This is a genomic window from Rhizobium zaerense, from assembly GCF_051810725.1.
Taxonomy (GTDB): Bacteria; Pseudomonadota; Alphaproteobacteria; order Rhizobiales; family Rhizobiaceae; genus Rhizobium; species Rhizobium leguminosarum_I.
This window is the reverse complement of record NZ_JBPWQY020000004.1, coordinates 341,300-398,970: the sequence shown is the minus strand read 5'-3', so window position 1 is coordinate 398,970 and position 57,671 is coordinate 341,300. Positions and strand designations below refer to the sequence as shown.

The following is a 57,671-nucleotide window of genomic DNA, read 5'->3' as shown; positions in this document are numbered from 1 at the left end:
GATCTTCGCCTTTGATCAAGATGGGCGGATCATCAGCTGGAACACCGGGGCTTGCCGTATTTTTGGCTATCAGGAAGATGAGATTCTCGGTCACGATGCACGCATTCTCTTCGTACCGGAAGACCGTACCGAGGGCGACGGGGCGCTTGATCGCGAGATGGAGACGGCGCGTGAGCGCGGTCGTGCTGAAAACGAACGATTTCACTTGCGTAAGGACGGATCGACCTTCTGGGGCAGCGGATTGACCATGCCGCTGCGCGCCCATCATCAAAAAGCCGGGTATCTCAAGGTACTGCGAGATGACACCGAGCGTCACTTTGCAGATGAGCACCAGCAAATCATGATGCGCGAGATGAGTCATCGCGTCAAAAACAGCCTCGCACTTGTCGCTGCGATGCTCGCGATGCAGGCCCGCTCGGCCGAACATCAGGAAGTGGCAGCGGCCTTGCGCGATGCTGAAGCGCGTGTCGGCACCATTGCCCAGGTTCACGACCAATTGTGGCGCCAACCGAACATCGAAACGGTGGAACTGGCGGATTTTCTGTCGAGCCTGTGTCAGCGCCTGCAGCAGGCGGCGTCAAAGCACACGGTTTCGGTCGACGCGGATGCGTGCGTTATCGATGCAGACCGGGCAATCCAGCTTGCCCTTCTCGTCAACGAACTGGTGACGAATGCCTTTAAGCACGCTTATGCCGATATTTCAGGCACCGTCACCGTCCGTGCGCGCGCCACCACCGACGAAATCTGCCTTGAAATCGCCGATGATGGAAAAGGATTCCCGGATGGATTTTCCGTCTGCGAAAATGGTGGCAAGAGCTTGGGCATGAAACTCGTGCGCGTTCTGGCGCAGCAGCTGAGGGCCGAGCTTCACATCGAGAATCGGCGGCCCGGCGCGAGTTTTGTGATCCGTGTACCCCGAAATCCGTGACAGGGTTCCCGGCAGCCCGAAAGCTTTGCCAAAACTGCTCAAAGGCCAAATATGGATATGGCTGCTGTCTTAAGGCGCAAGCTGTTATTACCGAGATCACAAAGATGCCGGTATGAGCGCAGGCTCCCTCCCGCTGGAAAGTGGCCTTGCCGCACCGGATCAGGGTATTGTTCATAACTTGCTATTGAAGGTTTGCCCACCGAGGCCTTTGAACCGCCGGCCGCCGATGCCAGACCGTCGAGCTGCCATTGAGACATGTGCTGGTCGAGTCCGACCAGCCGAACGAGCATGCCTGATTGGTCGAAAGCGGTCTGGTATCGATGGTGGCGACGAACGTCGAAGACGAAGCGAGGTCGGACATGCCGGATATGAGGGCATGGCAGGACTGCATGTCATCGAAGGAATGAGAGCGATTAGGTCGACCCGCGCCAACGTCAGGATTCTCGACCGAGAAAGGCTGGAGGAGATCGCTACTGGGAGCTACGTCATTCCGGAACGGGAACCCGGGGGCGTTTGATCGGACTGGCGATCCGGCGTTCCACTAGAGCATGATCCCGAAAAGTGTGAGCGTTTTTCGGACGACATCATGCTCGAACTACACAATGTCGAAGAGGATTCAGACTAAGCCGAACCGGCCTAAAATCATCCTGTTATAGCCGGAGCTTCTGATCGTCTCCAAGAACAGCACGATCAAAAGAACAGGCCGATGATCAGTCGCGAAGATGGTTTCCGAGCATCAACTGCAGGGACTCGCGGGCGCGGCTGACGCGGCTTTTCAGCGTGCCGATCCGGCACCCACACATTCTCGCGGCTTCCTCGTAGCTGTTACCGGCAGCCACCAGTGTCAGGGCGCGGCGCCTGTCGTCGGAAAGAAGTGTGAGTGCCTGCTGCAGTTCGTGTTCCCGCAGCGCCCATTCCTGGGTCGGCGCGCTCGCAATCCGTTCTACCATCACGTCAATTCCCGTCGGTTCGCGTTTCTGTTTGCGATAATTGGTGCAGAACGTGTTTCGAAGGATGGTGAAAAGCCAGGATTTCAAGGAGGTGCCGGGGCGGTAGAGATGAAGCGAGTTCAATGCCTTCAACAAGGTTTCCTGCACAAGATCGTCGATATCGTCGTTGCTGCGCAGGAACCTTCGGGCAAAGACGCGCAATGCCGGCGTCAGTGCAACGATTTCTAGCTCGATTGCGGACTTGTTTTTGTCGTCCGACGCAGAATGTATGGAAGATACTGACGCCATTTTTCTCTCTCTCCGGATGAGAGGGAAAAGTTCTGGACGTCCTAATCGTTGCCGTACGATATCAGACAAACACGTCATTTGACCCGGTCGCCCCGTTTCGCGTTGGTGAATCACGTCATCGCAAAAGGAGAGCAAGCGGCCTCAAGCCGTCGCGCCGCCAGCGGTCCTGCCCGATTGGACCGCTTACTGAAGTTTGCCCATGCAAAACCCCCGAGGTTGGGTTGCCAACTTTCGGGGGTCAGGTTCACGAGGCGGAGTTTTCGTGAAGGAGCCGATCAATTGTTGTGAGCCGCGCAGGCTTCATCCATCGGGGTGGCGTTGCTCGTACCGCCCTGTGTTTGAAGCTTAGCAGAGTTGTTGACCGGATTGGGGCACTTGGTCTTGTCCATCTTCATTGTGCCGCTGGTCGTGGAACCCGTTGTGGTGGTATCCGTTGCCATCGGCTTCTTGGTCTTCGTGTCGCTGGCTGCGCCGCCACCCTGGTCGGCTTGGTTCTTGTCGATGGTGGCACCTGCGGGGGCCGGATTCGATTGGGCGAAGGCGGATGTGGCCATGCCGAGAGCCAATAGTGACGCTGCTACGAGTTTCATACGCATTGTAATGTCCTCCTTGGGATCCTTGCATGCTTGACCCACTCAGAACCACGTTCTTAGATCATTGTTCCGGCTGCAGCCGACAAAATGCACTACCGTGCCCACAGCCATCGCGCGCGGGGGTGCATGAGAAACTGACGGACAAGGATCGGTACGAAAGCCTCGAGGCGCTATCCGCCTCCGAACAGGAGGGCGTCGACTTTCGGATCGTACCGTACTTCCGTTGCCATCGTCGCTCCGCACGGCAGCCATATAGAACCGCACACGTCTGAAATCGCCGTCAGCCATCGACGGCGAGGATTTTTCGCTTTTATTCATTCGAAGGCTGAGTCCGGCTGAACATCATCGCGAGTTGCACGTCATCTCGGATCGGTTCGACGAACCGCGGGCGCTCGCGCTGGTCGAGGCCTGCAAAACTGTGTTGGGCGTGCATGGGCGAGCAGATGACGCCGACGCCGATGACGCCTGGTTCGGTGGCCTCAATTTGCAACACGTGACCGGATCATCGCCGCGCTGATCGGTGCCGGATTCGCCGCCGTGGCCGGGCGACCCGGCAGAGTCTGGCGGGCGGCGCCCGCAACAATTTCTGCAACCGCTGCAAGAGCCGCAAAGGCGCCCAGCTCCAAATTTGCCCGATGCAGTAGCACTGGGCTTCTACCGCAATGGCATTGCCGATGCCATCCATGGGATGAACAGGCGGATGTTCTACAAGTCGATGACGACCTTCGCCGATCATCGAGTCTGTCAGGACGTCTATCATGTCTCGGCACAGGGAATGGTGCTTTACATGAAGTTTCAGGCGGACGTGGTGACAGAGTTCACGCTCATCTCGTTCAAGGAGAAATGAGATGGCAGTTGCGGAAAGGATATATCCGGAGACGATGGTCTCTCCCGAAACTGGGGAGACACTGCATCGCGACGTCCGGCCGTTCATCGTGACCTACAAGGGCAAAAGCATCACGGTCGAGCTGCCGGGCTACTATCGGGAGAGCGGCGACGAGGGAGTTCATGTCGGTAACGACATGGCCGTGACCGATCTTGCACTCCGGGCGCTGAAGGAAGAGATCGACGGCGTTCCATCGCCATCGACGATCCAGAGGATCCGGCGGAAGCTGAAACTCTCCCAGCGCGAAGCCGGCGGTCTGCTCAAAGTCGGCGAAAACGCCTTCGACAAATATGAACGGGGACTGATGGAGCCGAGTGGCCCGACGAGCCAGTTGCTGCGTCTCCTCGATCGCCACCCCGAGATGATCGAGGAACTGCGCCAGCCGGCGACATGAAAACGGCCGCCGCGCCATTCGAAGCGGTCAGCCTGTTGCATACTGTCAATCAGGCTGCTTTCGCGCCGGCGTCATCGAGACCTTCGATCGGCGTCCAGCGCGAAGCCGTCTTCGTCGGCTTTACCACGACCGCATGAATGGAGTCTCTCATGTCCAAGGGCCCCATGACGCCAGGGATGGTTCCGACGGGGGTCAAGGGAATAGCGACTACTTCGCGTAAAGCGCTCGCGACCGCTCGAGATGCTTGAGGAGTGCCGTTTCCGAGCCATCCACGTCGTTTGCTTCAAGGCGGTCGACGATTTCGTCGTGTTCGGCGAGCGTGAATTTTTCCTTGCCGGTCCAGATCAGCATCTCGGTATGATATTCCTTCAGCCAGGCAAGCATTGCTTCGCTGACGGCAACGTAGATCGGGTTGCCCGATATCTGCGCGATGCGGGTGTGGAATTCCATGTCCGCGTCGATGAACTCTTCAGCCCGCCCAAGCGACATTCGCTGGCGTTCGATAACGTTCCTGAGATCGGCGACATCACTTGCCGAGGCGCGCTGCGCGGCCTCGCGCGCCATGCCCCGCTCAAAGAAGATGCGCGCAGTCTTCAGATATTCCAACGAGTCCGACGATTGCGACAGCATGATCTTGGCAGTGAGATCGACCTGGCGGAATATCGATCTTGCCGTCAGCCTGAGGACCTTCGCCCGCTCGCCATGCGAAATGCTGACAAGACCTTTGTTGGCAAGGGACTGCATGGCCTCCCTGATTGCCGGCCGACCGACACCGAAGCGTTCCATCAGCACACGCTCGGAGGGCATTTCGTCGCCGGGCTGAAGCTCGCCCGAGGTGATCATTCGCTCAAGTCGATCAAACACTTCGTCAGAGAGTTTCCGGCGGACGATTTGTTCGAGGGGCTGGGTCATCACATCTCGCTGGCTCAAAATGTCTCCTCCTAACAGTTTCCGGGTCGAGAACAAAGCTGTCGGCGAAAATTTGCGGATCCGAAGATTCCACTTTTCATCACTTGGAATACTCATTATACCAGATCATGAGTTAACGCCATGGCAATCTCCAGGGCGAGAGGAGCAACCGTCCGTTTCATGATGATTACCCTGACCTACCGTATCGAAACGCCCGGCAGCGTCGAGGCGATGGCGGAAAAGATCGCGAGCGACCAGTCGACCGGCACCTTCGTGCCCGTTCCCGGTGAAACAGAAGAGCTGAAGTCGCGCGTCGCCGCCCGCGTGCTGGCGATCCGCCCCCTCGAAGATACGCGTCATCCGACCTGGCCCGAGGTCGTCCCGGGCACGCTGCTTCGTCGTGCCGATGTCGACATCGCCTTTCCGCTGGACGCGATCGGCACCGACCTTTCGGCATTGATGACCATTGCGATCGGCGGCGTCTATTCTATCAAGGGCATGACCGGCATCCGCATCGTCGACATGACGCTGCCCGACGCGTTCAAAAGTGCGCATCCCGGACCGCAGTTCGGTATCCCTGGGAGCCGTCGGCTCACCGGCGTCGAAGGTCGCCCCATCATCGGAACGATCGTCAAACCGGCGCTTGGCCTCAGACCACATGAGACGGCAGAACTCGTCGGCGAGCTGATCTCATCCGGCGTCGACTTCATCAAAGATGACGAAAAACTAATGAGCCCGGCCTATTCGCCGCTCAAGGACCGCGTTCAGGCGATCATGCCGCGCATACTCGATCACGAGCAGAAGACCGGCAAGAAGGTGATGTATGCCTTCGGCATCTCGCATACAGACCCTGACGAGATGATGCGCAACCACGACATCGTCGCCACTGCCGGCGGCAACTGCGCCGTCGTCAACATCAACTCGATCGGGTTCGGCGGCATGAGCTTTCTGCGCAAGCGCTCCAACCTGGTGCTGCACGCGCATCGAAACGGTTGGGATGTGCTGACGCGCGATCCGGGCGCCGGCATGGATTTCAAGGTCTACCAGCAATTCTGGCGGCTGCTGGGCGTCGACCAGTTCCAGATCAACGGCATCAGGGTCAAGTATTGGGAACCGGACGACAGTTTCGTCTCGTCCTTCAAGGCCGTCAGCACGCCGCTCTTTGACGCCTCCGATTGCCCGCTTCCGGTTGCCGGTTCAGGCCAGTGGGGTGGACAGGCGCCGGAGACCTATCAACGGACCGGTCGCACCGTCGATCTTCTCTATCTCTGCGGCGGCGGCATCGTCAGCCACCCCGACGGACCGGCCGCCGGCGTTCGGGCCGTGCAACAGGCCTGGCAGGCAGCAGTCGCAGATATCCCGTTGGAGGTCTATGCAAAAGATCATCCGGAGCTCGCTGCCTCGATTGCAAAATTCAGCGACGGCAAGGGCGCGTGACCGCGATGCATGGACCTCTCGTCAGCTATTACGGGGACGACTTTACCGGCTCCACCGACGTGATGGAGGCCCTGGCCTCGAACGGCGTGTCGACCGTGCTCTTCCTCGACATTCCGACGCCGGAACTGCTCGCGCGTTTTGGAGATTGCCGTGCAATCGGCATTGCCGGGACAAGCCGCAGTGAGACCCCCTTATGGATGCAAGAGCACCTTGCGCGCGCTTTCGAGTGGCTGAATTCGCTCGGCGCTGACATCTGCCACTACAAGGTCTGCTCGACCTTCGATTCCAGCCCCGAAATCGGCAATATCGGCAAGGCGATCGAAATCGGCCGATCGGTCTTCGGCCAATCCGTCGTGCCCGTCATCGTCGGCGCTCCGCAACTGAAGCGCTATACGGCATTCGGCAACCTCTTTGCCGCTTACCAGGGCCGGATCTTTCGCATCGACCGCCATCCCGTCATGAGCCGCCATCCAGTCACACCGATGGACGAGGCGGACCTTGCGGTGCACCTGTCGAAGCAGACCCGCCTTCCCGTCATGCTCGCCGATCTCGTCGCCATCGCGGCGAAGGATGCCGATGCGCGTATCGACGGGCTGACGTCGGGTTCAGAGGGGATACTGCTCATCGACGTCGATTCCGAGGCGACGCAGGAGGCCGCGGGCCGGCAGTTGCTTCGTGCCGCCGGCCGTTCGGGAAGCTTCGTCGCCGGCTCCTCGGGGATCGAATATGCCCTGCTCAGCGCATGGCGGCGGAGCGGCTTCATCGGCGAAAGCAGCGCCGAGTTTCCTGATATCGGCCCTGTCGACCGCCTCGCCGTCGTATCGGGCAGCGTATCGCCGACGACCGAGCGCCAGATCCGGTCGGCTGTCGAGAACGGCTTCGAGAGCATCGCGCTCGATCCACTTGCACTGGTCTCGGAGCATGGCGACGACGCGGTAAATGCTGCCGTGGAGGCTGGAACCCAGCAGCTTAGACAGGGCAAGAGCATCATCCTGCACACGGCGCTTGGACCGTCCGCGGATCGCGGCGCCGACATCGACAGAATTCCGGGGGCTCGTCACCGGCTCGGCGGCGCGCTCGGCGCGATCTTGCGCCGCCTGATCGAGAACGAAGGGCTTTCACGTGCGGTCGTCGCAGGCGGCGACACATCAAGTCACGCACTCAGGCAGTTGAAGATCGACGCGCTGACGACGCTTCTGCCGCTGCCTCAGACGCCTGGTTCTCCGCTTTGCCTTGCGCATGGCGACTATCAGCCGACCAACGGCCTGCAGATCGCCCTCAAAGGCGGTCAGGTCGGGACTGACGGCTATTTCACGCAGATCCGCGATGGAAGGAAACACTGATGGTTTCACCGATCCGGTTTGGCGCAGAAAAAAGGTCGGATCAAGTGATATGGTGATTGACTCATCATACCAGTATGTGATCCTATCCAGAAACGGAAAAGGTGAGGAAACATGACTAAGATTGCCCTCTTCGGCGCAGGCGGGAAAATGGGATACCGGCTCGCCAAAAATCTCAAAGGCTCGCGTTTCGAGGTCCGCCATGTCGAGGTAAGCGACGCAGGCAAGGCTCGTTTGAAGAATGATCTCGGTGTCGATTGCGTATCCGTCGATGTCGGGCTCGACGGCGCCGAGGTGGTGATCCTTGCCGTGCCGGACACGGCGATCGGAAAAGTCGCGGCAGGCATCGTCGACAAGCTCGCATCAGGCACCATGGTGATCGCGCTTGACGCTGCGGCTCCCTTTGCCGGCCACCTGCCGAAGCGCGATGATCTTACCTACTTCGTCACCCATCCCTGCCATCCGCCGATCTTCAACGACGAGACGGACATGCAGGCGAAAAAGGACCACTTCGGCGGCCTCTTCGCCAAGCAGCATATCGTCTCGGCACTAATGCAGGGTCCCGAAAGCGCCTACGCGCTTGGTGAGGAGATCGCCAAGCTGATCTGGGCCCCAGTCATGCGCTCGCACCGGGTCACGGTCGACCAGCTTGCGATGCTCGAACCAGGCTTGTCGGAAACCGTCTGCGCATCGCTGCTGGTCGTCATGCGAGAGGCCATGGACGAATGCGTGGCACGCGGCGTCCCTGAACAGGCCGCCCGCGACTTCCTGCTCGGCCATATGAACGTGCTCGGCGCGGTCATTTTCAAGGAAGTCGACGGCGTGTTTTCAGATGCCTGCAACAAGGCGATCGAGTTCGGGATCCCGGCGCTGATGCGCGACGACTGGAAAAAGGTATTCGAACCGCAGGAGATCGCCGAAAGCATCCGGCGCATCACCTGAACCGGCTTGGGGAGGCAAGCCCTCCCCTCAACCGCCCCAGGGAGAAGGGGCTTCATTCACAACAGGGAGGAAAATATGAAACTGACGCGCAGACTGACACTTGCAGCTTTTGCCGGCGCATTGGCGCTCGGAACGGCTCTTCCGGCCTTTTCGGCCGATCTCATCGCCATCATCACGCCGGCGCATGACAATCCCTTCTTCAAGGCCGAAGCGGTCGGCGCCGAAGCCAAGGCTAAGGAGCTCGGCTACGAAACGCTGCTCATGACGCATGACGACGACGCCAACAAGCAGTCCGAAATGATCGACACGGCGATCGGGCGCGGCGCCAAGGCGATCATTCTCGACAATGCCGGAGCTGACGCCTCCGTCGCGGCCGTCAAGAAGGCAAAGGATGCAGGAATCCCCTCCTTCCTGATCGACCGCGAAATTAACGCGACCGGCGTTGCCGTCGCCCAGATCGTCTCGAACAACTATCAGGGCGCCCAGCTCGGGGCGCAGGAATTCGTCAAGCTGATGGGCGAGAAGGGCAATTACGTCGAGCTGGTCGGCAAAGAGTCCGACACCAATGCCGGCATCCGCTCGCAAGGCTACCACGACGTCATCGACGACTATCCGGACCTGAAGTCCGTCGCCAAGCAGTCGGCCAACTGGAGCCAGACGGAAGCCTATTCGAAGATGGAAACCATCCTCCAGGCAAATCCCGACATCAAGGGCGTCATTTCAGGGAATGACACCATGGCCATGGGTGCGATCGCTGCGCTGCAGGCGGCTGGCCGCAAGGACGTGATCGTCGTCGGCTTCGACGGTTCCAACGACGTGCGCGACTCCATCAAGTCGGGCGGCATCAAGGCAACGGTCCTGCAGCCTGCTTATGCGCAGGCTCAGTTGGCGGTGGAACAGGCCGACGCCTACATCAAGAACAAGACGACGCCAAAGGAAGAGAAGCAGTTGATGGATTGCGTTCTCATCAATGCCGACAATGCCGGCAAGCTCGAAACCTTCGCCCTGAAGAACTGATCAGCAGCGACTTGCGGAGGGCGCAGCGCTGCGCCCTCCGCAATGCATTTTGCAAGACGTCGAGGTTTAAGCATGTTGAAAGTGAAGGGCGCCCTGCTTGCTGCCATCGTGGCGGCGGCCTTGCCCGGTTGCAAGATCATCAAGACGCCGACGGCTGAGGAAAAGGCGGCAGCAGCGGCCAAGACCGCCTTCGATCCGAATGCAAAGGTCGAGGCGATCTGGCAGTCCGAGGCAGTGCCCTATTTCGAGAAGCGTGCCGGCGACCTGAAAGACGTCATGCAGCTTTCCGCTTCCAGTCCCGACGCCGCCGGCGAGAAATACGGCAATCCCCGCAAGCAGAGCAGCTCGCCATGGACCTATGCGGTGAAGATCACCGGCAAGGTTGTCGCAGCTGATACGGCGTCGCGCGCGGCAACGCTCGATGTCGACGCCGATGGCGACGGCAAGGCCGACGCCAAGGTCCAGATCGGGCCGGCGCTGCGCGGCACGGCGCTGCGCGACACGCTGGAGTTCGTCAATTTCAACGAATTCAAGAACCAGATTGAGTGGGCGCAATTCGGCAAGGCCTTCAACGAGAAGGCCAATACGGCTTTTCTCTTCGCGATCCCGCGCGAAGGTCTGGTCGGCAAGACGGTGACCACAATCGGCGCCTTTCCGCTGCCGAAGAGCGGCGAGCTGCCGCTCATAACGCCTTCGGAACTGAAGGTCGGCCCATGACCACAGGAGAGGCACAAAAAGACGACATCATCCTGCGGCTCGACGATGTGTCGAAGGTCTATTCTGGCATCGTCGCCGTCAAGCGCGCCAATCTTGAGCTGCGCCGCGGCGCAGTGAATGTCCTTGTCGGCGAAAACGGTGCAGGCAAGTCTACCCTGATGAAGATCATCGCCGGTGTCGAGCGTCCGACGCTCGGCCGCATCATTCTGGATGGCAAGCCTGTCTCCTTCGACAGCCCGGCCGATGCGCAGGCGCACGGCATCGGCATGATCTTCCAGGAGCTCAATCTCTTTGCCAACATGTCGGTCGCCGAGAATATTTTCGCCAGGCGTGAGATCACCCGCGGCATCCTCGGGATCGATCACAAGGCACAGGTTCAAAAGGCCAATGCGTTCTTGAACCGTCTGGATGCCGGGATCGAGGCGGATACGATGGTCGAGGATTTGCCGATCGGCCAGCAGCAACTCGTCGAGATCGCCAAGGCGATGTCATTGAATGCCCGGATCCTGATCATGGACGAGCCGACGTCGGCGCTTTCGGCAGCCGAAGTCGAGATCCTGTTCAAGGTGATCGCCGAACTGAAGGCACAGGGTGTCGCAATCGTCTATATCTCCCACCGGCTCGAAGAGCTGATGCGCATCGGCGACTACATCACCGTGCTGCGTGACGGTCACGTCACCGGTGAAGCAATGGTCCGCGACATCGACACGCGCTGGATCGTGCGCTCGATGATCGGCTCGGATGCCAAGGATTTTGCAAAATCCGTGGACCACGTCGTCGGAGCCGAGATGTTTCGCGCCGAAAATATCAGCCTGCCGCGGCCGACAGGCGGTCTTTCGGTCAACGATGTCTCGCTGTCCGTCAAGGCAGGCGAAATCCTCGGCATCTACGGTCTGATGGGTGCAGGCCGCAGCGAATTCTTCGAATGCGTGATCGGTCGCCACACACACTCGACCGGCAAGATCTTCATCGACGGCAAGCAGGTTCGTGCCCGCGACACCACGCGGCGCATCCGCCGCGGCCTTGCGCTCATTCCGGAAGACCGGCAACGCGAAGGTCTGGTCCAGGTGCTCTCGATCGCCTCTAATCTGACGCTGGCGAGCCTTGGCCGCTTCACCCGGCTCTTTCATATCGACAGGGGTGCGGAGAAGAGTGCCATTCGCGATGCAATCCGCGATCTTTCGATCAAGGCGCCGAACCCGGATTTCGAGGTGACCTCAATGTCCGGCGGCAATCAGCAGAAGGTCGTCATCGGTAAGGCGTTGATGACCAATCCAAAGGTGCTGCTGATGGACGAGCCGAGCCGCGGCATCGATGTCGGCGCCAAGGCCGATGTGTTCCGAACCATGCGGCGGCTGGCGGCAAACGGGCTCGCCATTTTGTTTTCGACTTCCGACCTCGAAGAGGTCATGGCGCTTTCCGATCGCATCGCGGTCTTGAGCAACGGCCAGCTGGTGGCCGTCTTCGACCGCAACGAGGCGACGGAAGAAGCCATCATCGCGGCTTCGGCCAAGGGACACGGACATCAAGGGAAAATCGCGTCATGATGGCGGCAACATCAACCACTCTTGCGCCGAAGGGTGCCAACGGCTCGGCGCTTCTGACACTGATGAAGCTCAGGACGTTCATCGCGTTGTTTGCAGTTATCATCTTCTTTGCGATCTTCGCCCCGAACTTCACCTCGACGGCGAACATGATCCTGATGTCGAAGCATGTGGCGCTAAACGCCTTCCTGGCGATGGGCATGACCTTCGTCATCATTACAGGCGGGATCGATCTCTCGGTCGGATCGATCGTCGGGCTTTGCGGCATGGTCGCCGGCGGTCTGATCCTTTACGGCATCGAACTGCCGATCGGTTACACGATCTTTTTCAACCTCTTCGAGATCGTGCTGATCACCTTGTCGATCGGCCTGCTCATCGGGTTGATCAACGGTCTCTTGATCACCAAGCTCAACGTCGCGCCCTTCATCGCCACGCTCGGCACACTCTACATCGCCCGCGGTCTCGCTTTGCTGTCGTCGGACGGGCAGACCTTTCCGAACCTTGTCGGCCGGCCGGAATATGCCACGACCGGCTTCGATTTCTTCGGCGCGGGACGCATTCTTGGTCTGCCGGTGTCGATCTGGATTCTGATCGTGCTGGCGCTGCTGGCCGCCTATGTCGCCCGTTCGACGCCGATCGGCCGTCATATCTTCGCCGTCGGCGGCAATGAGCGGGCCGCGCGCATGTCCGGTATCCGGGTCGATGTCGTGAAAATCTTCGTCTACATGTTCTCCGGACTTTGCGCGGCCATCGTCGGCGTCGTCATCTCCTCCGAACTGATGGCAGCCCATCCGGCGACCGGCGAAAGCTTCGAACTCAATGCAATTGCCGCAGCCGTGCTCGGCGGCACCTCGATGTCGGGCGGCCGCGGCACGATCGGCGGTACGATCATCGGCGCCTTCGTCATAGGCATCCTCTCCGACGGATTGGTGATGATGGGCGTCTCCTCGTTCTGGCAGATGGTCATCAAGGGCCTCGTCATCATCATTGCCGTCGTCGTTGACCAGGCGCAGCGCCGCCTGCAGCAGCGCGTTACCCTCATGCAGATGGCAAAGGCAGGTTGATATGACGGAATTGAAAGGGGCTTTGATCGGTTGCGGTTTCTTTGCGATCAACCAGATGCATGCCTGGAACGACGTTCGGGGCGCCGGCATCGTCGTAATTTGCGATCGCGATCCCGAGCGGCTGAAAATCGTCGGCGATCAGTTCGGCGTCAATCGTCGCTACGGCGATGCCGAGGCTATGTTTGCCGATGGCGGGTTTGATTTCGTCGACATTGCCACAACAGTCCAAAGCCATCGCTTTCTCGTCGAAATGGCGGCGCGGAACAAGGTGCCGACCATCTGCCAGAAGCCATTCGCCAAGACCTTGTCGGACGCGAAGGCGATGGTCGAGGCGTGTCGCAATGCCGGCATACCGCTGATGGTGCACGAGAACTTTCGCTGGCAGACGCCGATCCAGGCGGTGCGCAAGGCGCTGGCGGCCGATGTCATCGGCACGCCCTTCTGGGGCCGCTTCTCCTTCCGTTCGGCCTACGACGTCTTTTCCGGCCAGCCCTATCTCGCCGAAAGCGAACGGTTCATCATCGAAGACCTCGGCATCCATACGCTCGATATCGCCCGCTATATCCTTGGCGACGTTCGATCGCTCACCGCCCGGACCAAACGGGTCAATCCCAATATCAAGGGCGAGGATGTCGCGACCATCCTGCTCGATCATGAAAACGGCGCCACCTCGGTGGTCGACGTCAGCTACGCCACCAAGCTCTCGAAGGAACCGTTCCCCGAGACCTTGATCGAGCTCGACGGTCCGGAGGGCACGATCCGCCTCACCCAGGGTTACGGCCTTGAAGTCACCAACGCCAAGGGCACCACCATCAGTGACGTGTCGCCGAAGCTGCTGTCATGGGCCTCGCGGCCCTGGCACAACATCCAGGAGAGCGTCTACGCGATCCAGCAGCATTGGGTCGATCAGCTGGAGCGCGGCGCGGAACATTCGACGTCGGGGGCCGACAATCTGAAAACTTTTGCGCTCGTTGAGGCCGCCTATGACAGTGCGGCCAGGGGACAGACGATCGATGTCGGAGCGATGCTGCGATGACGATCGATGCGTTCCAGCTCTACGGCACTAATCTCGTCGATCCGCCTTCGGTTCGCCTGAGAGCCGGAAAATTGGAAGCTGATCTCGCCAACGGTAACCTCCGCACCATCCGCTACGATGGAACCGAGGTGCTGCGGGCGATTTCCTATCTTGTTCGCGACCGGGATTGGGGCACTTACAGCCCCGAAATCGCTGATCTCAGGATCGAGCAGAGTGACGATCGTTTCGAGGTCGCCTATCTCGCCCGCTGCGAGGGATCGGAGGATACAAAGCTCATCATCGATGTTCGCATCACCGGAAGTCTGGATCGGCTTGACTTCGAGGCCGAAGCCATCGCCCCCACCGGCTTCGAGACCAACCGCTGCGGTTTCTGCATCCTGCATCCGATCGTCGGCGTGGCAGGTTCACCGGCGACGGTCGAGCATGTCGACGGACGGACCGTGGCAACACGGTTTCCCGATGTCATCGAGCCCTGGCAACCGTTCAAGGACATGCGGGCCATCACCCACGCGGTCATGCCTGGCGTTCAGGCCGAATGCCGGATGGAGGGCGACACCTTTGAGATGGAGGATCAACGGAACTGGTCGGACGCATCGTATAAGACATATGTCAGGCCGCTCGCCCTCCCCTGGCCCTACCGGATTGCCGCTAATCAACCCGTTCGGCAAAAGACGTCGCTGATCTTCAAAGATGCAGGCGATGCCACGCGGCATCCTCCCACTGCGGCGTTAGGTGGCGCCATAAAACTCGAGCTCGGGGCCTGCACCGGCACCATGCCTGATATCGGAGTGATCATCACACCCGAAGAGGCAGATGCAACTCTCTCGGCAAAGTCCTTGCTGTCGGAGATCGCTCCCCAGGAACTCCTCTTCCATTTCGACCCCAGTGCCGGGCACGGCGTCGACGCGCTCGCGCAGTTCGCCGTACTCGCCGCGGCCCATCGCGGCCGCTCGACGCTGGAGATCGCCCTTCCCTGCAGGTCGTCCCCCTCAAGCGAGGCGGCCGAGATTGCCCGCCAGATGCAACTGGCGAAATTCCGGCCGGATGCGATCATGGTCTCGCCTTCCGTCGACCGGCAGTCGACGCCGCCCGGCAGCAAATGGCCGGATTGCCCGCCCCTGGATGAGGTCTATGCTGCAGCCCACGCCGCCTTTCCCGGTATTCGCATCGGCGGCGGCATGCTGAGCTATTTCACTGAACTCAACCGGAAGCGCGTACCCGACGGACAGCTCGACTTCGTCAGCCACTGTACCAATCCGATCGTGCACGCGGCCGACGACCTCAGCATCATGCAGACATTGGAAGCGCTGCCCTTCATCACGCGGTCGGTGCGAGCGATCTATGGCGACAAGCCCTACCGGATTGGTCCATCGACGATCCCGATGCGGCAGAACCCCTATGGCAGCCGCACGATGGACAATTCGGCGGGCGCGCGTATCCCTATGGCCAATCGCGACCCACGCCACAATGGGCGTTTCGCGGAGGCCTTCGCGTTCGGTTACGCGATACGGGTGCTCGATGCCGATCTGGAATGCCTGACGCTCTCGGCCGTGTCAGGCCCGTTCGGTTTGATCGCCGGTCCTGATGAACCGGTGGAGCAAGGCGGTCGGCGGCCGCTATTCAACGCCGTGCACAGATTATCCCGATTGGCTGGCTCATCCTGGCAGGAATGCGTCTCCTCCTCGCCCTCCGAGGTCCTGTCTTTCGTTGCGCGGAATGCCGCAGGCGCCAGGCTTCACGTCGTCAATCTGACGGGCGAAGAACGAAAGGTCGATTGCGGCGCATGCCGGCCGGCAGATGCGGGCAAAGAGTTGCTGCTCGCGCCGTTTGCGACCGCAGCCCTCCCGCTGGCGGATTGACCTTCGGCGGCGCAACCGCATTTATACAGGCGGAGCTCGCACTGGGAGGATCGGCATGAAGACGAAGAAGCTTATCAATGCCGGCGCAGATGCCGTCGATGAGATGCTGCAAGGCGTTCTGGCGGCGCATCCGCGCCATCTGTACGCCGTGGAGAACATGCCCCGCGCGATCATTGCCAGAAACGGGCCCCGCAAGGGCAAGGTCGGCCTGGTCATCGGCGGCGGATCGGGGCACGAACCGACATTTCTGGGGTTTGTCGGCAAGGGGCTGGCGGACGCGGCCGCAATCGGCAACGTCTTCGCGTCGCCGCCGCCCGATCCGATCGTCGCCTGCGCGATGGCGGTCGACGGCGGCGCCGGCGTGCTATTCATGTATGGCAATTATGCCGGCGACGTGATGAACTTCGACATGGCCACCGAGATGCTTGCGCTTGACGAGATCGAAGTGCGCACCGTCCTCACCACAGATGACGTGGCGTCGGCCCCTGCCGATCAGCGGGACAGACGACGCGGCGTCGCGGGAAACGTCTTCATCTTCAAGGCCGCCGGTGCGGCATGCGATCTCCTCTACTCTTTCGATGACGTCGAGCGCGCTGCCCGCCACGCCAACGCGCGGACCTATACGATGGGTGTGGCGCTCTCGCCCTGTTCGCTGCCTCAGACTTTGAAACCGAACTTCCTGATCGGCGACGACGAGATGGAGATCGGCATGGGCATTCATGGCGAGCCCGGCGTGGCGCGTGAGCCGCTGAAATCGGCCGACGTGGTGACCGACGAACTCATGGACAGCATTCTTCGGGAGATGAAGGCGGACCGCGGCGATCGTGTCGCCGTGCTCGTCAATTCGCTGGGCTCGACCCCGATGATGGAACTGTACATCATGATGCGGCGCGTGAAGTCCCGGCTGGACGACGCGGGCCTTATCCTCCATACGTCGCTCGTCGGGAATTACTGCACCTCGCTCGAAATGGCCGGCGCGTCGATCACGATCATGCACCTCGACGACGAGCTTCAGCGATTGATCGACCACCCCTGCGATTGCGCGATGTTTACGAGGTAGTCGATGACATTTACGACCGAAGATCTGCAGCGTTTGTTTGCCGGGATTGCCGAGGATATCGCGGCGGAACGAGATCACCTTTGCGAACTGGACGGTGCCATTGGCGATGGGGATCACGGCCTTGCCATGGATGCCGGCTGCCAGGCCGCGGCGAAAGCGATCGGAGAGCTTGACGCCGGGATCGCGCCGACAGCCGCATTCAACGCCGCGGCAAAGGCATTCCTGAATGCAGTTGGCGCTTCGTCCGGCCCGCTTTATGCCACGGCCTTCATGCGCGCCGGAGCCGCCGCCAAAGACAAGCAGACATTGAGCGATGATGACTTCCTGCGCGTCTTTGCGGCAATGGCAAAGGGAATCCAGGAACGCGGAAAGGCCGAACCCGGTGAAAAGACGATGGTCGACGCGTGGAGGCCCGCTGCCGACGCGGCACTCGAAGCGTGGCAGTCGGGAAAGCCCCTCGCCCAATGCTTGGAGGCAGCGGAGCGCGCGGCGCGGTCAGGCTGTGACGCGACCAGCAACATGACGGCGGCCAAGGGACGGGCTTCGCGATTGGGGGACCGCGTGATCGGACACATCGATCCCGGCGCTGCGTCTGCCGCTATCATCATCGCGGCAATGACAAAATTTACTCGTTCCGTCGATTAATAGAAGGGCACGTCTAAACGATAGTGAAGCAGGGCCTCTCGAGCCGAAACAAGGATGTCAAGACATGCATATTCGAAGGGCCGTCTCTGCTGACGCGGAGGAGCTGAGCAGTCTTTTAAACGAGATCATCCTTGCCGGCGGAACAACCGCACTCGAGACGCCGCTTTCGGCTGCCGAGTTTGCGGACTGGTTCATCGATGGAGAGTTTCCTCTGACCTGCCATGTTGCAGAGCACGATCAGTCGCTCGTCGGTTTTCAGTCCCTGAGCTTATACGGCGATCCGCCGAAAGGCTTCGCCGACATCGCGACTTTTGCCCGTATGCACCCAAGGACCGCAGGCGTCGGCAGCGCTCTCTTCCCCGCAACCCGAGCGGCAGCGGAAGAATTCGGGCTCGAATTCATCAATGCCACCATTCGCGCCGACAATGTCAGTGGCCTTGGCTATTACACAAAGATGGGCTTCGAGACCTATGATCGGCTAATCCAGGTTCCGCTTCAGGACGGCACGCCGGTCGACAGGATCAAGAAACGTTTCAGAGTGCACGGCAAGCACCACACCATATCCGACGCCTGAAACGTGTTCGATGGCGCTGTGGGAGTGCTTGGGCTCCAAGGGCCAGATCGGTTTCAGCCGTCCGCAGCGTCAACGGTTGTCGGAGACGCCGATAGGCCGATACAGCGCGGTTCGGATCTGGCGCATCGATGATGCCAGACTTTTGTCCTGACGCGCCAATGGCGCTGCGGACGGCCCGCGCTACCATGCGCAGACGGCTTCTGGCCTGTATGGCTGCCACAAGCATCTGCAGGTGGAATGGTTCCAAAGACGTGTTCAAAACGAGCGAAAAGGACAGCTGCAAAAATCTATTCGCTACTCGCTATTCCCTATTCGCTCCAAACAAACCTAGCTTCTCAAGACAACAAATTTGCGCTTTGCCGATCGGGTGGTTATGGCGGGGTGGCTGCACCCGTTCCCTTTCCGAACACGTCCGTGAAACGCCTCTGCGCCCATGGTACTTCGTCTTAAGACGCGGGAGAGTAGGTCGCCGCCAGGTCTGCAAAAAGCAACTTATCGCATGCGGCCGGAGCAGTAAGGCTTCGGAAAGCTGCATGCGAAATCAAAGACAATCTTCTCAGAACAAACTACGGCCAAAAGCCGAGACAAAGGGCCGCTCACAAGCGGCCTTTCTGCATTGAATAGGCAGACAAGAAATACCATATTTGCCATAGGCAAAATCAAATAGTGCGGGTGGAGCAGCCTGGTAGCCCGTCAGGCTCAGAACCTGAAGGCCGCAGGTTCAAATCCTGCCCCCGCAACCAAATCTCGGAAATTTGCCCATTGATGTATTGGCCCTTGAGCTCCTCACCATAGCGGTCGAGGAGCTCTTTGCGTCTTGCCTCCGTGTCAAACTCGCCAGCCGCCAGCCAGCCTCTCTTCGAAATCGTTCTGTACTTCAGCGAGATACTCAGCGAGGCTCGAGTGGGGTGGGGTTATCGTGCACGTAGCTCGAATAAACTAGATTTCCACGGCCGCAGATCAACATGCAATCCAACGTCCCTTATCTCGCTCCCGTTTCGGTCGTAGCAGTCTTCCGATAGTAGGTCGTTGAGGCGCCACTCTTTTCCTCGGAGTTCGTCCCACGGCAGATGGACAAGCGCCTGGGAGGCCGTTTCACTGAAGTTGATGACGATCAGGCAGCGTTCGTCGCTCTTGGCCCAACACCAGGAGAGAATGTTCCTGCAGCTCTGGTTGTCCGACCAGCCGCTCCGCTCGCACAGGCGCCATTCCCCATCCTTGAAGACATCGCCATGGATCGTCGTCAAGAGGCGTGCATAGAAGGCCGAGAGATCGCAATCGACCGACGCCACTGGGCGGCGGCCAAGGAAGACCGGAAGTCTCGTGGTTGCCCCCTCGAACTGTCCCTCGTGCAGCAGTTTCGCCCCAGTGAGCGTGAGCATTGCGACCGCCGCAGCGCGCGCCTTTTCAAGAGGAAAAGCGGCGGCGGCTCTGGGTTCATCGTGGTTCTCTATGAACCTGACCATTTTTTCCTGGTAGGCGGAATCCGCCAGAAGGTGCTGGCGCACGCTCTCGGCATCTCCATGTTCCATGCGGTCGTAGAGTTTCTTGTCGTAGCAATAGTCAAAGCCCTGTTGCTGCAGTTCCCACTCCAGGTCCCAGTAGGCCTCGGCGATGAACTTGAACTCAGGGTACCTTGATTTGATCGTTGGTATAATCGTCGACCAGTAATCGTCGCCCGGCTTTGCTCCGGCGCGGTCACCCCACGTGCGTTCGAAGATGGTGTTTAACACGAGCATCGCCATGTCGCAGCGGACACCCTCGCACTGCCCTGCGATCTCCGCGATTGTTTCAATTACGGTCTCCCGCAACGCTGGTGAAAAGGTGTTGAGCTGAAGAACATCGGGCCAAGCCGGAAAAAACGGATCCCGGCCGCGGGCGAACACCTTGCTTCCCTCCGTGACAAAGGAGGCCGGATCGTTTCTCGCGTCGTCATCGCTTCCCTGTACGAAATATCCAGGCTGAACGCGGACCCATGGATGGTCCGGCGCCACGTGGTTTGGCACGAAATCGAGGATCAGGCGCAGCCCGCGCTGATGAAGCATGGATCGGGCGACGGCGAGTCCCTGCGGCCCACCGAGGTGGTCATCAACGACATAGCGGCGCACGCAGTACGGGGAGCCGACGTTATCCTCCGGCGTAAAGTCAGGCAGGACACTCCTGAAGTCTTCAAGAAGCCCTTCGTTTTGCATGGAGATTTCGATCCCAGCGGGACTGCGCTCCCAGACGCCCATCAGCCAAACGGCGTCAAGGCCAAAGGATGCGATCCGATCCCACTCGTCGGCCGGCACCGAAGAAAGGTTCACGAGCCTCTGGTATTTCCGGCTCACTTCGCCAAGCCAGACCCAGGTATTTATCTCGTAAATGACAGGGTGTTTGGGCCATGTGCTCATCGTTTCCGTCATTTCGAATTTTGAGTGAACGCTGCCTGCTTGCCAACTTCCAACGCCTTTTGCGGATCCAGAAGACCGTAGAGCTGAATGGTCTTTGCGATGAGTCCGGTCCAGCCGGTCTGGTGGCTCGCGCCAAGCCCTGCACCGTTGTCTCCGTGGAAGTACTCGTAGAACAGAACGAGATCGCGCCAGTGTGGGTCGGTCTGGAACTTTTCGGTGCCTCCATAAACAGCGCGCCTGCCATGCTCGTCGCGCAAAAAGATGCGGCTGAGCCGATCGGCGATTTCCTTGGACACCTCGAAGAGGTTCATCAACTTTCCTGATCCCGTGGGACATTCGATCTTGAAGTTATCGCCATAGTATAGGTAGAAATTTTGCAATGCCCGAATGATGAGCACATTCACCGGCATCCACACCGGCCCGCGCCAGTTCGAATTGCCGCCGAACATCCCGGTGTTCGATTCACTTGGCAGATAGTCCACTCGATATTCCTGACCTTGCACTTGGAAGACATACGGATCCCGCTCATGGACCTTGGAGAGCGAGCGGATGCCGTAGCTGCTCAGGAACTCGTTTTCGTCAAGCATTCTCGAGAGAATTCGGCGAAGCCGCTCCGAGTTGACCAGTGCAAACATCCCTCGGTCAGACACGCCATAATGACTAGGTCCTGTCACATGAATGTTTTGCTGCAACTCGGGCATGCGGCGCATGCGTTGAGCCAACTGTTCCATCGCCCGCGGAATGCGCTCGCGCTGCCACGGCTCCATGACCGTCGCCGCACACAGGGGCAATAGCCCTACCATCGAGCGCACTTTGAGCCGCGTGCCGCTGCCATCAGGGAGCCGCAAAAGGTCGTAGTAGAAGCCGTCCTCTTCGTCCCACATGCCGCCCTTATCCGGCTGGTTCATCGCCCCTGCGATATAGTAGAAGTGTTCCGCAAACTTCACGACCATATCCTCATAGGTGGGGTCGTGGACCGCGAGCTCCACCGCCAGCTCCATCATATTCTGACTGAAAAGAGCCATCCAGGCCGTGCCGTCGGCCTGCTCGAGATGGCCGCCAGTAGGCAACGGAGCGCTGCGGTCGAAGATGCCGATGTTGTCCAGACCGAGGAAGCCGCCCTCGAAGACATTCTTTCCAAACCGATCCTTGCGGTTGACCCACCAGGTGAAGTTCAGCACGAGCTTGCTGAATGCCTCTCTGAGGAACTGGACGTCCGTCTCACCGCGCAGAGCTTGCTCGGTGCGGTGCAGGAACAATGTCGCAAAAGCGTGGACCGGGGGGTTCACGTCGCCGAAGTTCCATTCATACGCGGGCATCTGGCCGTTCGGGTGCAAGTAAACGCCGCGTAGCATCAGTTTCAACTGGTCCTTGGCGAAATCGGGATCGACGATTGCGATCGGGAGCGTGTGGAAGGCCAAATCCCAAGCCGCATACCAAGGATACTCCCATTTGTCGGGCATCGAGATGACGTCTTCATTGAGCATGTGGAACCAATCCGAGTTGCGAGTGTGGCGATATCCGGCATGCAGCGGATTGGAATGGTGCTCGTCCAGCCAGTTGTCACCGTCGAAGAAATAGAACTGCTTGCTCCACAGCATGCCGGCAATGGCCTGACGCATCACGTTAGCCGCGTCCGGAGAGACGGATGACGGGGTCAGCGAGCTATAGAATTCGTCCGCCTCCTGCAGCCTCTCGGCCAGAGTCTGGTCAAACTCCTTGCCAAAGCCATATAGGGCAGTCCTGGCTTGCGCAGTCTTTGCAGCGCTCAGACGCAGCCGCACGGTCGCCGATTGGCCGGGAGCTATCGTCATGCGATAGTGCGCCGCGACTTTAGTACCCTGTCTTTCAGGGTTTACTGCGTTCAGATCGCCCTGGACCACGAAATTGTTGATGCCGTCCTTGACATAAAGGCTCTCGTTCCTTTGACCAGGAAAAAGCCTCTCGGCGTTTGTCTCATTTTCAGTGAAGAGCAGCGGCACGTCGCCTTCGCAAGATAGAAGGAACGCACCTCCCACCGAATCGGTTGCGGCTACCGTGCTCTGACCCGCCGCCGCCTCAATCTGCCGCAGGTTTGGTTTCCGGGCGGCTCTGCTCGTTTCGGCAATCCAGCTCGCCCAATCGTTCCGAAACCACAGCGTTGGCAAGAGATGTAGTTCGGCCGCGTCCGGTCCACGATTGAAAGCAGTAATCTTTACAAGAATGTCTTCCGGAGCAGCTTTGGCATATTCCACGAAGACGTCGAAGTAACGATCATCATCAAATACACCGGTATCAAGCAGTTCGTACTCGAATTCGTTTCGAGAGCGCCGTCCATTTGTCTCCACGAGATCTGCATACGGGAAAATCGCCTGCGGGTATTTGTACAGGTACTTCATATACGAATGCGTCGGTGTGCTGTCGATGTAGAAGTAATACTCTTTCACATCTTCGCCGTGGTTGCCCTCGTTATTGGTCAACCCAAAGAGCCGCTCCTTGAGGATTGGGTCTTTTCCGTTCCAGAGAGCCAGCGCAAAGCACAGGTTCTGTTTGTCGTTCGATATGCCGGCGATGCCATCCTCTCCCCAACGGTACGCACGCGAACGGGCGTGATCGTGAGTGAAGAAATTCCAGGCATCCCCTGTCTCGCTATAATCCTCGCGGACGGTGCCCCATTGTCGCTCGCTGAGATAGGGACCCCATTTCTTCCAGTTTATGCCGCGATCCCGCGCCTCAGCGAGGCGCTTCGTTTCAGCGCCGGTTCGAGCAGATGCTAGCTTCTTATCCAACTGACCCCTCCATCTTCATGACAGCGCACCGACGAGTCGCCGCCGCTTAGGTCCCGCAGCGAACGCGGCATTCTGCAGGGCGGGCCAATTCATGGGCCCTGGCTAGCAATTATAGGCACCAGCGGCACAGCGCCGAGTCGTTCGTCGGGCGACGCCCGCCACGCTGACCGGCGTCAGCGGTCGACCGACTACGGCGACGGCATCAGAAACGAAGCGGGGCATCGGAACAATTGACTGATCCCCCACCAAATCACCGACCAGCAAAGCCGCCGAAGCGAGACAGATGATTCCCATGCGTCTCAAAAGGGTCATTTTTTATCTCCTCTTACGAAGTTCCCCGGCAAATCACCCACATTACTCTGGATGTCCTTGATGTTGACTTTTTCGGCGTTTGTCGGGTTCTTGAAGCCAAAATCACCCGGCATGAGCTCATCCCCCGACTTCCAATCCCGGACTTGGACGCTGTATTCCGGTCCACCCTTGACCGTCGTCGAACTAATGACCAAGCGGCACGGGTAAGGTTGAGCTCCTTGGGCGACCCAGATCTGGAAATCTACCTCGTCCTTGCGAAAGGCGAGAGAATCGCACTCAGCACCATTAATGACGCCGCTTCCCAGATCTTTCGAATCGTAGACACCCTGCATCAGCTCGTCATATGAATTGGTCATCAACAAGTCGGCGGCAGGCAACGGCAATCCATACTTGTCCTTTAGCTCGTCTATCAGATGGTCGACCGTGCCAGGAATATCGACTTGCGTATACTTGTTGAGGTTCTTTCCCAAAAGGGTGAGCGTTTTTCCGTCGAACAGCGCCTCGGTCTCGACAAAACCACCGGAACGTGTGGTGTGCACCTTGTCAGGCCGGCTGAGGATCACAGTCCCTGAACTTGCCAGCCCAAGTTTTTGCTCACTGTTGGTGACAACCTGGAGATTGGCATCGTATGCGAAGGATATGGTCTTCTGGGCTGCCAGATAGTCGGACATGCCCTTGAGCAGCTTCTTGGCTTCAGCCGAGTCGGTGAGCCTCACGAGCTCAACTCGGCGGTTGAGAGCCTTTCCTTCGGCTGTCTCATTGCTGGCGATTGGCCGCGTCTGCCCCGCGCCTGCCGCTAGTAACCTGTCAGTATTGACCCCCCGTTCAACCAGCGCCGCCTTGATGGCGTTGGCCCGCTCAAGTGAAAGACGTTCATTGGTTTCTGCATTGCCGCTTGCGTCGGTATGGCCGACGATTCTCAGGCTCCAATCAGGGAAGTTCTTAAGTGCAGTCGCTATGTCATCGAGAAGCGTTTCAGCACCAGGTTGCAGTGTTGACTTGCCAACGCCGAAACGCAGGCCATAGACATCGTACTGATCCCTGGTCTGCAGCGCCTGCTGCATGGCTTCTTTACTGTAGTGCTTGGCCTCGTCTTCCTGGGACCAGGATGGGGTGTTTGCAGCGACTACGAAGGCAACTGTCAGGAAAATTTGTCGAGCAATTCCCCCATGCCCCGGGGTATTTTCGCTAAGTTTCCGTCGGGCCTTATTGTATTCTCTGCGATCGAGCATCTTAATATGTGTGCTAAACATCGGATAAATCCTTCTCACTGGTTTGTGAATATGATTACCGAATACTGTGTGCCTCAATTCCACACGTGCAGAACAAGCAAAGTAAAGTTGCCGCTGGCGTGCGGCCGAATCTATGGATCAGACTTTCAAGCCTGTGCCCGCATGGGTTGAGCCGCGCACGGTCTGGGCGGTCTCCCGTCATATCGCCGTTCCTGCGCGTAGACTAAGTTTAATGAGACAAAGACGACCAAAGCCGGTCGCGGTGAATTGAATGCATGCGTTTAGAAAAACGGGAGATTCGACGAATTTGGGATAGGATCAGGTAGCATTCTGCGCCCATGCAATAGTCCGCTCGGCCGGGACACCCACCTTCCGCACCGTCCCGATCCATAACCCTAATGCAGCAACCAGAGAATACATTAGAATTTGGTTAAATGCAACTTACATTGGGACCGAGACGACAGAGCCAGAGTCGGCCAGGTGCGTTCAGGGCACGGAGATCGAGACCGCCAGCTGCAGGTTCCCGCATGCCGCGGTGGCGCCCAGCGGTCGCCAGCGGCAATCATTTTGTCGGCGGTTGCGTTCTGAGGCAAAATGATGCATCGGAGTTGTGGCCTCCCCTGCAACGAGGCGACGGTGATGGGGATGACGAGCGGTCACTTAAAGCCAGCCTGAAGAGAATCCTGCGCGTCGTAATCCGGTTACAATGGGCCTGCAACGGCGCATGATGCTCCAGAGCAATCCGGTCCGATAATTTTCGATCATCAGGACGACGGGTCCTTGATCAATGCCGAAGTGATGCGGGCTTACCCACCAGCCGGTCGGGCTATTTTCCACGACATATGTTTGATTGAACGACGGCTTGAAACCGTAAAGCCGCGTCATGCCGAGGTTCATTCGCGCAAAGTTGCGAACAGTCGGCACAACGATTTCCGGCGCGAACGGCAGCGAGGCGACGGCGACCCATGGTGCGATCGTGCCGTCGTCAGGCCCGAAGGGAGCCCCGCGGGCGATATAGTCGAAGTACTCCCGATCGACCCCTTCTGTCGTCCGCTTGCCCCAGCCAGGCCCGTCGCACGCTGTAAACCCCCAACAATGTTCGCCATACCCTGCAAAGTTCATCGGGTTGCGGATTGCATATTCCTGCTGGACATATGTCGCATGCCGGGTGTTTTCGAAATAATCGGTGTCATGCTCGCGCATGAACGCATCGCGTATGCCTCGAAAATCTATCCACATATGTGACAGCTGGTGGGTGAAGAGCGGTCCCGAATATAGCAGTTCCCGGCCGTAGATATTCCTCCATTCGTAGCTCTCGGTGTAGGCGGCGTAAGATTCGGGCGGCAGCGGGTGAGTTGGGGATCCGAGACCAATGATGTAGAGAAGCAGGCCTTCATCATAGCCGCGCCATCGATAGGGGATGAAGCCGCTCTCCGGACGCCAGCCATGCGTCAAGGTTGCGCCGCCGTCGCGGGCCCAATTCCAATCGGCCCGCTCGTAAAGCGCCGTTGCGAGCCCGCGGATTTCCGCCTCATCGGCCGTATCCCGATCAAAGTAGGTGGCAACGGTCAAGGCGCCCGCAAACAGGAAAGCGGAGTCGATTGTCGACAGCTCGCATTGCCAAACTCGGCGGCCCGTTTCGATATCCAGAAAATGATAGAAGAAGCCCTTGTAACCTGATGAATCCGGCTCAGGTCCCTGCGGGCATGCCATCAGGTATCTCAGGCGGCTGCGGGTGATCTTTGCCGCAAATTCGCGGATGAGGACGCGCAAGTTCCCTATGGCAATCGTCATGAACCACGGCGTTGTGCAAGTCTCAGTGCAACCAGGCCCTAAACCTGTTCCGAGAGATGGACAACCAGTCCTTCCGGCCCATCCTTCGATTTCAGAGCGTCGTCGCCTCGAACAACCCCCTAAGCAGAGAAGCGCTTCGTTGAAGTGCACTGCGTTCCTGCGTGTCGAGCTCAGGGAGCAGCTCGGCGGCAATGCCTTCGCGGCTCACGACACGCGGGACTGACAAGGCGACATCTCGCACGCCCTCGACAAGCGCGGTGACGCTCGAAACCGAAAACACGGCCCGCTCATCCTGTCTTATCGCCCCGACGATCCGCGCGAGACCTGCTCCAATACCGTAGTAGGTAGAACCCTTGCCCTTGATGATTGTGTAGGCAGCGTTGCGGGTCTCGCTGTCAATTGTAGCCCGTACTGTTTCGGTGATGGGCGCGCCTACCTGTTCGCCGAAAAGCGCAATCGAAACCGTGCCGACCCTGGCGCCGGACCAGGCCAGCACCTGACTATCGCCGTGCTCGCCGAGCACGTAGGCGTGAATGGAGCGCGGCGACACGCGCAGGTGAGCCCCGAGCAGGCTGCGAAACCGCGCAGTGTCAAGGATTGTACCCGAGCCGATCACCCGGTGGGCGGGCAATCCCGAATAAACCGAGGCGATCTGGGTCATTATGTCGACCGGGTTGGACGCGATGAGCAGAATTGAATTGGGGCAGACGCGCATGATCTCGCCGACGACAGTCCGGAAGACAGCAGCGTTGCGGTTCAGCAGGTCGGTCCGTGTCTCGCCGGATCGCTGCGCGACTCCTGCGGCGATGATGACTACGCCGGCATCTTGCAGGCGGTCATAGTCTCCATGGACGATCGAGGTTCCGGAGGCAAATGGCATCGCGTGCGCGATATCAAGGGCGTGTGCCTCGGCGAGAGCTGAATGAAGATCAACCAGCACAACCTCGCTCGCCACGCCTCGCAAGCCGAGAGCGTACGCGGCCGCACTACCCACCATTCCGGTTCCGACAATACCGACTTTCATCCTGCATCCCACGCTTGATCGAGATCAAACGCCTATTTTAGCTGATCCATCGCTCTGACCCCAGCCATTTATAGCGGGGGTCTAACCCAAGCTTGCGGGGCTCCGCTCAACGTTCCGCCACGACGCGGCGATGGCCGTTCGCGGGCGGAATTTCAACATCGCTACCGCGAGAGTCACCTGCCTCGACATGCTTTGGCAGCAATACTCCGCCTGCGTGCTCGAACGACTGCCCAAGTTGTCTAAGCATTGTTACAGAGCTATTTTTGTAGTAGGCAAGCTTGTGGCTCGGATACTACGTCGGAGTTTTTGCGATCGATTTCGTCCCATTGCTCCTGCGACGTCTCACCGTCGTTGTCGCCGGCCAATTCATCTCAGGCTCGTTGCCAATGTCGCAGATCCGCTCCCTCCGGGTGCCCCTCGCTCTCGCATATTTCGTGAGCTCGCCTTCGGATCTGGTCGTACTTGTTATCCGCTATAACGCTTTCCTCCAAAGCACAGATGAGTTTGTCTCAGGAAGATGTAGAGGCAATTGCGGTCGCGTCGATACCACTCCGTCATCGCACAGATCGCATGCTGAACCAGGTGGCTTAAGGCAACTCCCACCGTGAAGCCCTTAGGTGAAAATTGGGCGCTGAATTTTTAGCTTAACGGTTTGATTGAAATCTGAAGCTGAAAGCCGCAAACACTTTTTTGATGCGCGGCGACACGGGGGCGACGTCAAATTTTGGCAGCCCGTTGCATATTAACCTGATGAGGAAACGGCGTATTTTCCCATAACGGAAGCTATTTGCCGCTTACCTTCCGTCACGACTTCCCATCCTCCATTGAACAAACATCGGGATAGAGATGATTTGGAACCGCAAAATGCAAAAGAGGAACAGGTCAAAGCGATGCTTGGAGATTTGCCCATGCCGACTGCGATGTTGACGGCCGACGAACTGGCGGTGATCCGCCGCGCTTACGCCCATTAGGTGATGGCAACCGCCGCAACCAACAACCCGCGGATCGAAGCGGCGGCGGATATCGCCCCTCCCCTCCTCCGACTTGGTTCTGGATTATCAGGACGTGTTGTTCGCCCTGCAATCCGATAAGGGTGTCAACAATGGCAGCCCCTCGCTGCATGCCCGACTACTGACAGCGCCAGACATAAACCGGCGATCATATCGCCCATATCGGTGGGCACCGGCTCCACCGGCTATTACAGCGCAATTCTTTCTGAACTTGCCGGAGCTTCCGGTCATGTCCATGCCATCGAGCTGGATCCCGATCTCGCTGCCCACGCTCAAACAGCACTTGCCGATCGGGCCAATGTCAGCGTCATTAACGCCAACGGCAGCCATGGCCGCAACAAGAGGTGGATGCGACTATGTGAATTTCGCCGTCGCGCGGCCCGCGGAATCTTGGATCGAAAGACTGCGGCCGGGGAGCGCCTCGTGCTACCGCTCGGCGTACCGCCCTAGGACCGACCGTCAAGAGGTGGCCGGCATGCCTTCCATGGTGCTGCACTTTGCATCGAGCGCCGCTGGGGTGGATTTGCGGCGCGTTGGATCGGTGCGGCCTGTTTCGTCTGCGCCAATGGTGGGTTCTCAGTCGACGACAATGAGATGGAGGCACCGACAGCCGCATTCAGGCGCGGCGGCATCGAGTTCGTCAAAAGTCTGCTCTGGAAGACGGAGCCGCAGGTAGAGCGCAGCTGGTATATCGGCGACCAATGGGGGTTCTGTTATGACGACGTATGAACCATCTGGGCGGAACTCGGCGGCCTGATCTCCGCGAGGAACAAGAGTGATGTGGATGCAGCTCACCAAAGAGCTCGAGGTTGTCGACGCAGCAATGCCCTTCGATCGACGCGGTCATCTCGCCTCGCTTCTGACCGACGGTACCATTACCATATCAAGCATTTGATGCGGGAGAACACACGGTAGCGCGCCCGAAGCCGGCTCGGAACCGAACCAATTTCAGGCTCCGCGCAAGCTCGCCCTCAGCTCCCTGCCTTCTCCGGCGCCGAGGAACCTACAGCTGGGATTGTCGGCCTTCATCTTTGATGATCGGACCAAGCGCCAGGATTCGAGTGACGGCGACGCCGGAGGAGGTTGAGACGGCATTGATCACCTACGGCTGGCTCACATTTTGGTCTGCATGCGTGGGATACGGTGCGCCAGCAGCAGATCTGATGGTTCCGAGACACTGACGCGAGCTGACCGACGCATTTGACGCCCCTCCTCGATGAGGCCATTCAGATCTGTGCCAAAGATCAGCAAGCCGCCGCGGCCACTCCGGGGAGTGCCTTAGCCAAGGCTCGCCAGCGACCCATGGAACATGCCTCACTGCCTTGCTGCTGAAGCTGCGGCCGCGGCACAAATCGGCGATACAGACAACCTGCCCCACCCCGGACGCCAGATGCCTGGACTTCTTACCGGGAGCTGATTGGCGCGCACAGGAAATGAGGCTTCTCCGCCCGTCCGGGGCCTTGCCAGAATGACAAAAGCCCGGCGCGGGAGAGGTGCGCCGCGCTTCGATAGTGACCGACAGCCTGGGAGGAGGAGTGCTGTCCGTCGGGCCGAAGCGGCTTGGAGGTGATAAGGCTTCGGTGTGTCACGAGGTCGTACCGCAATGCGGCAAATCCAAGCCTGGGGGGCGGCCTGGATATCGCAGACGAGCACCCATGCAGATGAAGCCCTCTCCCGCACAGGATTGAGGCCGACCGCTGGGTTGTCCGCGGACAACTCGCGAACGATGTCCGGAATGGCGGATCTGCCCACAACGGTGTCATTTATGTGCGCGATAGGAAGCCTGCTGCGGGAGCGCCAAGAGCTGAACAAGAAAGCGGGTTACGGCAATTGATATCGGGGGTACACCTTGGAACCCGGGCTCCGCATCCATCCGGCTCGTTTATCTCCACCCGAATGGCTTTCACGCTGGAAGAGGTATCGTACAAAGGCGATCGCCAACTGGCCGAACTTGCCAGCGACGGCGACAACGAGAATCATCCTTCCGAAGACATGCGGCTGCTGCGGCCAGCGCTCCACCCTCCGCTGCATCATCCAGGTTCCAGCCTTGGCCGGCCGCAAACCTCATGGGGACGGGCCATACGACCCAGGTGGGGGGGGCTTATCTGTGGAAGCGGCGAAACTGGCGGGTTGACGGATGCGGTGCCGTGACGTGCCGCCTCTCTACCCTCTGCCGAGGCGCCCTGCACGGGTGGCCACCGGCTCCCGACCAACCCAGTCGGCCAGACCAGCAGAGCCACCAGATTTGTCGAAGCGGCGCGTCGCCCTTAGTCAAGGAGCCTTTCGTCGAGCGGCGCGACCTTCGATTGCCGGCCGAGGGCCTGCAAGAACGGCAAGGACGGTGACGCTGGGGCCGAGCGCATATTTCTTTGACCATTAAAGCGATGGCGCCTACATCACGGTAATTCTTCAACTGTTAGGCACTCCGCTCCTCCTCAATCTCCGAGCAGCCTTCGGCACCGAGCACCAGTCGTTGCTCTTGGAGCCGGAAACGCGACGCCTGCTCGGCGTGCGGTGTAAAGCGACTTTCGATGACGTCAGACGGAGCCGTTCGTGCGAAGGCCATGACCCTGCAAACCAATTGCTGCGAAACCCAGTCCATGCACCAACGACCGAGTGCTGCCAAGTTGGCATCCGGTTGTCCGCGGACAACCGGATCGTCAGGACGCTCGGCTTTCGGTTCGTCGATTCGCCGCGGAAGCGTGAAGGGCTCCACCTGCCATCAAGCCGGCGCCTGCGGATTCGTCGGCCGCGTTGTGGCCGCCTCGCCGCCATCCGGACCCTTATACGGCTGAGCGGAGGAATCTCGCGGAAGGAGAGGGGCACCATCGATCGCGGCAAAATCGGCTGCTTGAGTCCGTCGGACCCACCAGCCGATCGCGGATGGGCAGCCGCCGACATAGACTAAGTCGATCAGCGTGCACCGACTATCATCGACATGCTTGCGGCAGCATGCCAAGCATATGCGGGGACGACAGCGTCACGTCTTCTCTGTCGCGACCTCAGCGCCAAGACGTCCTGCCTGATGGGCGGCATCCCCCTTCGATGTAGTTGCTTGATGGCGTGCGGACCCTCGCTGTCAGCCACTTCAACTGCGTTCGACGCAGGGCGAGTTGCCAGAAGCTGTTTCAGCAAATGCGATGCCGGAGAAGCGCTTGCAGTGACGGTCGGGGAGGGGCCGTCACCGCAAAGTAGCGCAACGCCACGAACTGACCTGCGTTCGCCTCGGCGCGCTCACCTCCGACTCTTCGCGCTCAGCTCGCCGACACTTGGCCACTTGATCAATGCAGAGCGCGCCGCTTACTACGGAGACAATATCAAGCAACCACAGAAGCCATCGAGATCGCGCTGCAGGCGAGCATTCTTTGAGTGTCTCCGACGCCTGCCACGGTGGACACGAAGCGAAAACCGTCGGCCCGCACCCACGGATCGGTCTTTGCGCGATGATACCGTAAGCGGGTATTGCACGCCGTTGTCACCGGCGCTATTGTTTTGCGGACCGATGCAGAGAGCATCGCTGCAGATGCCGGTCGCCGATAGGCACCGGAATATCGGATGGCAGCAAAGGGAATTCAGATCCAAGCGGCGCTTCGGATATTGACTGCGCACCGAGTTCCGTCTCGCGGGGCCAAAACTGTCATATCCGGCAGATTTTGCAAAAGAGCGCTGGCAAGGCAGTAAGGGAACTGAAGCCGGTGTTTGCTTCCGCAGATTGAAATACTGTATGTGAAATCAATGGTTTGCTATCTTCGAAACTACTTCACCTCGCCTCCTCTAGGCGCTACTCAGCGCAGAGTCGGGGCTACGCTGCCGCATCAAATGTCCGCAGGAAAGCAATGGGCCTGCATCCTTTAGCGGCACGCCGCGTTATCTCCGCACTAGATCGGAGACCATCCACATGCGTGATGTGCTTCAACGTAGGAGATTCTCCGCCGCGGCTGCAATGATGGCCGCAGCGGTTGGCGCGCTTGTCTACATGCAGGCAATCGAGCGCAGGTCGACCGACCCGTCTGCGAAACCTGGCCACGCAGTTGACGATCATGGCCGCAGCGCCAGCACGCCCGAGGCTATCCCTTTCAGCGGCCTTCGCGACGTATTCTGGCGCGTTTTCCATGAAATTCTAGATGACAGGGTCACTCTCATCGCGGCGGGCGTGACCTTCTATCTCTTGCTGGCGATATTTCCTGCCCTCGCGGCCCTGGTCTCTCTTTATGGGCTGGTTGCCGATCCCGCTACCATATCCGAACACCTTCGCGAACTGGCCGTCCTCATGCCACCTGGCGCATTCGATCTTCTTGCCGATCAGATCAAGGCGCTCGTGGAACGGCGCGACAGCACACTCGGCATCGCCTTTTTCGTAGGCCTCGCGATCGCGCTATGGAGCACGCATAATGGAACGCTGGCGATATTCGACGCCATGAACGTGGCCTATGAGGAAAAGGAGAAACGAAGCCTCGTGCGACTGAATCTGACGGGTCTCTGCTTCACCCTATGTTCAATGGCTTTTGCGGTCGTCATGGTGGCCCTCGTTGGCGTAATGCCAGTCGTGCTCTCCTATCTTTGGCTCGATCAATTCAAGGAGCACCTGGCTCTTCTTCTTAGGTGGCCGCTGCTCCTGCTCGTGGTTGCGGTGGCCGTCACACGGGTCTACCGCTTTGGTCCAAGCCGGGAGCCTGCAAAAGCCCGGTGGATGACGTGGGGCGCGGCTTTGACTACTGTTGGCTGGGCCCTCATGTCGCTCGGCTTTTCCTTCTATCTGAATCATTTCGCCAATTACAACGCGACATACGGCACCCTTGGAGCGCTGATCGGCTTCCTCATGTGGATGTGGTTGTCCGTTGTCATTCTCATCATTGGGGCAGAGCTGAACAGCGAACTCGAACATCAGACCGCCAGGGACACGACGACGGGGACACCGCTGCCAATGGGAGCGCGAGGCGCCTATGTCGCGGACACTTTGGGCGAGACCAGGAACTGACCGCGAAGATTGCTCCTCTCCTACAGTTTTGATGTATTCTGATATTTCGCCAGTCCGACACAGGAGATGATGATGACCGCCCCGCATCCTTCCAAAACCCATATCGGCAATCATGCCCTGCATCCCGAAACACAGATGCTGAATTATGGCTACGATCCGGAACTCTCGGAAGGAGCGGTCAAGCCGCCGGTGTTCCTCACCTCCACCTTCGTGTTCAAGACGGCCGAGGATGGCCGCGATTTCTTCGATTATGTGTCGGGCCGTCGCGAGCCTCCCGAGGGGAAGGGGGCCGGCCTCGTCTATTCGCGCTTCAACCATCCAAACAGCGAGATCGTCGAAGACAGGCTCGCCGTGTACGAGCGGACGGAAAGCGGCGTGCTGTTTTCATCCGGCATGGCGGCGATCACCACCACTCTACTCGCCTTCGTCCGGCCCGGCGATGCGATCCTGCATTCTCAGCCGCTCTACGGGGGAACGGAAACATTGCTGGCGAAGACCTTCCTGAACCTCGGCGCCGCCGCGGTCGGGTTTGCCGACGGCGTCAGCGAAGGATCGGTGCAAAAGGCGGCAGAAGAGGCGATGGCCAAGGGCCGCGTCTCCGTCATCCTGATCGAGACGCCTGCCAATCCGACCAACAGTTTGGTCGATGTCGCGATGATCCGGCGCGTGGCCGACATGATCGGTGCAAGACAGGGCCATATGCCGATCATCGTCTGCGACAATACCCTACTCGGACCGGTCTTCCAGCGGCCGATCGAGCACGGCGCCGATATATCGCTCTATTCGCTGACGAAATATGTCGGCGGTCATTCCGACCTGATCGCCGGCGCCGTCCTTGGTCGCAAGGCGGTCATCAAGCAGATCAAGGCCCTGCGCGGCGCGATCGGCACCCAGCTTGATCCGCATTCCTGCTGGATGCTCGGCCGTTCGCTGGAAACGCTGCAGCTGCGCATGGAACGGGCAAACAGCAACGCGCGGGCCGTCGCAGATTTTCTGCGTGATCACCCGAAGGTCGAGAAGGTTCACTACCTGTCCTACCACGATCCGGAATCGCCGGCCGGGCGGACCTTCATCGCTCAATGCACCGGCGCCGGTTCGACCTTCTCTTTCGACATCCGCGGTGGTCAGCCAGCCTCGTTCAAATTCCTGAACGCGCTGCAGATCTTCAAGCTCGCGGTCAGTCTCGGCGGCACGGAATCGCTTGCGAGCCATCCGGCCACCATGACGCATTCCGGCGTGCCCGCCGACGTCCGCCAGCGCATCGGCGTTCTGGAATCGACGATCCGTCTTTCGATCGGCATCGAGCATCCGGACGATCTGATCGCCGACCTGGAGCTGGCGCTGCAGGCGGCCTGACGCCGATCGCAGCGCTGTCATTGATATCGATGCCCGGCGACCCAGGCATCGGTGCGTTCATGACCTCATTTGTCGTCGGTCGTCAGTTCCGTCTCGTCAGTATTCAGTACGAAGACAGCAAGAAGGCGCGCCGGCTTTGTCTTGCTGGCGTTTTTGCTGACGCTGTGATGATCGCCGGGAAATTCGGGAAAGCTTTCGCCGGCCTTGTAAACCTTCTCTGGCCCGTCATTCACCTTGCTGGTGATCGCACCTTCGAGAACGGTGGCATAGATGAAGGCCGAAGCCGGGTGCGTATGGCCGGGCGAGGAACCGCCCGGCGCGTATTCGACGAGCACCGCCCCGCATGCTCTTGCCGGGAACATTCGGAAGCTTCTGGTCGAAAACGACGCTTACCTTCGCGTCGCCGCCTGCGGCGTGAGCCTGAGTGCCGGCGGCAAGGACAATGGCGAGCGCCGCCGCCGAGATCATTTTTCTGAGCATGTCTGGTCTCCTGCGTTGATGGGAATGGGTCGGGCGCCCGATATCAGGCGCTCTTCTTCTGAGGCGGCTGCCGGCTCAGCCAATCGTCGAAGCGGATCTTGCCGAGCCGCGCCTTAGCGCCGGTCACGAGCGAATTATCCTCGAGCTCCACGCCGAAGTAGCGGGCGTGCGGATCCGCCATCACCTGCCGCGGATCGTTCGTCGCCTTGAAGAGACGCGTCACGATTTCGGTGAGGCGGACTTTCTCCGGCCCGCCGATCTCGATCGTGCCGTTCACAGGCGTGCCGAGCGCCACCTCGGCCATGACGTCGGCGACGTCGTCCGAGGCGATCGGCTGCACATAGGCCGGCGACAGATGTACGGTCTGGCCAACGGTACCCGACTGGGCGATGCCAGCCATGAATTCATGGAACTGGGTGGAGCGCACGATGGTATAGGGTATCCCGGAGCTCTTGATCAGCTCCTCCTGGGCCATCTTGGCGCGCATGTAGCCGCTGCCCTGCAGCCGCTCCATGCCGACGATCGACAGCGCGATGTGATGCTTGACGCCGGCGGCAGCCCCCGCCTTGAGCAGATTGCGGCCCGACGTCTGGAAGAATTCCAGAACGGCCTTGTCCTCGAACGAGGGAGAGTTCGCGAGATCGAGGACCACCTGCGCCCCGGCGAGCGCATCCGCCACGCCCTTGCCAGTGATCGTGTCCACACCCGAGTTCGGCGAAGCCGCCAATACCTCGTGCCCCTTTTTGCGCAATCTTTCCACGGTCTTTGAGCCGATGAGGCCAGTGCCACCGATAACGACGATTTTCACGGGTAGTCTCCTTTGTCCTTTACGAGGTGTTTCCTCTGTTGACTTGCCTTTGTTGACTTGAAAGCGAGGAGGCAACTGCTCGGCATGCCCCCGCCTCCTCGAGAGCGAAGCGACTTCATCGGGACCGTCGCCGGTGCGACCGATGTAAACCGATGGGCAGGAGGATGCGCCAGATCGCGGCCCCAAACTATTCTTCCTCGGTCGCTGTCAGCCTATGCGAACGTAGTAGGCCAGCTGGCTCTGCGGTCGAGGCAGTCGGCCGAATTGGCGGAACATCACATCGACAGGTATTGGCCAGATGTACCGTCGGGGCAGATGGCCGACCCGGAAGGCAAGGCGTATCCACTGGCCTGCAAGCCGAGGCTTGCGTCATCAATCCTCTCACGATGGAGATAAGAATGATCAAGCGTCTGAACTTCATGGCCCATAAGAACAGCGGCATCGACGGCCTCGTGGCCGTTGAAGGCTGGATTGCCAAAAGCTTCGATCCGAAGTTGCTCGAACTCGTCAAAGTGCGCGTTTCCCAGATGAATGGATGTGCGCATTGCCTGCACATGCACCGCCAGGACGCACTGAAGCTCGGCGAAACGGATGACCGGCTGCTGCTTCTGAACGCGTGGCGGGAGTCGCAGCTCTTCACCGCCCGGGAGCGGGCCGCACTCGCCTGGGCCGAGGCTCTCACTGAGATTGCGAAAGGCCATGCGCCGGATGATGTCTATGAAGAAGCGCACGCCAACTTCTCGGATGACGAGTTGGTGGCGCTTTCGATCGGCATCGCGATGATCAACGCCTGGAACAGGCTGGCGATTGGCTTTCGGCTACAGCATCCGGCCGATCACAAGCGCGCCGCCGCCTGACGGTCTGCGCCTTCGGCGGATCAGGAAAGCTGGGTAGCCTCGAACATGGCTGTCAGCCCGATGCCTCCGCCGATGCCGATCATCGCCAGGGCAGTCGCACCGGGCGCCCAGCCATCCCCGGTGTTGCGGATCAGCTGGCTGTACAGGCGGGTAACGAGGATTGCGCCGGAGGCCCCGAAAGGATGGCCCAAGGCAATGGCTCCACCGTTCCTGTTGATCGTGTCGGCAGGAATATCGAGCTGATCCAGCGATGCCAGAACCTGGGCCGCGAAGGCCTCGTTGAATTCGATGGCATCGATGGCGGAGAGCGAGAGCCCGGGCTGACGCTGCAGCAGCTTCCTGGTCGAGGCGACCGGGCCGATGCCGAGCAGGTTGGGGTCAACGCCGGCAGCGGCGCTGTCGATGAAGGCAAGGCCCTTTTCGATGCCCATGCTTCTCGCCATGCCGCGGCTCATAACGAGCACCAGGCAGGCGCCGTCGTTCAGCGGGCAGGCATTGCCGGCTGTTACCGAACCATCGGCCAGGAAGACCGGCCGGAGGTTTGCGAGCGCCTGGAGGGATGTAGCCGCACGTGGGCACTCGTCCCGTTCGATCAAACCGTGGCTGGCGGAAATGTCGACGATCTCGGGCCGAAAGATGCCCGCCTCGGCCGCCGTTACGGCGAGCCGGTGGCTGCGAAAGGCGAATTCATCCTGTCTCTGACGCGATATGCCGAACTGCCTGGCGACGTTTTCGGCGGCAATTCCCATTTCCGGGTCACCGATCGCGTCGGGCGAAAACCGGGCGCGCCCGTAAAAGCGGGGCAGCGCCCCATTCGGCTTTGGTCTTTCGACGCGCCATGGCGCGGTGCTGACACTCTCGACGCCGCCGGCGAGAAAACATGCGCCGGCTTTCGCCTGGATCAGTCGGGCTGCCATGATGATCGCTTCCAGGCCCGAGCCGCATTGCCGATCGATGGTCACTCCCGGAACCGTCATGGGCAGACCTGCGGTGAGCGCTGCCAGCCGCGCGATGTTTCCGCCGCCGCCCGCCGCATTGCCCACCAGCACGTCGTCTATGGTGTTGGGTGCAACTCCCGTTTCGGACACGATCCGGCGGATGATCGGCGCCAGCAGGTCTTCTGCTGCGACGGTCGACAGCGATCCGAACGCCCGGCCGATCGGCGACCGATAGGCGGCAACCACGACCGGCTGCCAATCCCCGTCAGGCTGATAGGCGTACGACAAAATCGCCTCCCGAAACCACGGCCCGCTCCACTTGTCCCCTCGAGATCTTGCCGCTGCTTGTCATCGGCCAGGACCTTATATGGTAAAATCGCTTGGGGATCTTGTACCTGGCGAGCATCCGCGCGCAATGATCGGCCAGGATTTTCGGGTCCGTCATCTCTCCCGAGACGACAGCGACGATCCGTTGACCGAAATAGGCGTCCGGCAGCCCGAAGACAACGGCATCTTCTACGCCGGGGCAGGCTTTGAGCGCGCTCTCGACTTCGGCGGGATAAACGTTGTTGCCGCCTGATATCATCATGCCGCCCGCCCTGCCGATCACCCGCAGTATGCCATTGGCATCAAGTTCGCCGAGATCTCCGACCGTCGCTCCCGCTTCCGTGACCCGGAACGCCTGACCGTCGTCGCCCCAAAGATATCCATCCGCGATCAGGTCGCTGTCGACGAATATGGTTCCGGCCACATCGGTCCCGACGTCGTTTTCATCGGGGTCACGAATGGAAATTTTGACGCCGGGATAGGCTTGCCCCACCCGCTCGATCGGAAAATCGATCTCGCCGCCGACAAGGGTCGAGACGGTCATGAAACCGAGCTCGGATGCGCCGTAATATTCCCGGATACGGGCCTTCGGAAACAGGCGACGCATGGATTCGACCCCGTTCCTGTCAAGCTTTGCGCCGGCGGTCAGAACGTCGCGCAGGGACGTCAGAGCGGGTTCGCCTGCCCACGCCCTTGCAATGCCGGCTATATGTGTCGGCACGGCGACCAGCCGCTCGATGTGCCAGGAGGAGAGCGTGCTTGCGACCGCGAGGGGGTCCCATTCCCGGACTGAATGGAAGGTTGCCCCGGCATCAAGAGCTTCGACCAGTGCATAAAGCGCCAGGCCATGCGCGAGGACTCCCGGGCACATTGTCGACGGCGCGTCTTCGAGTTCGAAAACGCCGCGTCCCCGATCGAGGCTCCGGCGCCACTGTTCGCGCGAGCGATAATAGGCCTTCGGCTCGGCGGTGGTCCCTGACGTGAAGCCGATCAGAAAGGTCTTGTCGGCATCGACCGGCAGCTCGGCATTACCTTCCGTCGAGGCAAGGTCGAAGGCCTCCGCTCCGGCAGCGACAACGGGAATGCCGAGTCTTCGGGCAATTTCGGCGCTCGGCCCAGTATTGTCGTCGACGATCAGAACGTCAGGCGCCAGGCGCTCGATGATGCGTTCGATCCTTTCCACCGGCATCATCGGGTCGATGACCGCACAGGCATTCGGCAACGCGGTGGCCGCCGCAAAATACTGGGCAAAGCCGCTGTGATTGCCAAGGCTGAGAGCGGCAAGCTTCTCCACACCGGGCAGATCGAGCATGCGGCGGTTCGAGCGAGGGAGATCTTGGAGAAACCGATAGATTGCCTTGGCGCGCAAATAGAGCTCGCCGTAGCTGAGCGAGTGCCCGTCGATCACCAGCGCCGGTTTGTCCGGTGTCTCCCTTGCATGTCGAAGAAGCTGCGCATGGATCGGCATGGACACCCGCTGGTTTGAATGATCGGCAATCAGCCGGGAGACAGAGCCGCTCTGGTCGCTTCGGGGATCGGCGTCGGGCGGCTGTCGGAGAGGCCGACGCAGACCCAGACGAAATGTGCCGATGCGCAATGGGCGCCATCGCGCTGGCGAAAGAGTCCTATGGCAAAGGACAGGCTCGTGCGCCCGATTTTTTCTACGTCCACCTTTGCCTCGACGACATCATCGAGGTCGATCGGGCTGTGAAAGATGATCTCCGCCTTCTTCACGTGATAGGCAACGCCGGAGGAGGTGTGACGGAAATGGCTGAGAATATGCCCTTGCCGCAGGAATTCGACGACCGCATCCTCGCAATAATCGAGATAACGGGAATTGTGGACGTGACCATAGATGTCGATGTCTCGCATCGAGACCCGGAACAATGCTAAAGGCCTGTCGTCAACGCTCATTCGATCACCAATTCGACGGAGTGATCTAATCGCAGTGTGTGGGGGATGCAATGCAATATCAGGCAGTCGTGCGCAAATTCGGCCGGGCTCAGGATGTCGTCGAACTCGGGGAGGCGGCGCTGCCGCCGCTGCGGCGCGACCAGGTGAGGGTGCGCCTGCTGGCGCGGGCGATCAATCCGTCCGATATCATCACCATATCGGGAGCCTATAGCGGACGCACGACATTGCCCTTCATTCCCGGCTTCGAAGCTTTCGGCGTGGTCGAACAGTGCGGCGAGGAGGTTCATGGGCTTCCCCTCGGAACACGCGTGCTGCCCGTGCGCAGCGCCGGCGGCTGGCAGCAATTTAAGGACACTGATCCAGGCTGGTGCCTGCGTGTTCCAGACGAGCTCACCGATTTCGAAGCTGCGACGAGTTACGTCAATCCGATGACGGCCTGGTTGATGCTGCATGCCAAGATCGGGCTGAGGCCGGGAATGCGCATCGCCATCAATGCCGCCGCCTCTTCGATCGGAGCGATATTGATCGGTCTCGCCAATAGCGCGGGCGTGGAGCCGATCGCCATCATCCGCAACGAAGGATCGCTTGAGCGCCTGCGCGGCCGGATCGAGGCTGTCATCGTCGACAGGGAGGAAAGCGAAAGCGATCTGGTCGCCGGGCTCGCCGGCCGGCATGGGCTCGACGCGGTGCTTGATTGCGTCGGAGGCGCGCACGCCTCAATCCTCGCGGATGCGCTTAAACCCGGCGGACACTTCGTGCATTACGGTCTGCTTTCGGGGCAGGGCATACCGGCTTCTTTCTGGATGTCACAGCCCGATATTGCCTTTTCCTATTGTCACCTCCGGGAATGGGTTCATTCCGAAGCGATGAGCAACGTCCAGCGGGCCTATTCTGAGCTCGCCGCGCAGATCGCCTCGAAGGTCATCGCCACCGAGGTGCGGGAGGTGTTTCCTCTGGAAAAGGTCAGTGAAGCACTGGGATCCGCCGTTCCGTTCCGGACGGGCGGCAAAGTGCTGCTGGCCTAACGAACATGAGCAGGCCGCGACAACGTTTTGACGGCTGGCCGATCGCAGCATGCGGTGGGCATCGTTGCATAGCGTCTTGGAGCGCGGCCTCAGCGACGATTTCATGGCGGAAGGGCGAGAGCAGCCGGAGGAGCAGGAGAGACCGGGTCTTCAGGACCTGTTCAAGTGATCACGCATCTTATCGACACCAATGCGGTGATCGCCCTGATCGGCGGGAAATCCGAAACACTGCTGAAGAGCGTGATCGACAGCGATGAGGGATCGATTGGGCTGTCGACCGTGGTGATGCACGAGCTCTATTATGGCGCCTATAAAAGCGCGAAAATTTCCTACAAGCTCGAAACCCTGCGCCTGTTCGTGGCGGATTTCTCAGTTGTCGGTTTCGAGCAGGAGGATGCGTTGGCCGCTGGGGAGATCCGTGCCGCATTGGCGGCAAAGGGAACGCCGATCGGTCCCTATGATGTTCTGATCGCCGCTCAGGCCAGGACCCGGGATCTGGTTCTCGTCACCAACAATGTCGGGGAATTCCGCCGCGTCAATGGTCTGCGTGTCGAGGACTGGACGGTCGGGCGGTAGGTCCGGTCTCCAAAAAAATGCCCGGGCGCAGCCGAAACGGCGCCCGGGCAAAATGCTGCCGATCAGACGAGGTCGAAACGATCGGCGTTCATGACCTTGGTCCAGGCCGCGACGAAGTCCTTGACGAACTTCTTCTTGGCGTCGGACTGGGCGTAGACTTCGGCAAAGGCGCGCAGTTGCGCGTGCGAGCCGAAGATCAGGTCTACCCGGGTGCCGGTCCACTTGACGTCGTTGGTCTTGCGATCACGCCCTTCGTAAATCCCTTCCTTGCCGGCAGCGGGGGACCACTGCGTGCCCATGTCGAGCAGGTTGACGAAGAAGTCGTTGGTCAGCGTTTCCGGGCGGGAGGTGAAGACGCCATGCTCGGGAGCCCCGGCCTTCAGCACACGCAGGCCGCCGACAAGAACGGTCATTTCAGGTCCGGTCAGCGTCAGCAGCTGCGCACGGTCCACCAGGGCCTCTTCCGGCTTCATGAACTGCCGGCCACCGATATAGTTGCGGAAACCGTCGGCGCGGGGCTTGAGCGCCGCGAAGGAGTGCGCGTCGGTCTGCGCCTCGGAGGCGTCCATACGGCCTGGCGTGAACGGCACGCTGACCGCATGACCGCCGGCCGCTGCCGCCTTTTCCACACCGGCTGCACCGCCCAGAACGATCAGGTCGGCCAACGAGATCTTCTTCGCCCCGGCCTGGGCGGCGTTGAAGTCTTTCTGGATGCCTTCGAGAACGCCGAGCACCTTGGCGAGCTGCGCCGGCTGGTTGACCTCCCAGTCCTTCTGCGGGGCAAAACGGATGCGCGCGCCATTGGCGCCGCCGCGCTTGTCGGAGCCGCGGAAGGTCGAGGCGGACGCCCAGGCGGTCGAGACCAGTTCCTGCACGGTGAGGCCGGTTGCTAGCACCTTTGCCTTGAGGTCGGCGATATCCTTATCGTCGACAAGCGGATGATCGACGGCCGGGATCACGTCCTGCCAGATCAGGTCTTCGGCCGGAACCTCCGGGCCGAGATAACGCACCTTCGGTCCCATGTCGCGGTGGGTCAGCTTGAACCAGGCGCGGGCAAAGGCGTCGGCGAACTCGGCAGGATTTTCCAGGAAGCGGCGCGAGATCTTTTCGTAGACGGGATCGAAACGCAGCGCCAGGTCGCTGGTCAGCATGGTCGGCAGATGCTTCTTCGATGCATCATAGGCATCCGGAATGGAGGCGTCGGCGTTCTTGGCCTGCCACTGATGCGCGCCGCCCGGGCTCTTGGTCAGCTCCCATTCGAAAGCGAACAGGTTTTCGAAGAAGTAGTTGCTCCACTGGGTCGGCGTCTGGGTCCAGGTCACTTCGAGGCCGCTACCGATGGCATCGCGACCGACGCCGGTATTGAACTTGCTGATCCAGCCCAGGCCCTGAGCTTCGAGCTCGCCGCCTTCCGGGTCGACACCGACAAACGAGGGATCGCCAGCGCCATGGGTCTTGCCGAAGGTATGCCCGCCGGCGATCAGTGCCACGGTTTCTTCGTCGTTCATCGCCATACGAGCGAAGGTTTCACGGATGTCGCGGGCAGACGCCAGCGGATCCGGAGTGCCGTTAGGGCCTTCCGGGTTGACATAGATGAGGCCCATCTGCACGGCGCCAAGCGGCTCTGCCAGTTCGCGTTCGCCGCTGTAGCGCTCGTCACCCAGCCAGGTACCCTCAGGACCCCAGTAGAGTTCTTCCGGCTCCCAGACGTCGGCGCGGCCGCCGGCAAAGCCGAAGGTCTTGAAGCCCATGGATTCGAGCGCGACATTGCCGGTAAGGATCAGAAGGTCTGCCCAAGAGATCCTGTTGCCGTATTTCTGCTTGATTGGCCACAGCAGGCGGCGGGCCTTGTCGAGGTTCACGTTGTCGGGCCAGCTGTTCAGCGGCGCAAAACGCTGCTGGCCCTGACCGGCGCCGCCGCGGCCGTCGGTGATGCGGTAGGTGCCGGCGCTATGCCAGGCCATGCGGATGAACAGGCCGCCGTAATGGCCGAAATCGGCCGGCCACCAATCCTGCAGATCCGTCATCAGCGCGTGAAGATCCTTCTTCAGGCCGTCGAGATCGAGCTTCTTGAACTCCTCGGCATAGTCGAACGCCTCACCCATGGGATCGGCGCGGCCGGAATTGTGGTGAAGAATCTGCACGTTCAGCTGATTGGGCCACCAGTCGCGGTTGGATCTACCGCGAGGCGTATTGCCATGTGCAACAGGACATTTGCCTGCGCTGTCAGTGGGGTTGTCCATGATCGTCTCCTTCATTGCTTGATCTGTCTTCGGTCCAAAAAGATGAGCCGAGCTGGCGCCCCACTCTCTCCCTGAAGTCTTCATATCGGAAGCGCTTCATAAATTTAAGTTGGATTTACTGATCGTCGCGATAAGATGAAGTTATGAAGAACCTTACCCTGAAACAGCTACGTTATTTTGAAGCACTGGCAAGAGATGGCCGCTTCCGGCGCGCTGCCGACGCCTGTGCGATCTCCCAGCCGGCATTGTCAATGCAGATCAAAGAACTTGAGCAAGAATTGGGCGGTGAGCTTTTTGAGCGCAACGCGCGTGAGGTGAAGCTGACCGCCTTCGGTCAGACCGTGGCTCTCAGGATCCGCGATATCCTGCGTGGCGTGGACGAGCTTGCGGAGCTGGCGCGGGCGGCGCGTGATCTCTTCCTGACGCGGCTGCGCATCGGCATCATACCGACGATTGCGCCCTATCTGTTGCCGGCCATCATCAATGACCTGAACAAGAGCTTTGCGGGAATCCAGATCGAAGTGCGCGAAACGCAGACGTCGAAGCTGGTTCAGGAGCTGGCGCAAGGCCAGTTGGACACGGCAATCGTTGCTTTGCCCGTGTCGGAACCCTCCCTGGCAGAACTCGAGCTCTTCAAGGAAGAGTTCGTGCTGGTCCGGCGGCCCGAAGACGAGGGTAAGCCGGTGCCCGAACGCGAGGCGCTTCGCGAAATGCGGTTGCTGCTGCTCGAGGAAGGCCACTGCTTTCGCGATCAGGCCTTGTCGTTCTGCAAGGTAGGGCAGGCCCGTCCCCGGGAAGTCATGGAAGGCAGCTCTTTGTCCACCCTGGTCCAGATGGTCAGCGCCGGTATCGGCATCACCTTAATTCCCGAGATGGCCGTTCCCCTCGAAACGCGCTCGGCGCATGTCTCGATCTCCCGTTTTCAGTCTCCGCAGCCGTCGCGAACGATCGGCATGATCTGGCGCAATTCGACGCCTATGGCCAAACAGCTCCAGCAGGTTTCCGAGGCGGTCCGCCGCTCGGCCGAAACCATGCGCGAGCAGTATATCGTGCGGTGATGGAGCTTTCATCGTCTCGCGTCAGGATCGCCGCTTGAAGGTGTGCTCCGCTGCCGGAAACTGTCGCGATCGGACCTCTTCGGCATAAGCCGCGGCGGCGGCCGAGATCCTTTTGCCGAGTTCGTCGTAGCGCTTGACGAAGCGCGGGGTGAAATCGTTGAAAAGACCCAGAATGTCGTCGGAAACCAGAATCTGACCGTCGCAGGCGGAAGAAGCGCCGATACCGATGGTCGGAACGTGCATGGCGGCCGTCACCTCGCGGGCGAGCGGCTCCACCGTGCCCTCGATTACGACGGCAAAGGCTCCTGAGCCGCCAATCGCGTGCGCATCGCGGCGGATCTTCGACGTCTCGTGTTCGGAATGGCCGACGGACCGATAACCGCCTGCGGTTTGGACCTGCTGTGGCATAAGGCCGATATGGCCCATAACCGGAATCCCCCGCTTGGTCAGAAAGGCGATGGTCTCGGCCATCTCCTCGCCGCCCTCCAGCTTGACGGCATCGCAGCCGGTTTCCTGCAGGACGCGGACAGCGTTGCGGAAGGCGATCTCCTTGGATTCTTGATAACTTCCGAACGGCATGTCGACGACGATGCAGGCCTTGCCGACGCCGCGCATCACCGCCTTGCCGTGCGCGATCATCATGTCGAGTGTGACGCCGATGGTGCTTTCCATCCCATAGAGCACCATGCCGAGCGAATCCCCGACCAGCAGAAGGTCGCAATGCTCATCGAGCAGCCGCGCCATGGGCGTCGTATAGGCGGTCAGGCAGACGATCGGCTTGCCGCCCTTCATGGCTGAAATGCGCGCTGGCGTAAGGCGCTTCTGAATTCCTGCCGCGCTCATCTGGTCACTCCCTTTCCCGGCAGGCCTCGCCCGCCGACAACCCTGTTGTTCCCGATCATCGGTTGTCACCAACGACCCTGTTGTCGAGAAGCCTCGTCGAGCCGACCCGAACGAAGAGCGCCACGACGACAGGGTCTGTGATCGACGTGACCTTCTGCAGCGTTGAGGCATCCCTGACGGCGACGACCTCGGGCTTTGCCAGAGGCTCGCGACTAAGAAACGCCGTGAGCTTTGCCTCGAGTTCCACCGGATCGGCAAGGCCGCCGGCCACCAGACGCTCGGCCTCGTCGAGGGTCTGGGGGACGATCGCCGCGGCACGCCGCTCGACCTCGCTGAGATAGACGTTGCGCGAGGACAATGCGAGGCCATCGCTATCCCTGACCGTTGGCACGGATATCACGCGCACCGGCACGGCGAGATCCTCTACCATGCGCTTGATGATAACGACCTGCTGGTAATCCTTCTCTCCGAAATAGGCGGTCTGCGGCTGCACGATGTTGAACAGCTTGCAGACGACCGTGGTAACGCCGCCAAAATGCCCAGGCCGGACCGCTCCTTCGAGTTCGCGCCCGAGATCGGGAACGTCGACGACAGCAAGCATCGGGTGCGGATACATGTCCTCGACGCCAGGTGAAAAAAGGAAATTGACGCCGGCCTGTCTCAGCATGGCGGCATCGCGTTCCAGGTCGCGCGGATATTTGCTGAGATCTTCCGTCGGACCGAACTGCAGCGGATTGACGAAAATTGACACGACGACGATGTCGTTTTCGGCGCGAGCGCGCGCGACCAGCTCCATATGACCGGCATGGAGATAGCCCATGGTCGGAACAAGGCCGACGGTTCGCCCCTGCCGCCTCAGCGCGTCGAGCGTGTGGCGCAGCTCGTCAATGCTCGAGAAAACCCGCATATATCCTCCCCGGCTGGTCACTCCATCTTGGGCGCGGATATGAAGTGTAATCGATGCGGCAGGTCAATGCATATTTCTCGATAAAAACGATTAGACGCATCGGCGGCTGACCTTTTTGCGGAATAGAACGAGGCTGCCCTCCAGCACGACACCTAAGTACAATTTCCGCTCCGCTCTCGCGGGGCTAGCGTCCCAAATGGACGCAAGGTCGAGTGACACGGTTCATTTTCTCATTAACACCGGCGCAAGACGGGTTGACTGTTCACGGGCTTGATAAAACGATACGTAGCGTTTATATGAAGCCAGGTTTCTCGCTCGAAGTGACACGCGGTCCCAAGCGAAGGAATGGCGATGGGGCAGTCAACTATCAGATCGAGTCACCTGTGGGCCGTGAAGCCCGAGCGGCAGGATGGCTTGGTAGCTGTCGGCGGAGAAAGCCGGTTGTTAAAAAACGGACCGGGGTCCTGCGAGCGGATGAAAAGATGTCGTGGTCGCGAAAGAAGAACAAAATGGATGAAAGATCTGGAATCAATGTCACTGCCCTAGTGGCCGCGCCTCAGGTAGAGGTCGTCGCGCCTGGACACTCCTTTGCGCCGCCAGTCTTGGCATCTGCGGGGTCACTCATTGTCCCAGTGTCGGCAATCGTCATAGCCCTTGCAGCCGTCGTTGCGGCCGGGGCAAATTGGGATTGGTGGGTTGCAAGACGTGCGGTGCAGTCCACCGAGGACGCTGCAGTTTACGCGGACATATCCTCAATCAGCGCTCGCGTCAGCGGCACCATCGACTTGGTCTCGATCGATGACTATTCCCATGTCAAGGCTGGAGACCTCCTGTTCTCGATTGATCCCAGGCCGTACGAAGTTGCTCTCCGCGCCTCGAAGGCGAAGCTGGATGCAGCTCAGGCGCAGCTTGGGGACAACGACACCCAGCGCTCGTTCCAGCTTACCCAGATCGATGTCGCACTTGCACAGCAGGAGGCCGCGAAGGCGGATGAGATCCAGGCGAGCAAGGAACTAGAACGACAGACACGTCTTGGTATCGACGGCAGGGCAAGCTCGATCCAGACCCTCGAAAAGGCCACTGCGGCGCGCGGGCGTGCATTGGCGAGTTCGAAAACGGCGCGAGCCACAGTCGTTGCCCAACAAGTCAAGCTTGACGTGCTGTCGAAGCAGCGTGAGGTCCTTGAGGCCAATGTCGACACTGCTGCTGCGGATGTCGCCGCGCGTGAGCTTGAGTTGAGCTACGCGAATGTGCGCGCACCCGTCGATGGCGTGGTCGCCAAACGAAACGCGCAACGTGGAAATTATGTCAGCGCCGGCACAAGCCTGATCTCAATCGTTCCGCTCCCTCAGGTGTATATCCTTGCAAATTATAAGGAAAACCAATTGGGAATGGTCCGGGAAGGACAAGCGGTCGACATATCGGTCGATCTATTGCCCGGGGCAAAGCTGCATGGGACGGTTTCGAGAATTTCGCCCGCAAGCGGATCGACATTCGCGCTGCTGCCATCCGACAACGCGACCGGCAACTTCACGAAGGTCGCTCAACGCCTGACGGTTCGGATCGAACTCGACCCGAACCAGCCGAACTTTGACCGCCTCCGCCCTGGTATGTCGGTTATAACCCATATCTCCACGAAGGCCGACCATCATGTCTAGGATGAATCATCCGAACGACCTGCAACGCCAAGGATTCGTCGCGGTCGCTTTGCTCATGGCGTCCATATTAACTGCCTTTGACATACGTTCAGTAGGCACTGGTTTGCCGGACCTGCGAGGCGCTTTTGGCTTGACCTTTGACGAGGGGGCGTGGCTTGGCACCTTCGCCACCGCTCCACAGATTCTGGCTGCTCCGAGCGTCGGATGGTTGATCGCGGTCTTTGGGGTTAAAAGAGTAATGATCGCGCCGACCATCTTTTATTCCGCAATTTCGTTACTCATACCATTCTCCAGCAACTTCGAAATGCTGGCCGCACTGCACGCCTTAAGAGCGGTTTTGCTCGGCCTGTTCGTCGGCGCGACGCTCATGACGGCTTTTCGAAACATCGACCGAAAATTCTGGATTTTCGCACTGGCATTTTACGTTTTGAGAATCCCATTCGCGCAAAATCTCGGCTTGTATGCGGCCGGAAGCTATACGCAGACGATAGGGTGGCAGTGGCTGTACTGGCAGGGCGCAGTTGTCGGCCCCCTGATTGGCATCCTCTTCTGGTACGGCGGCAAGCCGACGCCGGTCGACCGTGTGCTCCTCAATCGAGCCGACTGGGGTGGAATGGCTATTTTTGGCGTGGCTCTTACGACCCTCTACGTTGCTTTGGACCAAGGCAATCGATTGGACTGGTTTCAATCCGGCTTCATCATCTCGCTGCTTCTCGCCACGGCGTTTCTCGCGTGCATCTTCCTGTGGCACGAGGCTCGCGTACAGTATCCCTGGGCGCACATCTCGATCCTGTTCGCAAGAAACATCGCTCTGGGTTTCGCCGCTATTGGCTGCTTTATGACGGCGAGTCTCGGAAGTTCTCTGTTGGAGCCGAGCTTCTTGATTGCGGTGGCACATTTGCGACCGGAACAAATTGGTGACTTTGCCGCACCTTATGCAATTCTCCTTCTGGCCGGCGCAACTATCGCTGCGGTCGCCCTTGTCCAGACGGTCAAGCAGCGTGCCACGTTGATGATCGGGTTCATCTGCTTCGCTCTATCGGCGTGGCTTGGCACGCAGTTGACCAGCTTGTGGTCGCTGCCGGAGTTCCGGCTGATCGTCATCCTTCAGACGTTCGGTGAAGAAACCGTATTTCTGGCCGCGGTCGCGACGTTGTTCAGCAATGTAAATCCAGCGAGGGCGATATCGCTCACCGCATATGTACAGGTCATGCGATTAATCTGCTCGGAAACTGTCACGACGACGATGAACACCTGGATACGGCAGCGGGAGCAACTGCACTCATATCTTATCGGCTCGCATGTCACGGGTGCGACGCCCGGGTGGAATACGACATTGACGCAACTTGGTTCAGGTTCGGCGGGGCGGGGTGTCGGCGTGCTGGCGGGCTTGGTGCAAAGGGAGGCGAGCGCCCAAGCCTACATTGATGGTTTTTGGATCACCTTTGCGGCCGCGATTGCGGGGCTGGTTGTCGTCTCGCTTATGGCGCCATCCCCCTCTCATCCGCTGACGACACGATAAACGATCCCACCGCGCCGCCGTATTGGGGTCGCGATTGTCCGTGCATTAGGGAAGTGTCGTCGACGACCAGTCGGTTGCTTTCTTCACGAAGAAGGCGGCGCATGTGCAGCCGTCGTTCGGCATTCAGACGCCAGGAAGCGTTCGCGCTCAATCATCATCCACTCTAAATCAAGGGACTTAACATGGAACCCGCTCATATGCTCCGCTACAAAAGAATTCCCCTCTCCGACGGCGCGACCTCGATTCCGGCATTGGGTTTCGGTACGCTGATTCCCGATCCTGCCGCCACCAAACGTGCCGTTGCCGCAGCGCTTGAAGCTGGGTTCCGGCATCTCGATTGCGCGGAACGATATGGCAATGAAGACGCAGTCGGAGAGGCGATGCGCGACGCCCTCGCCGCTGGCACTGTCCGGCGCGAAGATGTATTTGTCACGACCAAGCTCTGGAATACCAATCACCGTCCAGAGCGGGTGCTTGCTGCATTTCAGGCGAGCCTCCGACGTCTTCAGGTCGATTATGTCGACTGTTATCTCATCCACACCCCTTTCGCGTTTCAACCCGGCGACGAGAATGATCCAAGGGACGAACACGGCGAGGTCATTTACGATTCAGGAGTGAGTCTAATCGACACCTGGCGCGCACTTGAGGCGCTTGTGGACAGTGGCAGGTGCAGGTCCATCGGCCTGTCGGATGTTACGCTGGAAAAGTTGAAGGACATTGTCGCGGTTGCGCGGATCAAGCCGGCCGTGGTGCAAGTGGAGTCGCATCCGTACCTGCCGGAATGGGAGTTGCTTGACTTTTGTCGAGAGCACGGGATCGTCCTGCTGGCCTTTGCGGCTCTCGGGCATGGCATGGAGCCCAATCTGCTCGAAGATCCGGTCATTAAGGCAATAGCTCATCGCGTCAATAAGACGCCGGCGCAGGTTGCGCTGGCCTGGGCAGTGCAGCGCGGCACTGCCTTCCTCACCACCTCGGTCACATCCAGCCGGACCAGGGAGAATTTTGACCTTTCCGCATTGCCGGAAGACGCGATGCAGCAGATCCGAGATGGCATAAAGACGAACATCCGCTTCAACGGAGTCGTCGAAACTGGAGTCCCGGGTTTCATTCCTCGGGCCGGTCCAACTCAAGGCAGTCAGTGAGCGGGAGTTTGGCGAGATTTCCGAAACGCTCCTGAGGCGTCCGCCATAGGTTCTTCCGCATTGCCTGTTGATCGGTGACATCGACTTGGGCTACGCCTGAATAATGATCACGACCCCAAATGCTGTCTCGGCAAGAAAACGAACCTCTATCGGATCGCGTCGCAATCCGGAGGCGGAGGCCGCAGTGCTGGCAGCCGCGAGGGAACTCATCTCTGAGAAGGGTTACGCGGGATTTTCTGTCGAAGAAGTCGCGCGAAGAGCTGGAGCGGGAAAGACCACCATTTACAGATGGTACCCCACGAAGGCAGATCTCTTTATCGCGATCTATACGATGGAACGATCGACTTTTGTGACGGTGCCCGACGTCGGGAACTTGGTCGAAGAGCTGGTGCAGTACACGACGAGTCTGTGGCGTTTCTGGTCCTCCCACCCGGCCGGAGCTGCATTGAAGGGATTGATCGCGGAGGCACAAGGCACCGAAGAGGCGTTGGGAGCACTGCGCGACAAGTTCCTTCCGGACCGCACTGCCGACGTGAGGCATATATTGACCAGTGGCGCGGCCCGCGGCGAAATATGCCTCGAGGAGGTCGATGACAAGGTCTCGCTTTGGGTGGGGTTTAGCTGGTTTAAACTTTTGATCGGCGAACTTCATGACGAAGACGCAATTGGGCCTGTCATGATGCAGATCTCGGGTGTCCCACGACACGTTCAGTCCTGAGCGTCGTGCCACCGCCAGCCTTGTCCGGCCTGGCCGAGATTTATGGCCGAACACGGTGAAATTGTCCGTTTTTTCAAGGACTGATCCCAGCAGAGATTGGTTTGCTGCATTCGGTTCCTCGCGAGGAGTCGTTTGGGGGTTGAATTCCTATAGGCTCTCATGTCGCATCCCACCGGCTTGCAGTGGAAACGACGATGTGCGACTTCCGTTGCTCGCCCTGCCGTCAAGAAACCATCACAGTCGGCCGTTATGGACGTTATATGGAGGACGCATGGACAAGCCCTGGAAGATCAGCCGCGGACCGATTGCGGCAACCGAGCTCGACGTGGAGAAGGCAAACGCGATCAATGTGCTGTTGATCCGGCCGGTCGGCGTCCTTCCGGCCAAGGCGGGAGATCCGGTCCTTCCTTTTGCCGTCGGCCTTTTCAACGAACTCCGCCCGCTCCTGAAGCCCGATGCCGGTGTCACCACGCTCAGGCGAGCGACCGCGGCCTATGTCCACTGCCGGCGCTATTATTTCGCCAGCGCCCAGCCCGATTCCATGCGCCATAGTCTTGACGGCGAACCCGTCGAACCGCTGTCGTCCGAAGACCGGCTGGTTGCGCAAAAGCGCTTCCTGAGCCTCAAGCAGGCCGCCGGTAAGACAGACGCGCCTGAGCAGACAGCACCGGTTCCCGCTCCCCTGTTGAGCAAAAGCGAACAGATCCGCGCAGCCCTCCTCGGCAAAAGGAACGCCGCCAGCTAGAGCAGGATGACATCAGCGTCTCATATCCGGCTTGCCGTCATTGCGGGTTCTGGGTCATGCGACCGTTATTCACAAGGGCGACGTAGTTGCTCTCTGAGCTTGGCCGCATCGGGGGCGCGGAAAACGCGCCCCCGGCTGGCGCCGACCGAAGGGGAGGGGCAATCGGCCGGGTCAGTTCAACGGCGCTTCGCCTGATGTGATCCGTTGCTCGTTTCCGGCAAACAGGTGAACCGCATCATGGATTGGCGCAATCCTCAGCACCTCGCCGGGGGCGGCCCTGATCCGTTCCCTGAAGACGCAGGTCAGCGTCTGCGTTCCTAGCCGGACGATGACGAGCGTTTCCGAACCCGTCGGCTCGACGACCACCGTCGTGACCTCGATGCCGCCTGGGTCCAACCGGATATGTTCGGGGCGAATGCCGTAGGTCACGGCTTCAGGCGCACGCCGCTCACTCGGCAGGAGCAGGCCGTCGGCGGTTCGAAACCCCTCTTCCCTCATGTTGCCATTGATGAAATTCATCGCCGGGGAGCCGATGAAGCCGGCGACGAAAAGGTTGTTCGGACGATCGTACAGTTCAAGCGGAGAGCCCGACTGCTCGATCAGGCCGTCCTTCATAACGACGATCTTGTCGGCCATGGTCATGGCTTCGATCTGGTCGTGGGTGACATAGATGGTCGTCGTCTGCAGCCGTTGATGCAATTCCTTGATCTCCGAGCGCATCTGCACCCTGAGCTTGGCATCGAGGTTAGACAGGGGCTCGTCGAACAGGAAGACGGCCGGGTCGCGCACGATCGCCCGCCCCATCGCCACACGCTGCCTCTGGCCGCCCGACAGTTGCTTGGGGTATCTCTCCAGGAGACTTTCGAGGCCGAGGATCTTCGCGGCGTTGCCGACCCGCTGATCGATCTCCGTCCTCGGCATCCGTTTCAGCCGCAGCGAAAAGCCCATGTTCTTGGCAACGGTCATATGCGGGTAGAGCGCATAATTCTGGAACACCATGGCGATATCCCGGTCCTTGGGCGCAAGCTCGTTGACGATATGCTTGCCGATCTGGATCTGCCCCGAGGTGATGCCCTCGAGGCCCGCGATCATTCTCAAAAGCGTGGATTTACCGCAGCCCGAGGGACCGACCAGAACGACGAACTCGCCGTCGCCGATATCGACCGAGACGCCTTTTATGGCTTTGAACGCGCCGTAATCCTTGCGAGCATTGTTGACCGAAACATGGGCCATTACCGTCCTCCCGAAATTGCCATCAAAGTCCGCTCAGGACATTTCTCAAATAATCAAGGCCGAGGCGCTCGCCGTCTTTCCGCGCGGCTAAGTCCTTGCCCGGCCAGCCATAGGCGGCATCCTCATGTTCGATCGACAGCGTGCCGTCGAAGCCAGCCCTGCTGGCCTGGCGCAGAAACCTCGGCCAATCGATGAGGCCGAGCCCGGGCAGCTTGTATTGCCACCAGCCCTTGTCGTGATAGCCGATTGCCTGCAGCCTCTCCGGATCGATTGCCGTGTCCTTGGCATGAAGGATGGCGATGCGATCTTTCACCGCCTCCATCGCCTGATAGGGATCGACGCCGATGCGAATGAGGTGGGAGGGATCGAATTCCAGCCCGAAACGAGGATCCCTGATCCGCTGAAAAAGCTCCTGCCATCCTTTGGGTGTCGTTCCGATGAAATTGTCCTTCGGACCCGGCCAGTTCTCGATTGCGAAGGTGAGGCCATACGGTTGTGTCTTCGCGATCAGGCCGTTGGCGAAATCGGCGAAGTCATCATAATTGGCTTCGTCGCTGGCGGTGTCGTCCCGGCCCGGGAAGATCACGAAGATCGGGACGCCCGCTTGCCCGATCGCGCTCGCAAATTCGGCGGTCGTCTCGCGAAGTGCCGTTCGTTTTCCCCGGTCAGCATCGAGCTGATTGCCGAAATAGGTAATCGACGACACGAAGAGGTTGCGGCTGCGCGCCAGTGCTACGGCGGCCTCCACCCGATCGGGCGTCTTGATATGGCCGCCGACGTCGATTTCGATGGCGTCGAACCCGGCCGACGCGGCGAAATCCACCACCTCCTCCAGCGGGCGATCGTTGAATGTCGATGTGTAAAAGCCGATCTTCACCAAAATCCTCCCATCTTCACCAAAATCCGTTCTTCACCAAAATCCGCGGGCCTTGCCGCCCGTTTCAACTGTTCAGACGATCCATGTTCTTCAGTGGCGAACGTGTGCGTTGCGCAGGGTCTGCCGATGCGAGCATCAAGGCCGCTGCCATCGGCATGACCGCCGCCCCCATGGCAGAGGCATCCTCTCCGAGCGAGGCGCGATGAAGCGAGGGAAGGTTGGGGTCCTCGGCATCGAGATGCTCGTGCACATAGCGCAGCAACTCGTCGACGATGCGGATCGGCAATCGGCCGCCGACAAGGACGGCGTCGGGGTCGACGACCATGCCGATATGCTTGACGGCGACTGCCAGATGCGCGCTCATTTCCTTCAGCCACTGCGACACGAGGCGCCTGCCATGCGCATCCAGCGTCAGGAGATCGTGGGGAACACTCACTTCGACGCCGTGTTTCGCGAGGAAATCATAGAGGAAGAACAGCGAGAATATCTCGCCGAGAAGCTGGACCTTATGGGCCTTCCCGTCACCGCCGTCGGCAATCGGCAGCCAGCCAATTTCGCCGCTGAGGCCCATGGCGCCACGATGACCGTTGCCGTCGAGCACGAGGCCGCCGCCGGGGCATGGATTGATGGCGATGTAGAAGAAGCTGCTACTTTCAGCACCCAGTCCGTAATCGAGTTCGGCAAGGGCTGCGGCATTGGCTTCGTTCTCGATGAAGACAGGATGCGGCGTCAGGTTCTCCAATGCGGCGCGCACATCGAATGCCGTCCATTCCTGATAGGCCTCGGGCTTGCCGAGGAGCGAAATCTCGCCAAGCCAATCCGGCATCGCCAGACCGATACCGGCAAGGCGCGCGTCGTCGATGAGCCGGCTGCGCTGGAAATGCGAAATCGCGTCGGCTGTGAGCTGCAGGAATTCCGCCGGCAGGATGAAACGTTTCTCATGATGAACACGGGCGCGGACATTGCCGACGGCATCGACGGCCAGGATCGTCAGATGGTCGCGATCGATGTTGATGCCGATGGCAAAGCAGGCATCCGGATTGATTTCGAGTTCGATCGCCGGCTGGCCTCTCAACCCGTGCCGCCGGCGGGCTTCCATGATCAGCCCCTCGTCCAGCAGTCGATCGACGATCCGGGCGATTGCCGGTTTGGTAAAACCCGTCCGCCTGGCGATTTCGGCGCGCGAAATCGGCGCCTGGCGATGAATGCAGCGCAGCACGACGGCCCTGTTGTGCTCACCTGCATCTTCGACATTGGCGCCGGTCAGATCCGGGGACAGCCTGGCGCCGAGTGTCTGGTTCATGCTCGAAATCCTTCCTTGCGCATAGCCTAAACCGCTCGTCATCCCTTGACCGCGCCGCTGGTCATCGCACCGAGGATCAGCCGTTGGAGCGACAGGAAGGCGACGATCGCCGGAACGACCGCGATCAGGCAGGCGGCGGCAAGCAGTTGGATGGAGGAGTCGGTTTGCATGCCGCGGAAGTTAAAGATCCCGACGCCGATCGGCATCAGATCATTTTTCGTGAGCAACAGAAAAGGCACCAGAAATTGCGACCAGCCGGCAATCACCGTGATGATGAAGACGGAGGCTATGCCCGGCGCCGATAATGGCAGAATGATGCGCCAGAAGACCGAAAATCGATTGCAGCCGTCGATCATGGCCGCTTCGTCGAGGCTGCGCGGGATGCCGTCGACCGAACTCTTCAGAAGCCAGGTCGCCAGCGGAACGCCAAGCGCGATATACACCATGACGACGGCAAAATGCGTATCCAGTAGCCCCAGACGGTTCATGTAGCGGTAAAGCGGCACCATGATCACAAGTGGCGAGATCATCTGGAAAAGCAGCAGCCCCATCATCGACAGGCCCTTGCCCCGGAATTGAAAGCGGGAAAAAGCGTATGCGGCGGGCAGAGCGACGATCAGGACGCCCAGCCCGCTAAGGGCGGCAAGCTTGAGGCCGTTCCAGAGATAGATCGGAAAGTAGCTGTTGTTCAAAACGGTGATGAAATTGTCGATGGTCGGATTGTTCGGAATATATCGCGCCGCGCCGCGATAGATCTCGCGCTTGTCACGCATTGCCATCGACAGGAGATAGGTGAGGGGGCCGGCGAAGAACACGAACATTACCAGCATGAAAAGATAGCTCATGGCATCGCCGAGCCGCGTTCCGGTCCGTCCGTTCATTGCTCTTCCTCCTTCGGCAGGAACGACGCATAGATGAAGGCCAGCCCGAGGCTGATGATCAGCATGAGAACGGAGAGCACGCTGCCGCCGGACAGGTCGTAGTTTCTAAAGACGATATTGAAGACGTAGAGTGAGATGACCTCGGTCGCGCGCCCCGGACCGCCGCCCGTCAGCGTGATGATCGCATCGAAGGTATTCACCGTCTGGATCGTAATGAGGATCATGTTGACGAGGATTGCCGCGCGCAGCTGCGGAAGCGTGACGAAGAAAAACTGCTGCGATGCCGTCGCGCCGTCGACCTCGGCGGCTTCATAGAGTGAGGGATCGATCGACTTCAGCGCCGCATACATGACGACCATCGAAAATGCCGTGCCGCGCCATATGTTGGAGATGAGGGTCGACCACGGCGCAATAGCAGGGTCCGAGAGCCAGGCGACCGTCGGCATGTGCATCAATCTTAGAATGCTGTTCAACGCACCATAAGGCGCTTCGGAAAAGAGCATCTGCCAGATGATACCGCCGGCGATTCCGGGGACCACCCACGCAACTAGCGCCGTTGTCCTCAA

General features: G+C 59.8%; 48 protein-coding genes, 1 tRNA gene, 1 rRNA gene and 4 pseudogenes (2 of these 54 running past the window's edge). 31 read left to right on the top strand and 23 right to left on the bottom strand.

Features of this window, described 5'->3' with window-relative positions; all coding sequences use genetic code 11:
- On the top strand, nt 1–928 hold the 3' portion of the coding sequence (locus tag ACS4RR_RS29805; protein WP_456190525.1) for a sensor histidine kinase. 458 nt of this gene lie to the left of the window's left edge; 928 of the gene's 1,386 nt are visible here — the last part of the coding sequence; its start codon lies off the left edge, out of view; it ends in the stop codon at nt 926–928.
- Between the two features lie 710 nt (nt 929–1,638).
- Here ACS4RR_RS29805 and ACS4RR_RS29800 read toward each other — a convergent pair.
- A complete protein-coding gene (locus tag ACS4RR_RS29800; RefSeq protein ID WP_017967784.1) occupies nt 1,639–2,166 on the bottom strand; it encodes a sigma-70 family RNA polymerase sigma factor in 528 nt (175 codons plus the stop codon).
- Between the two features lie 275 nt (nt 2,167–2,441).
- Nucleotides 2,442–2,762 carry a hypothetical protein gene (locus ACS4RR_RS29795; protein WP_017967783.1) on the bottom strand — a complete coding sequence of 107 codons (321 nt, stop codon included), beginning with the start codon at nt 2,760–2,762 and terminating at the stop codon, nt 2,442–2,444.
- 144 nt (nt 2,763–2,906) lie between these two features.
- On the opposite strand from ACS4RR_RS29795, the gene ACS4RR_RS29790 reads away from it, so the two are divergent.
- The 4 genes from ACS4RR_RS29790 to ACS4RR_RS29775 all read left to right on the top strand — a co-directional run bounded on the left by ACS4RR_RS29790 (nt 2,907) and on the right by ACS4RR_RS29775 (nt 4,039).
- The gene (locus ACS4RR_RS29790; RefSeq protein ID WP_170255638.1) at nt 2,907–3,098 is read left to right on the top strand and encodes a poly-gamma-glutamate hydrolase family protein; all 192 of its coding nucleotides are present in this window, start codon (nt 2,907–2,909) and stop codon (nt 3,096–3,098) included.
- Nucleotides 3,028–3,276 carry a poly-gamma-glutamate hydrolase family protein gene (locus tag ACS4RR_RS29785; RefSeq protein ID WP_170281520.1) on the top strand — a complete coding sequence of 83 codons (249 nt, stop codon included), beginning with the start codon at nt 3,028–3,030 and terminating at the stop codon, nt 3,274–3,276. Before ACS4RR_RS29790 ends, ACS4RR_RS29785 begins: the two co-directional genes overlap by 71 nt.
- 111 nt (nt 3,277–3,387) lie before the next feature.
- On the top strand, nt 3,388–3,606 hold the full coding sequence (locus ACS4RR_RS29780; RefSeq protein ID WP_260111326.1) for a type II toxin-antitoxin system MqsR family toxin: 219 nt from the start codon (nt 3,388–3,390) through the stop codon (nt 3,604–3,606).
- A 1-nt stretch (nt 3,607) separates the two neighbouring features.
- Nucleotides 3,608–4,039, top strand: coding sequence for a type II toxin-antitoxin system MqsA family antitoxin (locus ACS4RR_RS29775; protein ID WP_222387214.1), 432 nt, complete (start codon nt 3,608–3,610; stop codon nt 4,037–4,039).
- A gap of 207 nt (nt 4,040–4,246) precedes the next feature.
- Here the strand turns inward: ACS4RR_RS29775 and ACS4RR_RS29770 are convergent, their stop codons facing one another.
- Nucleotides 4,247–4,951, bottom strand: coding sequence for a transcriptional regulator NanR (locus tag ACS4RR_RS29770; protein ID WP_260111327.1), 705 nt, complete (start codon nt 4,949–4,951; stop codon nt 4,247–4,249).
- Between the two features lie 177 nt (nt 4,952–5,128).
- Between ACS4RR_RS29770 and oiaX the strand changes: the two genes are divergently transcribed.
- From oiaX to ACS4RR_RS29700, 14 genes are all read left to right on the top strand, one after another.
- Nucleotides 5,129–6,385, top strand: a complete 1,257-nt coding sequence (gene oiaX / locus ACS4RR_RS29765; protein WP_162118957.1) for a 3-oxo-isoapionate-4-phosphate decarboxylase OiaX — start codon at nt 5,129–5,131, stop codon at nt 6,383–6,385.
- 5 nt (nt 6,386–6,390) lie between these two features.
- A complete protein-coding gene (locus ACS4RR_RS29760; RefSeq protein ID WP_222295876.1) occupies nt 6,391–7,728 on the top strand; it encodes a four-carbon acid sugar kinase family protein in 1,338 nt (445 codons plus the stop codon).
- A 111-nt stretch (nt 7,729–7,839) separates the two neighbouring features.
- A complete protein-coding gene (locus ACS4RR_RS29755; protein WP_260111328.1) occupies nt 7,840–8,667 on the top strand; it encodes a phosphogluconate dehydrogenase C-terminal domain-containing protein in 828 nt (275 codons plus the stop codon).
- Between the two features lie 75 nt (nt 8,668–8,742).
- A complete protein-coding gene (locus tag ACS4RR_RS29750; RefSeq protein WP_170255515.1) occupies nt 8,743–9,684 on the top strand; it encodes a D-ribose ABC transporter substrate-binding protein in 942 nt (313 codons plus the stop codon).
- 72 nt (nt 9,685–9,756) lie between these two features.
- A complete protein-coding gene (locus ACS4RR_RS29745; RefSeq protein WP_222387217.1) occupies nt 9,757–10,401 on the top strand; it encodes a DUF2291 family protein in 645 nt (214 codons plus the stop codon).
- Nucleotides 10,398–11,948 (top strand): sugar ABC transporter ATP-binding protein, encoded by a 1,551-nt coding sequence (locus tag ACS4RR_RS29740; RefSeq protein ID WP_456190524.1) that lies wholly within the window; start codon nt 10,398–10,400, stop codon nt 11,946–11,948. Before ACS4RR_RS29745 ends, ACS4RR_RS29740 begins: the two co-directional genes overlap by 4 nt.
- The gene (locus tag ACS4RR_RS29735) at nt 11,945–13,009 is read left to right on the top strand and encodes an ABC transporter permease (RefSeq protein WP_017957302.1); all 1,065 of its coding nucleotides are present in this window, start codon (nt 11,945–11,947) and stop codon (nt 13,007–13,009) included. The genes ACS4RR_RS29740 and ACS4RR_RS29735 overlap by 4 nt, the downstream gene beginning before the upstream one ends.
- A gap of 1 nt (nt 13,010) precedes the next feature.
- The gene (locus ACS4RR_RS29730; RefSeq protein WP_456190523.1) at nt 13,011–14,045 is read left to right on the top strand and encodes a Gfo/Idh/MocA family protein; all 1,035 of its coding nucleotides are present in this window, start codon (nt 13,011–13,013) and stop codon (nt 14,043–14,045) included.
- Entirely contained in the window at nt 14,042–15,904 is a 1,863-nt protein-coding gene (gene apnL, locus ACS4RR_RS29725) for a D-apionate lactonase (RefSeq protein ID WP_222351008.1), read from the top strand. Before ACS4RR_RS29730 ends, apnL begins: the two co-directional genes overlap by 4 nt.
- 55 nt (nt 15,905–15,959) lie before the next feature.
- Nucleotides 15,960–16,964 carry a dihydroxyacetone kinase subunit DhaK gene (locus ACS4RR_RS29720; protein ID WP_222295826.1) on the top strand — a complete coding sequence of 335 codons (1,005 nt, stop codon included), beginning with the start codon at nt 15,960–15,962 and terminating at the stop codon, nt 16,962–16,964.
- A gap of 3 nt (nt 16,965–16,967) precedes the next feature.
- Entirely contained in the window at nt 16,968–17,609 is a 642-nt protein-coding gene (gene dhaL / locus ACS4RR_RS29715) for a dihydroxyacetone kinase subunit DhaL (RefSeq protein ID WP_260111331.1), read from the top strand.
- A gap of 64 nt (nt 17,610–17,673) precedes the next feature.
- Complete coding sequence (locus ACS4RR_RS29710) at nt 17,674–18,183, top strand: GNAT family N-acetyltransferase (protein ID WP_260111332.1); 510 nt, start codon at nt 17,674–17,676, stop codon at nt 18,181–18,183.
- Between the two features lie 363 nt (nt 18,184–18,546).
- Nucleotides 18,547–18,661 (top strand): 5S ribosomal RNA (rrf, locus tag ACS4RR_RS29705).
- A 189-nt stretch (nt 18,662–18,850) separates the two neighbouring features.
- Nucleotides 18,851–18,926, top strand: a tRNA-Leu gene (locus ACS4RR_RS29700).
- Between the two features lie 171 nt (nt 18,927–19,097).
- Here ACS4RR_RS29700 and ACS4RR_RS29695 read toward each other — a convergent pair.
- From ACS4RR_RS29695 to ACS4RR_RS29665, 7 genes and pseudogenes are all read right to left on the bottom strand, one after another.
- Entirely contained in the window at nt 19,098–20,588 is a 1,491-nt protein-coding gene (locus ACS4RR_RS29695; RefSeq protein WP_260111333.1) for an alpha-amylase family protein, read from the bottom strand.
- Nucleotides 20,585–23,344: an MGH1-like glycoside hydrolase domain-containing protein gene (locus ACS4RR_RS29690; protein WP_456190522.1), complete on the bottom strand. Its 2,760-nt coding sequence runs from the start codon at nt 23,342–23,344 to the stop codon at nt 20,585–20,587. Before ACS4RR_RS29690 ends, ACS4RR_RS29695 begins: the two co-directional genes overlap by 4 nt.
- 102 nt (nt 23,345–23,446) lie before the next feature.
- Nucleotides 23,447–23,656 (bottom strand): hypothetical protein, encoded by a 210-nt coding sequence (locus tag ACS4RR_RS29685; RefSeq protein WP_260111335.1) that lies wholly within the window; start codon nt 23,654–23,656, stop codon nt 23,447–23,449.
- Nucleotides 23,653–24,909 (bottom strand): DUF2092 domain-containing protein, encoded by a 1,257-nt coding sequence (locus ACS4RR_RS29680; RefSeq protein ID WP_456190521.1) that lies wholly within the window; start codon nt 24,907–24,909, stop codon nt 23,653–23,655. Before ACS4RR_RS29680 ends, ACS4RR_RS29685 begins: the two co-directional genes overlap by 4 nt.
- Nucleotides 24,910–25,548: 639 nt before the next feature.
- Nucleotides 25,549–26,655: pseudogene (locus ACS4RR_RS29675) on the bottom strand (glucoamylase family protein); the annotation flags it as partial.
- 118 nt (nt 26,656–26,773) lie between these two features.
- A complete protein-coding gene (locus ACS4RR_RS29670) occupies nt 26,774–27,706 on the bottom strand; it encodes an L-lactate dehydrogenase (protein WP_260111338.1) in 933 nt (310 codons plus the stop codon).
- Between the two features lie 371 nt (nt 27,707–28,077).
- The gene (locus ACS4RR_RS29665) at nt 28,078–28,197 is read right to left on the bottom strand and encodes a DUF2934 domain-containing protein (RefSeq protein WP_407768558.1); all 120 of its coding nucleotides are present in this window, start codon (nt 28,195–28,197) and stop codon (nt 28,078–28,080) included.
- A 483-nt stretch (nt 28,198–28,680) separates the two neighbouring features.
- Between ACS4RR_RS29665 and ACS4RR_RS29660 the strand changes: the two are divergent.
- The 3 genes and pseudogenes from ACS4RR_RS29660 to ACS4RR_RS29650 all read left to right on the top strand — a co-directional run bounded on the left by ACS4RR_RS29660 (nt 28,681) and on the right by ACS4RR_RS29650 (nt 35,050).
- Nucleotides 28,681–29,445: pseudogene (locus tag ACS4RR_RS29660) on the top strand (protein-L-isoaspartate O-methyltransferase family protein).
- Between the two features lie 3,169 nt (nt 29,446–32,614).
- On the top strand, nt 32,615–33,694 hold the full coding sequence (locus tag ACS4RR_RS29655) for a YihY/virulence factor BrkB family protein (protein WP_260111339.1): 1,080 nt from the start codon (nt 32,615–32,617) through the stop codon (nt 33,692–33,694).
- Between the two features lie 72 nt (nt 33,695–33,766).
- Entirely contained in the window at nt 33,767–35,050 is a 1,284-nt protein-coding gene (locus ACS4RR_RS29650) for a cystathionine gamma-synthase family protein (protein ID WP_260059619.1), read from the top strand.
- A 65-nt stretch (nt 35,051–35,115) separates the two neighbouring features.
- On the opposite strand, the pseudogene ACS4RR_RS29645 reads toward ACS4RR_RS29650, so the two are convergent.
- Together ACS4RR_RS29645 and ACS4RR_RS29640 are read right to left on the bottom strand one after the other, a co-directional pair.
- Nucleotides 35,116–35,530, bottom strand: a pseudogene (locus ACS4RR_RS29645) (cupin domain-containing protein).
- A 43-nt stretch (nt 35,531–35,573) separates the two neighbouring features.
- Nucleotides 35,574–36,338: an SDR family oxidoreductase gene (locus ACS4RR_RS29640; protein WP_260111340.1), complete on the bottom strand. Its 765-nt coding sequence runs from the start codon at nt 36,336–36,338 to the stop codon at nt 35,574–35,576.
- A 398-nt stretch (nt 36,339–36,736) separates the two neighbouring features.
- On the opposite strand from ACS4RR_RS29640, the gene ACS4RR_RS29635 reads away from it, so the two are divergent.
- Nucleotides 36,737–37,195 carry a carboxymuconolactone decarboxylase family protein gene (locus ACS4RR_RS29635; protein WP_170281015.1) on the top strand — a complete coding sequence of 153 codons (459 nt, stop codon included), beginning with the start codon at nt 36,737–36,739 and terminating at the stop codon, nt 37,193–37,195.
- A 20-nt stretch (nt 37,196–37,215) separates the two neighbouring features.
- Here the strand turns inward: ACS4RR_RS29635 and ACS4RR_RS29630 are convergent, their stop codons facing one another.
- The 3 genes from ACS4RR_RS29630 to ACS4RR_RS29620 are packed head-to-tail and all read right to left on the bottom strand — an operon-like array spanning nt 37,216 to nt 40,374.
- Entirely contained in the window at nt 37,216–38,421 is a 1,206-nt protein-coding gene (locus tag ACS4RR_RS29630; protein WP_260111341.1) for a thiolase family protein, read from the bottom strand.
- The gene (locus ACS4RR_RS29625; protein ID WP_260111342.1) at nt 38,399–39,928 is read right to left on the bottom strand and encodes a class I adenylate-forming enzyme family protein; all 1,530 of its coding nucleotides are present in this window, start codon (nt 39,926–39,928) and stop codon (nt 38,399–38,401) included. The genes ACS4RR_RS29630 and ACS4RR_RS29625 overlap by 23 nt, the downstream gene beginning before the upstream one ends.
- 29 nt (nt 39,929–39,957) lie before the next feature.
- Nucleotides 39,958–40,374, bottom strand: coding sequence for an acyl-CoA thioesterase (locus ACS4RR_RS29620; RefSeq protein ID WP_260111343.1), 417 nt, complete (start codon nt 40,372–40,374; stop codon nt 39,958–39,960).
- Between the two features lie 50 nt (nt 40,375–40,424).
- On the opposite strand from ACS4RR_RS29620, the gene ACS4RR_RS29615 reads away from it, so the two are divergent.
- Both ACS4RR_RS29615 and ACS4RR_RS29610 read left to right on the top strand, forming a co-directional pair.
- Nucleotides 40,425–41,399, top strand: coding sequence for a zinc-dependent alcohol dehydrogenase family protein (locus tag ACS4RR_RS29615; RefSeq protein ID WP_456190520.1), 975 nt, complete (start codon nt 40,425–40,427; stop codon nt 41,397–41,399).
- Nucleotides 41,400–41,564: 165 nt separating this feature from the next.
- Nucleotides 41,565–41,975, top strand: coding sequence for a type II toxin-antitoxin system VapC family toxin (locus ACS4RR_RS29610; RefSeq protein WP_260111345.1), 411 nt, complete (start codon nt 41,565–41,567; stop codon nt 41,973–41,975).
- A gap of 62 nt (nt 41,976–42,037) precedes the next feature.
- On the opposite strand, the gene katG is transcribed toward ACS4RR_RS29610, so the two are convergent.
- Entirely contained in the window at nt 42,038–44,218 is a 2,181-nt protein-coding gene (katG, locus tag ACS4RR_RS29605) for a catalase/peroxidase HPI (RefSeq protein WP_456190519.1), read from the bottom strand.
- A gap of 143 nt (nt 44,219–44,361) precedes the next feature.
- Between katG and ACS4RR_RS29600 the strand changes: the two genes are divergently transcribed.
- Nucleotides 44,362–45,276, top strand: coding sequence for a hydrogen peroxide-inducible genes activator (locus ACS4RR_RS29600; protein WP_260111347.1), 915 nt, complete (start codon nt 44,362–44,364; stop codon nt 45,274–45,276).
- Between the two features lie 21 nt (nt 45,277–45,297).
- On the opposite strand, the gene panB is transcribed toward ACS4RR_RS29600, so the two are convergent.
- Complete coding sequence (gene panB / locus ACS4RR_RS29595; RefSeq protein ID WP_260111348.1) at nt 45,298–46,119, bottom strand: 3-methyl-2-oxobutanoate hydroxymethyltransferase; 822 nt, start codon at nt 46,117–46,119, stop codon at nt 45,298–45,300.
- Nucleotides 46,116–47,026, bottom strand: a pseudogene (gene panC / locus ACS4RR_RS29590) (pantoate--beta-alanine ligase). Before panC ends, panB begins: the two are co-directional and overlap by 4 nt.
- 509 nt (nt 47,027–47,535) lie before the next feature.
- On the opposite strand from panC, the gene ACS4RR_RS29585 reads away from it, so the two are divergent.
- From ACS4RR_RS29585 to ACS4RR_RS29565, 5 genes are all read left to right on the top strand, one after another.
- Nucleotides 47,536–48,684 (top strand): HlyD family secretion protein, encoded by a 1,149-nt coding sequence (locus tag ACS4RR_RS29585; protein ID WP_260111349.1) that lies wholly within the window; start codon nt 47,536–47,538, stop codon nt 48,682–48,684.
- Nucleotides 48,677–50,206 (top strand): MFS transporter, encoded by a 1,530-nt coding sequence (locus ACS4RR_RS29580; protein ID WP_260111350.1) that lies wholly within the window; start codon nt 48,677–48,679, stop codon nt 50,204–50,206. Before ACS4RR_RS29585 ends, ACS4RR_RS29580 begins: the two co-directional genes overlap by 8 nt.
- A gap of 197 nt (nt 50,207–50,403) precedes the next feature.
- Complete coding sequence (locus ACS4RR_RS29575) at nt 50,404–51,348, top strand: aldo/keto reductase (RefSeq protein WP_260111351.1); 945 nt, start codon at nt 50,404–50,406, stop codon at nt 51,346–51,348.
- Between the two features lie 184 nt (nt 51,349–51,532).
- On the top strand, nt 51,533–52,066 hold the full coding sequence (locus tag ACS4RR_RS29570) for a TetR/AcrR family transcriptional regulator (protein WP_260059629.1): 534 nt from the start codon (nt 51,533–51,535) through the stop codon (nt 52,064–52,066).
- A gap of 271 nt (nt 52,067–52,337) precedes the next feature.
- The gene (locus tag ACS4RR_RS29565) at nt 52,338–52,811 is read left to right on the top strand and encodes a ProQ/FINO family protein (protein ID WP_260111352.1); all 474 of its coding nucleotides are present in this window, start codon (nt 52,338–52,340) and stop codon (nt 52,809–52,811) included.
- 171 nt (nt 52,812–52,982) lie between these two features.
- Here ACS4RR_RS29565 and ACS4RR_RS29560 read toward each other — a convergent pair whose 3' ends face one another.
- The 5 genes from ACS4RR_RS29560 to ACS4RR_RS29540 form a co-directional block, all read right to left on the bottom strand.
- Complete coding sequence (locus ACS4RR_RS29560) at nt 52,983–54,044, bottom strand: ABC transporter ATP-binding protein (protein ID WP_017967753.1); 1,062 nt, start codon at nt 54,042–54,044, stop codon at nt 52,983–52,985.
- A gap of 22 nt (nt 54,045–54,066) precedes the next feature.
- Nucleotides 54,067–54,921, bottom strand: coding sequence for a sugar phosphate isomerase/epimerase family protein (locus ACS4RR_RS29555; RefSeq protein WP_260111353.1), 855 nt, complete (start codon nt 54,919–54,921; stop codon nt 54,067–54,069).
- Between the two features lie 64 nt (nt 54,922–54,985).
- Complete coding sequence (locus ACS4RR_RS29550) at nt 54,986–56,224, bottom strand: ROK family transcriptional regulator (protein ID WP_026154528.1); 1,239 nt, start codon at nt 56,222–56,224, stop codon at nt 54,986–54,988.
- A gap of 38 nt (nt 56,225–56,262) precedes the next feature.
- Nucleotides 56,263–57,105, bottom strand: a complete 843-nt coding sequence (locus tag ACS4RR_RS29545) for a carbohydrate ABC transporter permease (protein ID WP_012755199.1) — start codon at nt 57,103–57,105, stop codon at nt 56,263–56,265.
- Nucleotides 57,102–57,671: the 3' portion of a carbohydrate ABC transporter permease gene (locus ACS4RR_RS29540; protein ID WP_162115877.1), read on the bottom strand. The gene runs 360 nt beyond the window's last position; only the last 570 of its 930 coding nucleotides appear in the window; its start codon lies off the right edge, out of view; it ends in the stop codon at nt 57,102–57,104. The genes ACS4RR_RS29545 and ACS4RR_RS29540 overlap by 4 nt, the downstream gene beginning before the upstream one ends.

Bases quoted from the DNA above. Each gene is read 5' to 3' on its own strand.
- ACS4RR_RS29615 (WP_456190520.1), top strand. From the start codon at position 40,425: ATGCAATATCAGGCAGTCGTGCGCAAATTCGGCCGGGCTCAGGATGTC.
- ACS4RR_RS29580 (WP_260111350.1), top strand. From the start codon at position 48,677: ATGTCTAGGATGAATCATCCGAACGACCTGCAACGCCAAGGATTCGTC.
- ACS4RR_RS29730 (WP_456190523.1), top strand. From the start codon at position 13,011: ATGACGGAATTGAAAGGGGCTTTGATCGGTTGCGGTTTCTTTGCGATC.
- katG (WP_456190519.1), bottom strand. From the start codon at position 44,218: ATGGACAACCCCACTGACAGCGCAGGCAAATGTCCTGTTGCACATGGC.
- ACS4RR_RS29710 (WP_260111332.1), top strand. From the start codon at position 17,674: ATGCATATTCGAAGGGCCGTCTCTGCTGACGCGGAGGAGCTGAGCAGT.
- ACS4RR_RS29760 (WP_222295876.1), top strand. From the start codon at position 6,391: ATGCATGGACCTCTCGTCAGCTATTACGGGGACGACTTTACCGGCTCC.
- ACS4RR_RS29565 (WP_260111352.1), top strand. From the start codon at position 52,338: ATGGACAAGCCCTGGAAGATCAGCCGCGGACCGATTGCGGCAACCGAG.
- ACS4RR_RS29720 (WP_222295826.1), top strand. From the start codon at position 15,960: ATGAAGACGAAGAAGCTTATCAATGCCGGCGCAGATGCCGTCGATGAG.
- ACS4RR_RS29750 (WP_170255515.1), top strand. From the start codon at position 8,743: ATGAAACTGACGCGCAGACTGACACTTGCAGCTTTTGCCGGCGCATTG.
- ACS4RR_RS29755 (WP_260111328.1), top strand. From the start codon at position 7,840: ATGACTAAGATTGCCCTCTTCGGCGCAGGCGGGAAAATGGGATACCGG.
- apnL (WP_222351008.1), top strand. From the start codon at position 14,042: ATGACGATCGATGCGTTCCAGCTCTACGGCACTAATCTCGTCGATCCG.
- ACS4RR_RS29680 (WP_456190521.1), bottom strand. From the start codon at position 24,909: ATGTTTAGCACACATATTAAGATGCTCGATCGCAGAGAATACAATAAG.
- ACS4RR_RS29635 (WP_170281015.1), top strand. From the start codon at position 36,737: ATGATCAAGCGTCTGAACTTCATGGCCCATAAGAACAGCGGCATCGAC.
- ACS4RR_RS29585 (WP_260111349.1), top strand. From the start codon at position 47,536: ATGGATGAAAGATCTGGAATCAATGTCACTGCCCTAGTGGCCGCGCCT.
- ACS4RR_RS29800 (WP_017967784.1), bottom strand. From the start codon at position 2,166: ATGGCGTCAGTATCTTCCATACATTCTGCGTCGGACGACAAAAACAAG.
- ACS4RR_RS29655 (WP_260111339.1), top strand. From the start codon at position 32,615: ATGCGTGATGTGCTTCAACGTAGGAGATTCTCCGCCGCGGCTGCAATG.
- ACS4RR_RS29695 (WP_260111333.1), bottom strand. From the start codon at position 20,588: ATGACGGAAACGATGAGCACATGGCCCAAACACCCTGTCATTTACGAG.
- ACS4RR_RS29600 (WP_260111347.1), top strand. From the start codon at position 44,362: ATGAAGAACCTTACCCTGAAACAGCTACGTTATTTTGAAGCACTGGCA.
- ACS4RR_RS29735 (WP_017957302.1), top strand. From the start codon at position 11,945: ATGATGGCGGCAACATCAACCACTCTTGCGCCGAAGGGTGCCAACGGC.
- oiaX (WP_162118957.1), top strand. From the start codon at position 5,129: ATGATGATTACCCTGACCTACCGTATCGAAACGCCCGGCAGCGTCGAG.
- ACS4RR_RS29650 (WP_260059619.1), top strand. From the start codon at position 33,767: ATGACCGCCCCGCATCCTTCCAAAACCCATATCGGCAATCATGCCCTG.
- ACS4RR_RS29740 (WP_456190524.1), top strand. From the start codon at position 10,398: ATGACCACAGGAGAGGCACAAAAAGACGACATCATCCTGCGGCTCGAC.
- ACS4RR_RS29685 (WP_260111335.1), bottom strand. From the start codon at position 23,656: ATGACCCTTTTGAGACGCATGGGAATCATCTGTCTCGCTTCGGCGGCT.
- ACS4RR_RS29560 (WP_017967753.1), bottom strand. From the start codon at position 54,044: ATGGCCCATGTTTCGGTCAACAATGCTCGCAAGGATTACGGCGCGTTC.
- ACS4RR_RS29625 (WP_260111342.1), bottom strand. From the start codon at position 39,928: ATGCCGATCCATGCGCAGCTTCTTCGACATGCAAGGGAGACACCGGAC.
- ACS4RR_RS29620 (WP_260111343.1), bottom strand. From the start codon at position 40,374: ATGAGCGTTGACGACAGGCCTTTAGCATTGTTCCGGGTCTCGATGCGA.
- panB (WP_260111348.1), bottom strand. From the start codon at position 46,119: ATGAGCGCGGCAGGAATTCAGAAGCGCCTTACGCCAGCGCGCATTTCA.
- ACS4RR_RS29795 (WP_017967783.1), bottom strand. From the start codon at position 2,762: ATGCGTATGAAACTCGTAGCAGCGTCACTATTGGCTCTCGGCATGGCC.
- dhaL (WP_260111331.1), top strand. From the start codon at position 16,968: ATGACATTTACGACCGAAGATCTGCAGCGTTTGTTTGCCGGGATTGCC.
- ACS4RR_RS29545 (WP_012755199.1), bottom strand. From the start codon at position 57,105: ATGAACGGACGGACCGGAACGCGGCTCGGCGATGCCATGAGCTATCTT.
- ACS4RR_RS29775 (WP_222387214.1), top strand. From the start codon at position 3,608: ATGGCAGTTGCGGAAAGGATATATCCGGAGACGATGGTCTCTCCCGAA.
- ACS4RR_RS29670 (WP_260111338.1), bottom strand. From the start codon at position 27,706: ATGAAAGTCGGTATTGTCGGAACCGGAATGGTGGGTAGTGCGGCCGCG.
- ACS4RR_RS29575 (WP_260111351.1), top strand. From the start codon at position 50,404: ATGCTCCGCTACAAAAGAATTCCCCTCTCCGACGGCGCGACCTCGATT.
- ACS4RR_RS29770 (WP_260111327.1), bottom strand. From the start codon at position 4,951: ATGACCCAGCCCCTCGAACAAATCGTCCGCCGGAAACTCTCTGACGAA.
- ACS4RR_RS29745 (WP_222387217.1), top strand. From the start codon at position 9,757: ATGTTGAAAGTGAAGGGCGCCCTGCTTGCTGCCATCGTGGCGGCGGCC.
- ACS4RR_RS29550 (WP_026154528.1), bottom strand. From the start codon at position 56,224: ATGAACCAGACACTCGGCGCCAGGCTGTCCCCGGATCTGACCGGCGCC.